Origin of the sequence: Escherichia sp. MOD1-EC4550 (genome assembly GCF_963876935.1) — a bacterium.
GTDB classification, from domain to species: Bacteria; Pseudomonadota; Gammaproteobacteria; order Enterobacterales; family Enterobacteriaceae; genus Escherichia; species Escherichia coli_F.
The window spans coordinates 1-57,671 of sequence record NZ_CAWNSE010000045.1 but is presented as its reverse complement, the minus strand read 5'-3'; the positions used below and the strand labels follow the sequence as shown (position 1 = coordinate 57,671).

52 protein-coding genes, 1 pseudogene and 1 other annotated feature (1 of these 54 running past the window's edge) are annotated in these 57,671 nt (G+C 51.5%); of the genes and pseudogenes, 36 read left to right on the top strand and 17 right to left on the bottom strand.

Going from position 1 to position 57,671, the window contains the following annotated elements:
- The 6 genes from mnmE to AACU19_RS20420 form a co-directional block, all read right to left on the bottom strand.
- Positions 1-1,274, bottom strand: partial view of a tRNA uridine-5-carboxymethylaminomethyl(34) synthesis GTPase MnmE gene (mnmE, locus tag AACU19_RS20445; RefSeq protein WP_001282361.1) — the 5' portion only. The gene continues 91 nt to the left of window position 1, outside the view; 1,274 of the gene's 1,365 nt are visible here — the first part of the coding sequence; the start codon lies at positions 1,272-1,274; its stop codon lies off the left edge, out of view.
- A 105-nt stretch (positions 1,275-1,379) separates the two neighbouring features.
- A complete protein-coding gene (yidC, locus tag AACU19_RS20440; protein WP_000378258.1) occupies positions 1,380-3,026 on the bottom strand; it encodes a membrane protein insertase YidC in 1,647 nt (548 codons plus the stop codon).
- Between the two features lie 2 nt (positions 3,027-3,028).
- The gene (yidD, locus tag AACU19_RS20435) at positions 3,029-3,286 is read right to left on the bottom strand and encodes a membrane protein insertion efficiency factor YidD (protein WP_001307474.1); all 258 of its coding nucleotides are present in this window, start codon (positions 3,284-3,286) and stop codon (positions 3,029-3,031) included.
- A complete protein-coding gene (gene rnpA / locus AACU19_RS20430) occupies positions 3,250-3,609 on the bottom strand; it encodes a ribonuclease P protein component (RefSeq protein WP_000239730.1) in 360 nt (119 codons plus the stop codon). The genes yidD and rnpA overlap by 37 nt, the downstream gene beginning before the upstream one ends.
- A 16-nt stretch (positions 3,610-3,625) precedes the next feature.
- The gene (rpmH, locus tag AACU19_RS20425) at positions 3,626-3,766 is read right to left on the bottom strand and encodes a 50S ribosomal protein L34 (RefSeq protein ID WP_000831330.1); all 141 of its coding nucleotides are present in this window, start codon (positions 3,764-3,766) and stop codon (positions 3,626-3,628) included.
- Positions 3,767-3,995: 229 nt separating this feature from the next.
- On the bottom strand, positions 3,996-4,076 hold the full coding sequence (locus AACU19_RS20420) for a hypothetical protein (protein ID WP_122134670.1): 81 nt from the start codon (positions 4,074-4,076) through the stop codon (positions 3,996-3,998).
- A gap of 296 nt (positions 4,077-4,372) precedes the next feature.
- On the opposite strand from AACU19_RS20420, the gene dnaA reads away from it, so the two are divergent.
- The 6 genes from dnaA (at position 4,373) to yidA (ending at position 11,959) form a co-directional block, all read left to right on the top strand.
- Positions 4,373-5,773: a chromosomal replication initiator protein DnaA gene (gene dnaA, locus AACU19_RS20415; RefSeq protein WP_105278455.1), complete on the top strand. Its 1,401-nt coding sequence runs from the start codon at positions 4,373-4,375 to the stop codon at positions 5,771-5,773.
- Between the two features lie 4 nt (positions 5,774-5,777).
- Positions 5,778-6,878, top strand: coding sequence for a DNA polymerase III subunit beta (dnaN, locus tag AACU19_RS20410; RefSeq protein ID WP_000673464.1), 1,101 nt, complete (start codon positions 5,778-5,780; stop codon positions 6,876-6,878).
- Positions 6,878-7,951, top strand: a complete 1,074-nt coding sequence (gene recF / locus AACU19_RS20405; RefSeq protein WP_000060098.1) for a DNA replication/repair protein RecF — start codon at positions 6,878-6,880, stop codon at positions 7,949-7,951. The genes dnaN and recF overlap by 1 nt, the downstream gene beginning before the upstream one ends.
- Before the next feature lie 28 nt (positions 7,952-7,979).
- Complete coding sequence (gene gyrB, locus AACU19_RS20400; RefSeq protein ID WP_001353554.1) at positions 7,980-10,394, top strand: DNA topoisomerase (ATP-hydrolyzing) subunit B; 2,415 nt, start codon at positions 7,980-7,982, stop codon at positions 10,392-10,394.
- Between the two features lie 239 nt (positions 10,395-10,633).
- A complete protein-coding gene (locus AACU19_RS20395) occupies positions 10,634-11,032 on the top strand; it encodes a YidB family protein (RefSeq protein ID WP_001318139.1) in 399 nt (132 codons plus the stop codon).
- Positions 11,033-11,146: 114 nt separating this feature from the next.
- Complete coding sequence (gene yidA, locus AACU19_RS20390; protein WP_000985560.1) at positions 11,147-11,959, top strand: sugar-phosphatase; 813 nt, start codon at positions 11,147-11,149, stop codon at positions 11,957-11,959.
- A 43-nt stretch (positions 11,960-12,002) separates the two neighbouring features.
- Here the strand turns inward: yidA and AACU19_RS20385 are convergent, their stop codons facing one another.
- Positions 12,003-12,659 carry a YidX family protein gene (locus AACU19_RS20385; RefSeq protein WP_105278470.1) on the bottom strand — a complete coding sequence of 219 codons (657 nt, stop codon included), beginning with the start codon at positions 12,657-12,659 and terminating at the stop codon, positions 12,003-12,005.
- A 276-nt stretch (positions 12,660-12,935) separates the two neighbouring features.
- On the opposite strand from AACU19_RS20385, the gene dgoR reads away from it, so the two are divergent.
- The 5 genes from dgoR to AACU19_RS20360 all read left to right on the top strand — a co-directional run bounded on the left by dgoR (position 12,936) and on the right by AACU19_RS20360 (position 17,658).
- Positions 12,936-13,625, top strand: a complete 690-nt coding sequence (gene dgoR / locus AACU19_RS20380; protein WP_000174305.1) for a D-galactonate utilization transcriptional regulator DgoR — start codon at positions 12,936-12,938, stop codon at positions 13,623-13,625.
- Entirely contained in the window at positions 13,622-14,500 is an 879-nt protein-coding gene (gene dgoK / locus AACU19_RS20375) for a 2-dehydro-3-deoxygalactonokinase (protein WP_105278454.1), read from the top strand. The genes dgoR and dgoK overlap by 4 nt, the downstream gene beginning before the upstream one ends.
- Complete coding sequence (gene dgoA, locus AACU19_RS20370; RefSeq protein WP_039020318.1) at positions 14,484-15,101, top strand: 2-dehydro-3-deoxy-6-phosphogalactonate aldolase; 618 nt, start codon at positions 14,484-14,486, stop codon at positions 15,099-15,101. The genes dgoK and dgoA overlap by 17 nt, the downstream gene beginning before the upstream one ends.
- On the top strand, positions 15,098-16,246 hold the full coding sequence (gene dgoD / locus AACU19_RS20365; protein ID WP_105278453.1) for a galactonate dehydratase: 1,149 nt from the start codon (positions 15,098-15,100) through the stop codon (positions 16,244-16,246). Before dgoA ends, dgoD begins: the two co-directional genes overlap by 4 nt.
- Positions 16,247-16,320: 74 nt before the next feature.
- On the top strand, positions 16,321-17,658 hold the full coding sequence (locus AACU19_RS20360; RefSeq protein ID WP_000253459.1) for an MFS transporter: 1,338 nt from the start codon (positions 16,321-16,323) through the stop codon (positions 17,656-17,658).
- Here AACU19_RS20360 and cbrA read toward each other — a convergent pair.
- A complete protein-coding gene (gene cbrA, locus AACU19_RS20355) occupies positions 17,619-18,719 on the bottom strand; it encodes a colicin M resistance lipid reductase CbrA (RefSeq protein WP_105278468.1) in 1,101 nt (366 codons plus the stop codon). The genes AACU19_RS20360 and cbrA overlap by 40 nt on opposite strands.
- Positions 18,720-18,819: 100 nt before the next feature.
- Here cbrA and AACU19_RS20350 point away from each other — a divergent pair, with 100 nt between their 5' ends.
- Complete coding sequence (locus AACU19_RS20350) at positions 18,820-20,034, top strand: DUF3748 domain-containing protein (protein ID WP_198599081.1); 1,215 nt, start codon at positions 18,820-18,822, stop codon at positions 20,032-20,034.
- Position 20,035: 1 nt separating this feature from the next.
- Here AACU19_RS20350 and AACU19_RS20345 read toward each other — a convergent pair whose 3' ends face one another.
- Positions 20,036-20,368 carry a YceK/YidQ family lipoprotein gene (locus AACU19_RS20345; protein WP_000620888.1) on the bottom strand — a complete coding sequence of 111 codons (333 nt, stop codon included), beginning with the start codon at positions 20,366-20,368 and terminating at the stop codon, positions 20,036-20,038.
- A 239-nt stretch (positions 20,369-20,607) separates the two neighbouring features.
- Positions 20,608-20,680 (top strand) — a sequence feature (ROSE (Repression Of Heat Shock gene Expression) occurs in the 5'-region of heat shock genes and acts as an RNA thermometer to modulate expression.).
- On the opposite strand from AACU19_RS20345, the gene ibpA reads away from it, so the two are divergent.
- The 3 genes from ibpA to AACU19_RS20330 all read left to right on the top strand — a co-directional run bounded on the left by ibpA (position 20,674) and on the right by AACU19_RS20330 (position 23,484).
- Positions 20,674-21,087, top strand: a complete 414-nt coding sequence (gene ibpA / locus AACU19_RS20340) for a small heat shock chaperone IbpA (RefSeq protein WP_001243437.1) — start codon at positions 20,674-20,676, stop codon at positions 21,085-21,087. Its footprint overlaps the feature before it by 7 nt.
- Before the next feature lie 111 nt (positions 21,088-21,198).
- Positions 21,199-21,627 carry a small heat shock chaperone IbpB gene (gene ibpB / locus AACU19_RS20335; protein WP_001243426.1) on the top strand — a complete coding sequence of 143 codons (429 nt, stop codon included), beginning with the start codon at positions 21,199-21,201 and terminating at the stop codon, positions 21,625-21,627.
- Positions 21,628-21,822: 195 nt separating this feature from the next.
- A complete protein-coding gene (locus AACU19_RS20330; protein WP_025731828.1) occupies positions 21,823-23,484 on the top strand; it encodes a putative transporter in 1,662 nt (553 codons plus the stop codon).
- Here the strand turns inward: AACU19_RS20330 and AACU19_RS20325 are convergent.
- On the bottom strand, positions 23,481-24,197 hold the full coding sequence (locus AACU19_RS20325; RefSeq protein WP_001300779.1) for a GntR family transcriptional regulator: 717 nt from the start codon (positions 24,195-24,197) through the stop codon (positions 23,481-23,483). The two genes, AACU19_RS20330 and AACU19_RS20325, sit on opposite strands and share 4 nt — an antisense overlap.
- 295 nt (positions 24,198-24,492) lie before the next feature.
- Here AACU19_RS20325 and AACU19_RS20320 point away from each other — a divergent pair, with 295 nt between their 5' ends.
- Positions 24,493-26,109 (top strand): PTS sugar transporter subunit IIB, encoded by a 1,617-nt coding sequence (locus AACU19_RS20320; protein WP_000951108.1) that lies wholly within the window; start codon positions 24,493-24,495, stop codon positions 26,107-26,109.
- The gene (locus AACU19_RS20315; RefSeq protein ID WP_000160110.1) at positions 26,109-27,431 is read left to right on the top strand and encodes a 6-phospho-alpha-glucosidase; all 1,323 of its coding nucleotides are present in this window, start codon (positions 26,109-26,111) and stop codon (positions 27,429-27,431) included. Before AACU19_RS20320 ends, AACU19_RS20315 begins: the two co-directional genes overlap by 1 nt.
- Here the strand turns inward: AACU19_RS20315 and AACU19_RS20310 are convergent.
- Positions 27,428-28,321, bottom strand: a complete 894-nt coding sequence (locus AACU19_RS20310; RefSeq protein ID WP_001366762.1) for a helix-turn-helix transcriptional regulator — start codon at positions 28,319-28,321, stop codon at positions 27,428-27,430. The genes AACU19_RS20315 and AACU19_RS20310 overlap by 4 nt on opposite strands.
- 166 nt (positions 28,322-28,487) lie before the next feature.
- Here AACU19_RS20310 and AACU19_RS20305 point away from each other — a divergent pair, with 166 nt between their 5' ends.
- Together AACU19_RS20305 and AACU19_RS20300 are read left to right on the top strand one after the other, a co-directional pair.
- Positions 28,488-30,203: a solute:sodium symporter family transporter gene (locus AACU19_RS20305; protein WP_105278452.1), complete on the top strand. Its 1,716-nt coding sequence runs from the start codon at positions 28,488-28,490 to the stop codon at positions 30,201-30,203.
- On the top strand, positions 30,200-31,693 hold the full coding sequence (locus AACU19_RS20300; RefSeq protein ID WP_105278451.1) for a sulfatase-like hydrolase/transferase: 1,494 nt from the start codon (positions 30,200-30,202) through the stop codon (positions 31,691-31,693). The genes AACU19_RS20305 and AACU19_RS20300 overlap by 4 nt, the downstream gene beginning before the upstream one ends.
- Before the next feature lie 48 nt (positions 31,694-31,741).
- Here AACU19_RS20300 and yidI read toward each other — a convergent pair whose 3' ends face one another.
- The gene (yidI, locus tag AACU19_RS20295) at positions 31,742-32,191 is read right to left on the bottom strand and encodes a protein YidI (RefSeq protein WP_105278450.1); all 450 of its coding nucleotides are present in this window, start codon (positions 32,189-32,191) and stop codon (positions 31,742-31,744) included.
- 107 nt (positions 32,192-32,298) lie between these two features.
- Here yidI and AACU19_RS20290 point away from each other — a divergent pair, with 107 nt between their 5' ends.
- Genes AACU19_RS20290 through AACU19_RS20280 form a run of 3 tightly spaced genes read left to right on the top strand, consistent with a single transcriptional unit; the run spans position 32,299 to position 33,492 of the window.
- A complete protein-coding gene (locus AACU19_RS20290; RefSeq protein ID WP_000703959.1) occupies positions 32,299-32,646 on the top strand; it encodes a YidH family protein in 348 nt (115 codons plus the stop codon).
- Entirely contained in the window at positions 32,636-32,998 is a 363-nt protein-coding gene (locus AACU19_RS20285; protein WP_001113432.1) for a DUF202 domain-containing protein, read from the top strand. Before AACU19_RS20290 ends, AACU19_RS20285 begins: the two co-directional genes overlap by 11 nt.
- Positions 32,995-33,492 (top strand): radical SAM protein, encoded by a 498-nt coding sequence (locus AACU19_RS20280; protein ID WP_000148071.1) that lies wholly within the window; start codon positions 32,995-32,997, stop codon positions 33,490-33,492. Before AACU19_RS20285 ends, AACU19_RS20280 begins: the two co-directional genes overlap by 4 nt.
- Before the next feature lie 7 nt (positions 33,493-33,499).
- Here the strand turns inward: AACU19_RS20280 and emrD are convergent, their stop codons facing one another.
- Entirely contained in the window at positions 33,500-34,684 is a 1,185-nt protein-coding gene (gene emrD, locus AACU19_RS20275; protein ID WP_001306726.1) for a multidrug efflux MFS transporter EmrD, read from the bottom strand.
- An 81-nt stretch (positions 34,685-34,765) separates the two neighbouring features.
- Between emrD and ysdE the strand changes: the two genes are divergently transcribed.
- Positions 34,766-34,840: a protein YsdE gene (gene ysdE / locus AACU19_RS20270; protein ID WP_211180519.1), complete on the top strand. Its 75-nt coding sequence runs from the start codon at positions 34,766-34,768 to the stop codon at positions 34,838-34,840.
- Between the two features lie 123 nt (positions 34,841-34,963).
- Here ysdE and tisB read toward each other — a convergent pair whose 3' ends face one another.
- Entirely contained in the window at positions 34,964-35,053 is a 90-nt protein-coding gene (tisB, locus tag AACU19_RS20265) for a type I toxin-antitoxin system toxin TisB (RefSeq protein WP_000060506.1), read from the bottom strand.
- Positions 35,054-35,616: 563 nt separating this feature from the next.
- Between tisB and ivbL the strand changes: the two genes are divergently transcribed.
- The 9 genes from ivbL (at position 35,617) to uhpT (ending at position 46,139) form a co-directional block, all read left to right on the top strand.
- On the top strand, positions 35,617-35,715 hold the full coding sequence (gene ivbL / locus AACU19_RS20260; protein WP_001300753.1) for an ilvB operon leader peptide IvbL: 99 nt from the start codon (positions 35,617-35,619) through the stop codon (positions 35,713-35,715).
- A 105-nt stretch (positions 35,716-35,820) separates the two neighbouring features.
- On the top strand, positions 35,821-37,509 hold the full coding sequence (ilvB, locus tag AACU19_RS20255) for an acetolactate synthase large subunit (protein ID WP_105278449.1): 1,689 nt from the start codon (positions 35,821-35,823) through the stop codon (positions 37,507-37,509).
- A 3-nt stretch (positions 37,510-37,512) separates the two neighbouring features.
- Positions 37,513-37,803 carry an acetolactate synthase small subunit gene (gene ilvN / locus AACU19_RS20250; protein WP_001181706.1) on the top strand — a complete coding sequence of 97 codons (291 nt, stop codon included), beginning with the start codon at positions 37,513-37,515 and terminating at the stop codon, positions 37,801-37,803.
- A 261-nt stretch (positions 37,804-38,064) separates the two neighbouring features.
- Positions 38,065-39,330 (top strand): hypothetical protein, encoded by a 1,266-nt coding sequence (locus AACU19_RS20245; protein ID WP_105278448.1) that lies wholly within the window; start codon positions 38,065-38,067, stop codon positions 39,328-39,330.
- A 213-nt stretch (positions 39,331-39,543) separates the two neighbouring features.
- A complete protein-coding gene (locus AACU19_RS20240; RefSeq protein WP_241957766.1) occupies positions 39,544-41,028 on the top strand; it encodes a hypothetical protein in 1,485 nt (494 codons plus the stop codon).
- 160 nt (positions 41,029-41,188) lie between these two features.
- Complete coding sequence (uhpA, locus tag AACU19_RS20235) at positions 41,189-41,779, top strand: transcriptional regulator UhpA (protein ID WP_105278446.1); 591 nt, start codon at positions 41,189-41,191, stop codon at positions 41,777-41,779.
- A complete protein-coding gene (gene uhpB / locus AACU19_RS20230; protein WP_105278445.1) occupies positions 41,779-43,281 on the top strand; it encodes a signal transduction histidine-protein kinase/phosphatase UhpB in 1,503 nt (500 codons plus the stop codon). Before uhpA ends, uhpB begins: the two co-directional genes overlap by 1 nt.
- A 9-nt stretch (positions 43,282-43,290) precedes the next feature.
- A complete protein-coding gene (gene uhpC / locus AACU19_RS20225; protein ID WP_105278444.1) occupies positions 43,291-44,610 on the top strand; it encodes an MFS transporter family glucose-6-phosphate receptor UhpC in 1,320 nt (439 codons plus the stop codon).
- Positions 44,611-44,747: 137 nt separating this feature from the next.
- A complete protein-coding gene (gene uhpT, locus AACU19_RS20220; RefSeq protein ID WP_000879199.1) occupies positions 44,748-46,139 on the top strand; it encodes a hexose-6-phosphate:phosphate antiporter in 1,392 nt (463 codons plus the stop codon).
- 46 nt (positions 46,140-46,185) lie between these two features.
- Here the strand turns inward: uhpT and adeD are convergent, their stop codons facing one another.
- A complete protein-coding gene (gene adeD / locus AACU19_RS20215) occupies positions 46,186-47,952 on the bottom strand; it encodes an adenine deaminase (protein WP_105278443.1) in 1,767 nt (588 codons plus the stop codon).
- A gap of 174 nt (positions 47,953-48,126) precedes the next feature.
- On the opposite strand from adeD, the gene adeQ reads away from it, so the two are divergent.
- A complete protein-coding gene (gene adeQ, locus AACU19_RS20210) occupies positions 48,127-49,461 on the top strand; it encodes an adenine permease AdeQ (protein WP_105278466.1) in 1,335 nt (444 codons plus the stop codon).
- Positions 49,462-49,513: 52 nt separating this feature from the next.
- Positions 49,514-49,966: a DUF1198 domain-containing protein gene (locus AACU19_RS20205; RefSeq protein WP_001306732.1), complete on the top strand. Its 453-nt coding sequence runs from the start codon at positions 49,514-49,516 to the stop codon at positions 49,964-49,966.
- Between the two features lie 115 nt (positions 49,967-50,081).
- On the opposite strand, the gene AACU19_RS20200 is transcribed toward AACU19_RS20205, so the two are convergent.
- Entirely contained in the window at positions 50,082-50,405 is a 324-nt protein-coding gene (locus AACU19_RS20200) for a helix-turn-helix domain-containing protein (protein ID WP_000125643.1), read from the bottom strand.
- A complete protein-coding gene (locus tag AACU19_RS20195) occupies positions 50,389-50,742 on the bottom strand; it encodes a type II toxin-antitoxin system RelE/ParE family toxin (RefSeq protein ID WP_123057635.1) in 354 nt (117 codons plus the stop codon). Before AACU19_RS20195 ends, AACU19_RS20200 begins: the two co-directional genes overlap by 17 nt.
- 233 nt (positions 50,743-50,975) lie before the next feature.
- Here AACU19_RS20195 and nepI point away from each other — a divergent pair, with 233 nt between their 5' ends.
- Both nepI and air read left to right on the top strand, forming a co-directional pair.
- Entirely contained in the window at positions 50,976-52,160 is a 1,185-nt protein-coding gene (gene nepI / locus AACU19_RS20190; RefSeq protein ID WP_105278441.1) for a purine ribonucleoside efflux pump NepI, read from the top strand.
- A gap of 202 nt (positions 52,161-52,362) precedes the next feature.
- A pseudogene (gene air / locus AACU19_RS20185) lies at positions 52,363-57,671 on the top strand (inverse autotransporter adhesin EaeX/Air); the annotation flags it as partial.

Genomic DNA, 57,671 nt, shown 5'->3' with positions numbered 1-57,671 from the left:
AGGCGCAACTCTTCCGCCAGCAGTTCACCCGCCCAGGCACCTAACAGTTGCGCTTTACCCTGTTGCAGGTGCTCTGCCGCCTGTTCCAGTGCCTGTAGGTGACGACGACGCGCCAGGAAGCCGCCTTCCATGTTGGTGTCAAAGCCCATGCTCTGTTTGAGATGGTTACGCAGCACGTCCACACCTTCACCAGTCCTTGCAGAGAGACGAATTAACGCGTGACCGTTCACTTCGCTCATCCCCAACGTTTCGCCGGTGATATCGGCTTTATTGCGTACCACGGTGATCGGCAGTTTCGCTGGCAGACGGGCGATAAACTCCGGCCAGATCTCTGCTGGATCAACGGCATCCGTGGTGGTGCCATCAACCATAAACAGCACACGGTCGGCCTGTTCAATTTCCTGCCATGCGCGCTCGATACCAATACGTTCCACTTCGTCACTGGCTTCGCGTAATCCGGCGGTATCGATGATATGCAGCGGCATTCCGTCAATGTGGATATGCTCACGCAGTACGTCACGCGTGGTTCCGGCGATATCAGTCACGATTGCCGCTTCACGGCCCGCCAGCGCGTTCAGTAGGCTTGATTTACCGGCGTTTGGACGCCCGGCAATGACGACTTTCATCCCTTCGCGCAACAAGCTGCCCTGACGAGCCTCGGCGCGTACTGCGTCGAGATCGGCAATCACGTCATTGAGCTGGGCTTCAATTTTGCCGTCGGAGAGGAAATCGATCTCTTCATCAGGGAAATCAATTGCCGCTTCGACGTAAATGCGCAAGTGGGTGAGGGCTTCCACCAGATGGTTAACCCGTGCGGAGAACGCGCCTTGTAGCGAGTTTAGCGCTGAGCGCGCCGCCTGTTCCGAGCTGGCGTCGATAAGGTCTGCAATCGCTTCGGCCTGGGCTAAATCGAGTTTATCGTTCAGAAATGCGCGTTCGGAAAACTCACCTGGACGGGCAATCCGTAGGCCGGGAATAGTCAGAATGCGTTTTAACAGCAGGTCGAGGATCACCGGACCGCCATGACCTTGCAGTTCCAGCACATCTTCGCCGGTGAACGAGTTCGGGCCAGGGAACCATAGCGCAATCCCCTGATCGAGCACGCTGCCATCGGCGTCTTTAAACGGAAGATAATCGGCGTAGCGCGGCTTAGGCAGTTTACCCAGCACGGTTTCGGCAACCTCACGGGCTTTGAGGCCGGAGATGCGCAGGATGCCAACGCCGCCACGTCCCGGAGGCGTGGCCTGGGCTACGATAGTGTCATTATCGCTCATGATGTTCCTGTTGCTTTGTGTGGCGGATGCGCGGTGCTTATCCGCCCTACGAAAAGAAAAAAGGCGGTCAACTGACCGCCCTTATTTTAGCGAAAACTCACCGAATCAGGATTTTTTCTTCTCGCGGCTATGCAGGCCACGTTTTTCCAGACCACGGTAAATCAGCTGCTGCTGAATAATGGTAACCAGGTTGCTGACGATATAGTACAGCACCAGACCTGACGGGAACCACAGGAAGAACACGGTGAAGATGACCGGCATAAAGGTCATGATCTTCTGCTGCATCGGGTCGGTCACAGTGGTCGGCGACATCTTCTGAATGAAGAACATCGTTACGCCCATCAGGATCGGCAGGATGTAGTACGGGTCCTGTGCTGACAGGTCGTGGATCCACAGTGCAAACGGTGCCTGACGCAGTTCAACGGAACCCATCAGCATGTAGTACAACGCCAGGAAGATTGGCATCTGGATCAGCAGCGGGAAGCAGCCGCCCAGCGGGTTAACCTTCTCAGCTTTGTACAACGCCATCATTTCCTGGCTGATACGCTGTTTGTCATCGCCCAGACGCTCACGCATCGCCTGAATCTTCGGCTGCAGCATACGCATCTTCGCCATGGAGGTGTACTGCGCTTTGGTCAGCGGGTACATGATGCCACGAACGATAAAGGTGATGATGATAATGGAGAAGCCCCAGTTACCCACAAAGCTATGGATCCATTTCAGCAGTTTGAACAGCGGCTGAGAGATGAACCACAACCAACCGTAATCAACGGTCAGATCCAGGTGCGGAGCAACTGCTGCCATTTTGTCCTGGATTTCCGGGCCAACCCACAGGGTGCTGTTCATTGCGCCAGTCTGACCAGGCTGAACCAGTACCGGCTGAGATTTATAGCCGATAGCGGCGATGCCGTTACCCAGATTAGCGGTGTAGAAGTTGTTGGTACCGTCGTTATGCGGGATCCACGCAGTCGCGAAATACTGTTGCAGCATCGCCACCCAACCACCTTTCGAAGAGATGTTCAGGTTTTCGTTATCGGCAATGGTATCAAACTTATATTTCTCGTACTTCTCGTCAGGCGTGGAGTACGCCGCGCCACGGAAGGTGTGCAGTGCGAAGTTGCTGCTTCCGGTGTCGAGATGCGGTGGCAGTGTAATGGATTGCTTCAACTGACCAAAGGTGGAGATCTCCAGCGGTTTCTCGCCAGCGTTCTGCACGTTGTAGTTGACGTTGACAGCGTAATCACCACGTTTCAGGACAAACGTTTTGGTAAACGTGTTGCCTGCCGCGTCGGTATACGTCATCGGCACCTGCAGTTCATTTTGACCTTCAGCCAGCACATAAGCGTCTTTTTCAACGTTATACAGCGGACGCGGGCCGTTAGCCGGATTATCCGGGCCATCACGACCGGTCAGACCGCTCTGTGCCTGATAAATAAACTGCGGTGAAGTTTCCAGCAGCTGGAACGGCTGGGTAGAGTTCAGCTCTTTCGGGTAAGCAGGCAGCAGAGCTTGCTCAACATCACCACCACGGGTGTTGATGGTCAGATCAAGCACGTCGGTCTTAACCGAGATCAGTTTCCCCTGGCCACTGGCCGGTACGCCCTGGTCGGCGGCGCTACCCGCTGCGGTGGTCGTTGTCTGCGTGGTCTGTTGGGCCTGAGGTTGCGGGTTTTTATCCTGCTCCCAGGCTTGCCAGATCATGAAAGACACGAACAGCAAAGCGATGACTAAAAGATTGCGTTGCGAATCCATCGTTAGTGTTCTCTGGTATCAAATGGTCCGGGCGGGACGGGATCGTCACCACCAGGGTGTAAAGGGTGGCATTTTAATACGCGTTTCACCGTCAACCAACTGCCTTTTATCACTCCAAACCTGCGCAATGCCTCAATTCCGTAGCTTGAACAGGTTGGAGTGAAACGACAATGCGGCCCGAGTAGCGGACTAATCAGGCGTTGATAGACCCGAATGAGGGCTATCAGGACCCGCGAGCCAGGCGACAGTGGCGGCGCCATAATTTTTCCAACGCTTCCGAGAGAGCACGGTTATCGAGGTCGGCAACCCCTTTTTTCGCCACCACCACGAAATCCATAGCCGGGAGTTCATGTTGGCGCAGACGGAAGCTTTCACGCGTCAGACGTTTAATCCGATTGCGTTCATGGGCGCGTCGAACGTTTTTCTTGGCGACTGTAAGACCGATACGGGGATGCCCCAGCGAATTCAGGCGGCCGAGAATGGTAATTTGCGGCGTGCCAGCCCGTTGTGGCTGCTGGAAGACGAATGTGAATTGACTGGGAGTTAACAAGCGTAACTCCCTGGGAAATGCGAGCTTAACCACTCAGGGGTTAGCTTTATTACTTAGAAACGGTCAGACGAGCGCGGCCTTTAGCACGACGACGTGCCAGAACCTGACGACCATTTTTAGTAGCCATACGAGCACGGAAGCCGTGAGAACGGTTGCGCTTCAGTACAGACGGTTGAAAAGTGCGTTTCATGGCGATTTCTACCTAAACTTGAATAAATTCAATGGCTTTATTGGATATCCGCCGAAAAATGAAACGATGGACACCGAAGCCATGGGTGATTAAAGAGGCCGGATTGTAATAATTGTACACTCCGGAGTCAATTCTCTTTCCTTATTTACCGCGCTTTTCCGCACCTTTTCGCAGGGAAAACGTACGGCCTCACACCAGTGAAAACCAGCATGGCGCGCCGGGTGGAGGATTATACGGGCTGACGGGTAAAGCGCAAGGATCGTCCTGGATCTTTATTAGATCGATTAAGCCAATTTTTGTCTATGGTCATTAAATTTTCCAATATGCGGCGTAAATCGTGCCCACGACGCGGCAGGATCGTTTACACTTAGCGAGTTCTGGATCATCCTGTGGATAAATCGGGAAAATCTGTGAGAAACAGAAGATCTCTTGCGCAGTTTAGGCTATGATCCGCGGTCCCGATCGTTTAGCAGGATCTTGATCGGGCATATAACCGCAGACAGCGGTTCGTGCGTCACCCTCAAGCAGGGTCTTTTCGACGTACGTCAACAATCATGAATGTTTCAGCCTTAGTCATTATCGACTTTTGTTCGAGTGGAGTCCGCCGTGTCACTTTCGCTTTGGCAGCAGTGTCTTGCCCGATTGCAGGATGAGTTACCAGCCACAGAATTCAGTATGTGGATACGCCCATTGCAGGCGGAACTGAGCGATAACACGCTGGCCCTGTACGCGCCAAACCGTTTTGTCCTCGATTGGGTACGGGACAAGTACCTTAATAATATCAATGGACTGCTAACCAGTTTCTGCGGAGCGGATGCCCCACAGCTGCGTTTTGAAGTGGGCACAAAGCCCGTAACACAAACACTGAAAGCTGCAGCCAGCAATACAGTTGCACCTGCTCAGGCAGCTCAGGTGCAGCCGCAACGTGTTGCGCCTTCTGCGCGTTCCGGTTGGGATAACGTCCCGGCTCCGGCAGAACCGACCTATCGTTCTAACGTAAACGTCAAACACACGTTTGATAACTTCGTTGAAGGTAAATCTAACCAACTGGCGCGCGCGGCGGCTCGTCAGGTGGCTGATAACCCTGGCGGTGCCTATAACCCGTTGTTCCTTTATGGCGGCACGGGTCTGGGTAAAACTCACCTGCTGCATGCGGTGGGTAACGGCATTATGGCGCGTAAGCCGAATGCCAAAGTGGTTTATATGCACTCCGAGCGCTTTGTTCAGGACATGGTTAAAGCCCTGCAAAACAACGCGATCGAAGAGTTTAAACGCTACTACCGTTCCGTAGATGCACTGCTGATCGACGATATTCAGTTTTTTGCTAATAAAGAACGATCTCAGGAAGAGTTTTTCCACACCTTTAACGCCCTGTTGGAAGGTAACCAGCAGATCATTCTCACCTCGGATCGCTATCCGAAAGAGATCAACGGCGTTGAGGATCGTCTGAAATCCCGCTTCGGTTGGGGACTGACTGTGGCGATCGAACCGCCAGAGTTAGAAACCCGCGTGGCGATCCTGATGAAAAAGGCCGACGAAAACGACATTCGTTTGCCGGGCGAAGTGGCGTTCTTTATCGCCAAGCGTCTACGCTCTAACGTACGTGAGCTGGAAGGGGCGTTGAACCGCGTCATTGCTAACGCCAACTTTACCGGACGGGCGATCACCATCGACTTCGTGCGTGAGGCGCTGCGCGACTTGCTGGCATTGCAGGAAAAACTGGTCACCATCGACAATATTCAGAAGACGGTGGCAGAGTACTACAAGATCAAAGTTGCGGATCTCCTTTCCAAGCGTCGATCCCGCTCGGTGGCGCGTCCGCGCCAGATGGCGATGGCGCTGGCGAAAGAGTTGACTAACCACAGTCTGCCGGAGATTGGCGATGCGTTTGGTGGTCGTGACCACACAACGGTGCTTCATGCTTGCCGGAAGATCGAGCAGTTGCGTGAAGAGAGCCACGATATCAAAGAAGATTTTTCAAATTTAATCAGAACATTGTCATCGTAAACCTATGAAATTTACCGTAGAACGTGAGCATTTATTAAAACCGCTACAACAGGTGAGCGGTCCGTTAGGTGGTCGTCCTACGCTACCGATTCTCGGTAATCTGCTGTTACAGGTTGCTGACGGTACGTTGTCGCTGACCGGTACCGATCTCGAGATGGAAATGGTGGCACGTGTTGCGCTGGTTCAGCCGCACGAACCAGGGGCGACGACCGTTCCGGCGCGCAAATTCTTTGATATCTGCCGTGGTCTGCCTGAAGGCGCGGAAATTGCCGTGCAACTGGAAGGTGAGCGGATGCTGGTGCGTTCCGGGCGTAGCCGTTTTTCGCTTTCCACCCTGCCAGCAGCAGATTTCCCGAACCTCGATGACTGGCAGAGCGAAGTCGAATTTACCCTGCCGCAGGCGACGATGAAGCGTCTGATTGAAGCGACTCAGTTTTCGATGGCGCATCAGGATGTTCGCTATTACTTAAACGGTATGCTGTTCGAAACTGAAGGTGAAGAACTGCGTACCGTGGCGACCGACGGTCACCGTCTGGCGGTCTGTTCAATGCCAATTGGTCAGTCTTTGCCAAGCCATTCGGTGATCGTGCCGCGTAAAGGCGTGATTGAACTGATGCGTATGCTCGACGGCGGCGACAATCCGCTGCGCGTGCAGATTGGCAGCAACAACATTCGCGCCCACGTTGGCGACTTTATCTTCACCTCCAAACTGGTGGATGGTCGCTTCCCGGATTACCGCCGTGTTCTGCCGAAGAATCCGGACAAACATCTGGAAGCAGGCTGCGATCTGCTCAAGCAGGCGTTTGCCCGTGCAGCGATCCTCTCCAACGAGAAATTCCGCGGCGTGCGTCTGTATGTCAGCGAAAATCAGCTGAAAATCACCGCCAATAACCCGGAACAGGAAGAAGCGGAAGAGATCCTCGACGTTACCTATAGCGGTGCGGAGATGGAAATTGGCTTCAACGTCAGCTATGTGCTGGATGTTCTGAACGCGCTGAAATGCGAAAACGTGCGCATGATGCTGACCGATTCGGTTTCCAGTGTGCAGATTGAAGATGCCGCATCACAGTCGGCTGCCTATGTTGTCATGCCAATGAGACTGTAATGTCCCTCACCCGCTTGTTGATCCGCGATTTCCGCAACATTGAAACCGCGGATCTCGCTTTATCTCCCGGCTTTAACTTTCTGGTAGGTGCCAACGGCAGTGGCAAAACCAGCGTGCTGGAAGCCATCTATACGCTCGGCCACGGTCGGGCGTTTCGCAGTTTGCAGATTGGCCGTGTTATTCGCCACGAGCAGGAGGCGTTTATTCTCCATGGGCGTTTACAGGGCGAAGAGCGCGAGACGGCGATTGGCCTAACCAAAGATAAACAGGGCGACAGCAAAGTCCGCATCGACGGTACTGACGGGCATAAGGTCGCCGAGCTGGCGCACCTGATGCCGATGCAACTGATAACGCCAGAAGGGTTTACTTTACTCAACGGCGGCCCCAAATACAGAAGAGCTTTCCTCGACTGGGGATGCTTTCACAACGAACCCGGATTTTTCACCGCCTGGAGCAATCTCAAGCGATTACTCAAGCAGCGCAATGCGGCACTGCGCCAGGTGACTCGTTATGAACAGCTACGCCCGTGGGACAAAGAACTGATCCCGCTGGCAGAACAAATCAGTACCTGGCGCGCGGAGTACAGCGCCGGTATCGCCGCTGATATGGCCGATACCTGTAAGCAATTTCTCCCGGAGTTTACTCTGACTTTCTCTTTTCAGCGCGGCTGGGAGAAAGAGACAGAATATGCTGAGGTGCTGGAACGTAATTTTGAACGCGATCGCCAGTTAACCTACACCGCGCACGGTCCGCATAAAGCGGACTTACGCATTCGCGCCGACGGTGCGCCGGTGGAAGATACCTTATCGCGTGGGCAGCTTAAGCTGTTGATGTGCGCCTTACGTCTGGCGCAAGGAGAGTTCCTCACCCGTGAAAGCGGGCGGCGGTGTCTCTACCTGATAGATGATTTTGCCTCTGAGCTTGATGATGAGCGTCGCGGACTGCTTGCCAGCCGCTTAAAAGCGACGCAATCACAGGTCTTTGTCAGCGCGATCAGTGCTGAACACGTAATAGACATGTCGGACGAAAATTCGAAGATGTTTACCGTGGAAAAGGGTAAAATAACGGATTAACCCAAGAATAAATGAGCGAGAAACGTTGATGTCGAATTCTTATGACTCCTCCAGTATCAAAGTCCTCAAAGGGCTGGATGCGGTGCGTAAGCGCCCGGGTATGTATATCGGCGACACGGATGACGGCACCGGTCTGCACCACATGGTATTCGAGGTGGTAGATAACGCTATCGACGAAGCGCTCGCGGGTCACTGTAAAGAAATTATCGTCACCATTCACGCCGATAACTCTGTCTCTGTACAGGATGACGGGCGCGGCATTCCGACCGGTATTCACCCGGAAGAGGGCGTATCGGCGGCGGAAGTGATCATGACCGTCCTGCACGCAGGCGGTAAATTTGACGATAACTCCTATAAAGTGTCCGGCGGTCTGCACGGCGTTGGTGTTTCGGTAGTAAACGCCCTGTCGCAAAAACTGGAGCTGGTTATCCAGCGCGAGGGTAAAATTCACCGTCAGATCTACGAACACGGTGTACCGCAGGCTCCGCTGGCGGTTACCGGCGAGACTGAAAAAACCGGCACCATGGTGCGTTTCTGGCCAAGCCTCGAAACCTTCACCAATGTGACCGAATTCGAATATGACATTCTGGCGAAACGCCTGCGTGAGTTGTCGTTCCTCAACTCTGGCGTTTCCATTCGTCTGCGCGACAAGCGCGACGGCAAAGAAGACCACTTCCACTATGAAGGCGGTATCAAGGCGTTCGTTGAATATCTGAACAAAAACAAAACGCCGATCCACCCGAATATCTTCTACTTCTCCACCGAAAAAGACGGTATCGGCGTTGAAGTTGCATTGCAGTGGAATGATGGCTTCCAGGAAAACATCTACTGCTTTACCAACAACATTCCGCAGCGTGATGGCGGTACTCACCTGGCAGGCTTCCGTGCGGCGATGACCCGTACTCTGAACGCCTACATGGATAAAGAAGGCTACAGCAAAAAAGCCAAAGTCAGCGCCACCGGTGACGATGCGCGTGAAGGCCTGATTGCCGTCGTTTCCGTAAAAGTGCCGGACCCGAAATTCTCCTCTCAGACCAAAGACAAACTGGTTTCTTCTGAGGTGAAATCGGCGGTTGAACAGCAGATGAACGAACTGCTGGCAGAATACCTGCTGGAAAACCCAACCGACGCGAAAATCGTAGTCGGCAAAATTATCGATGCTGCTCGTGCCCGTGAAGCTGCGCGTCGCGCTCGTGAAATGACCCGTCGTAAAGGTGCGCTGGATTTAGCGGGCCTGCCGGGTAAACTGGCGGACTGTCAGGAACGCGACCCGGCGCTCTCTGAACTGTACCTTGTGGAAGGGGACTCCGCGGGCGGCTCTGCGAAGCAGGGGCGTAACCGCAAGAACCAGGCGATTCTGCCGCTGAAGGGTAAAATCCTCAACGTCGAGAAAGCGCGCTTCGATAAGATGCTCTCTTCCCAGGAAGTGGCGACGCTGATCACCGCGCTTGGTTGTGGTATCGGTCGTGACGAGTACAACCCGGACAAACTGCGTTACCACAGCATCATCATCATGACCGATGCGGACGTCGACGGCTCGCACATTCGTACGCTGCTGTTGACCTTCTTCTATCGTCAGATGCCGGAAATCGTTGAACGCGGTCACGTCTACATCGCTCAGCCGCCGCTGTACAAAGTGAAGAAAGGCAAGCAGGAACAGTACATTAAAGACGACGAAGCGATGGATCAATACCAGATCTCTATCGCGCTGGATGGTGCAACGCTGCATACCAACGCCAGTGCACCGGCATTGGCTGGCGAAGCGTTAGAGAAACTGGTGTCTGAGTACAACGCGACGCAGAAAATGATCAACCGCATGGAGCGTCGTTATCCGAAAGCAATGCTGAAAGAGCTTATCTATCAGCCGACGCTGACGGAAGCCGACCTCTCTGATGAGCAGACCGTTACCCGTTGGGTGAACGCGTTGGTCAGCGAACTGAACGACAAAGAACAGCACGGCAGCCAGTGGAAGTTTGATGTCCACACCAATGCTGATCAAAACCTGTTTGAACCGATTGTTCGCGTGCGTACCCACGGTGTGGATACTGACTATCCGCTGGATCACGAGTTTATCACCGGCGGCGAATATCGTCGTATCTGCACGCTGGGCGAGAAATTGCGTGGTCTGCTGGAAGAAGATGCGTTTATCGAACGTGGTGAGCGTCGTCAGCCGGTAGCCAGCTTCGAGCAGGCGCTGGACTGGCTGGTGAAAGAGTCCCGTCGCGGCCTCTCCATCCAGCGTTATAAAGGTCTGGGCGAGATGAACCCGGAACAGCTGTGGGAAACCACCATGGACCCGGAAAGCCGTCGTATGCTGCGCGTTACCGTTAAAGATGCGATTGCTGCCGATCAGTTGTTCACCACGCTGATGGGCGACGCCGTTGAACCGCGCCGTGCGTTTATCGAAGAGAATGCCCTGAAAGCGGCGAATATCGATATTTAATGGCGTTAACAATGCGAGCGTGCATGATGCGCTACGCTTATCAGGCCTACGAGACTCCTGCAATATTTTGAATTTGCATGATTTTGTAGGCCGGATCAGACGTTAACGCCGCATTCGGCAAGAAGCTATAAGAAAAGGGCGGAGATCATCTCCGCCCTTTTTATTTCTGCAATCCGTAATTATCATTCCGCAGATCTATACTTTTTGAGTCAACACGTAACGCTTTACAGGTGATTATCATGGGGCTTTTTGATGATGTTGTCGGCGCCTTTCTGAAAGGCGATGCGGGGAAATATCAGGCTATTTTGAGTTGGGTTGAGGAACAGGGCGGCATTCAGGTGCTGTTGGAAAAACTGCAAAGTGGCGGCTTAGGTGCCATTCTCTCAACCTGGTTGAGTAATCAACAGGGCAATCAGCCGGTGAGTGGCGAGCAACTGGAGTCGGCGCTCGGCACAAATGCGGTGTCCGATCTCGGGCAAAAACTGGGTGTAGATACCAGTACGGCTTCCAGCTTGCTGGCAGAGCAACTGCCAAAGATTATTGATGCTCTCTCACCGCAGGGTGAAGTGTCACCACAAGCCAATAACGATCTGCTTTCCGCAGGCATGGAACTGCTGAAAGGGAAACTCTTCCGCTAAGCAAATGGGGAGCACGCAACGCGCGTTGCATCCCCCTTTTCCCCAGGGTGTTGTACTGATTTTTGAGCGGAATCGCGTTAGCATGGGTCAGGAACCAATCTACCTGGGGAACTCATGGCTATCAAACTCATTGCTATCGATATGGATGGCACCCTTCTGCTGCCCGATCACACCATTTCACCCGCTGTTAAAAACGCGATTGCCGCAGCTCGCGCCCGTGGCGTGAATGTCGTGCTAACGACGGGTCGCCCTTATGCAGGTGTTCACAACTACCTGAAAGAGCTGCATATGGAACAGCCGGGCGATTACTGCATTACTTATAACGGCGCGCTGGTACAGAAGGCCGCCGATGGTAGCACCGTGGCGCAAACCGCTCTGAGCTATGAAGACTACCGTTTCCTGGAAAAACTCTCTCGCGAAGTCGGTTCTCATTTCCACGCCCTGGACCGCACCACGCTGTACACCGCCAACCGTGATATCAGCTACTACACGGTGCATGAATCTTTCGTTGCCACTATTCCGCTGGTGTTCTGCGAAGCGGAGAAAATGGACCCCAATACTCAGTTCCTGAAAGTGATGATGATTGATGAACCCGCCATCCTCGACCAGGCCATTGCGCGTATTCCGCAGGAAGTGAAAGAAAAATACACTGTGCTGAAAAGTGCGCCGTACTTCCTCGAAATCCTCGATAAACGCGTTAACAAAGGTACGGGTGTGAAATCACTGGCCGACGTGTTAGGCATTAAGCCGGAAGAAGTCATGGCGATTGGCGATCAGGAAAACGACATCGCAATGATTGAATATGCAGGTGTTGGTGTGGCAATGGATAACGCTATTCCTTCGGTGAAAGAAGTGGCGAACTTTGTCACCAAATCCAACCTGGAAGATGGCGTGGCGTTTGCTATTGAGAAGTATGTGCTGAATTAATCAGTGGGCGGGCAAACTACATAAATGCGTTTGCCCGCAGCGATTAACAATTTCTGGTCGTGCATAAAATCAGGAACTGGAGTGGTGACGTTACTATATCCAGCGTAAGAGTGACTGGTAGCAGCGCATTAGCGAGGCCGCGCGGAACGCCATCAGTTGCTTTGTACTTATAAAATCCCACCGTAAAGGGTTGATGGAAAACCATCACGTTTGAGTAATCCGCTTTTTTATTTTTCTGGTGGATAGAGCCTTTCAGGCCGTCAAGTGCCCAGGTACAACGCTGGGTATTACAAATAAAACCATATTGTGTCGCCAGTGCTTTATCTTCCTCATTATCCCAGTCGTAATAGAGCATTATTGAACCAGAAAAATTAGTATCACTGCTGCTTAAAATAAATTTCGCGTTATCGGAAACGGTGATTCTTTCGCCATGAATTGCCGGATCGTTCAGCATTTTAACCACCTCGCCGCCGCCCGTGGTCAACAGATAGTCCAACGATTCACCAACAAAAACATAGCCTTTCGTACCGTTACTATCCTCTGCCAGCGATAACCCCTTAATCGAGTCTGACCGCCATTGCTCGGCATGTGGAGGACTTGCGGTATTGAAAAGCAGTCCTGCGGTTAGACATCCGGTCAACGCAAATGCCAAAGAACACAAACCGGCACCCTTAAAAAATCCCTTAAAATTCAACTTCATGACTAATCCTTTAAACGAGTAGCTAAGCCGTTGAAAGCATACTCTTCTTTCCCTCCTGTTTAGCGCCTGATATCCCTTTTCAGATTTCTGCCCGACGCATGTCATTTTTTATGCATTGTTCTTTTTGTGATCTAAATTGTAGTACAACAATATAACTTTGTACTACATTACGCATACGGCAAACGCGAACGTCATCACGCTGGTACTACAAAATTGCCGCGTTATGCATCGATCGGGGTAAAGTAGAGAAGTACATACAGAGCACAAGGACTCTCCATGACTCTCAATAAAACCGATCGCATAGTCATTACGCTGGGTAAACAGATCGTTCACGGCAAATACGTGCCAGGCTCGCCGCTTCCGGCCGAAGCGGAACTTTGTGAGGAGTTTGCAACCTCGCGCAACATCATCCGTGAGGTTTTTCGTTCGCTGATGGCGAAGCGGCTGATTGAAATGAAACGTTATCGCGGGGCGTTTGTGGCACCGCGTAATCAGTGGAATTACCTCGATACTGACGTGCTGCAATGGGTGCTGGAAAACGACTACGACCCACGGCTTATCAGTGCAATGAGCGAAGTGCGAAATCTGGTGGAACCGGCGATTGCCCGTTGGGCGGCAGAGCGCGCGACTTCCAGCGATCTGGCGCAGATTGAATCAGCGCTGAACGAGATGATCGCCAACAATCAGGACCGCGAAGCGTTTAACGAAGCGGATATTCGCTATCACGAGGCGGTACTGCAATCAGTGCATAACCCGGTGTTACAGCAACTTAGCATTGCGATTAGTTCATTACAGCGGGCGGTTTTTGAACGAACCTGGATGGGCGATGAGGCCAACATGCCGCAAACGCTCCAGGAACATAAGGCGCTGTTTGATGCGATACGGCATCAGGACGGCGATGCGGCAGAGCAGGCGGCGCTTACCATGATCGCCAGCTCGACACGAAGGTTAAAGGAAATCACATGACAGCTCGCTACATCGCAATTGACTGGGGATCGACCAACCTGCGCGCCTGGCTTTATCAGGGCGACAACTGCCTGGACAGCAGGCAATCAGAAGCAGGCGTTACGCGTCTGAACGGAAAATCTCCGGCTGCGGTGTTAGCAGAAGTGACGACCGACTGGCGTGAAGAGAATACGCCAGTGGTGATGGCAGGAATGGTTGGCAGCAATGTCGGCTGGAAAGTTGCGCCGTATTTATCTGTTCCTGCCCGTTTTTCGTCTATTGGCGAACAATTAACGTCTGTTGGCGACAATATCTGGATTATTCCCGGATTATGCGTTTCTCATGATGATAACCACAATGTGATGCGCGGCGAAGAAACACAATTGATCGGTGCGCGTGCTCTGGCTCCTTCCTCTCTTTATGTCATGCCCGGTACGCATTGCAAATGGGTGCAGGCCGATAGCCAGCAAATCAACGATTTTCGCACCGTGATGACCGGTGAATTACATCATTTACTGTTAAATCACTCATTGATTGGCGCAGGTTTACCGCCGCAGGAAAACTCTGCCGATGCCTTCGCGGCTGGCCTTGAGCGTGGTCTCAATGCGCCCGCCATATTGCCGCAGCTTTTTGAAGTTCGTGCCTCGCATGTGCTGGGAACACTTCCCCGTGAACAGGTCAGCGAATTTCTCTCTGGATTGTTGATTGGCGCAGAGGTCGCCAGTATGCGCGACTACGTGGCCCATCAACACGCCATCACCCTTGTCGCCGGAACATCGCTGACTGCACGCTACCAGCAAGCCTTTCAGTCGATGGGTTGCGAGGTGACGGCGGTGGCGGGCGACACGGCATTTCAGGCTGGTATAAGGAGCATCGCTCATGCAGTGGCAAACTAAACTCCCGCTGATCGCCATTTTGCGCGGTATTACGCCCGACGAGGCGCTGGCGCATGTTGGCGCGGTGATTGACGCTGGGTTCGACGCGGTTGAAATCCCTCTGAATTCCCCACAATGGGAACAAAGCATTCCCGCCATCGTTGATGCGTATGGCGACAAGGCGTTGATTGGCGCAGGTACGGTACTGAAACCTGAACAGGTCGATGCGCTCGCCAGGATGGGCTGCCAGCTCATCGTTACGCCCAATATCCATAGTGAAGTGATCCGCCGCGCGGTGGGCTATGGCATGACCGTTTGCCCCGGCTGCGCGACGGCGACAGAAGCCTTTACCGCGATCGACGCGGGCGCGCAGGCGCTGAAAATATTCCCGTCATCGGCTTTTGGGCCGCAATACATCAAAGCGTTAAAAGCGGTATTACCGCAGGACATCCCGGTCTTTGCCGTAGGCGGTGTGACGCCAGAAAACCTGGCGCAGTGGATAGACGCAGGTTGTGCAGGGGCGGGCTTAGGCAGCGATCTCTATCGCGCCGGGCAATCAGTAGAACGCACCGTGCAGCAGGCAGCAGCATTTGTTAAGGCGTATCGAGAGGCAGTGCAATGAAAATCACCAACATTACTACGTATCGTTTACCTCCCCGCTGGATGTTCCTGAAAATTGAAACTGATGAAGGCGTGGTCGGTTGGGGCGAGCCCGTGATCGAAGGCCGCGCCCGCACGGTGGAAGCGGCAGTTCACGAGCTGGGTGACTATTTGATTGGTCAGGATCCATCGCGCATCAATGACTTATGGCAAGTGATGTATCGCGCCGGATTTTATCGTGGCGGTCCGATTCTGATGAGCGCCATCGCCGGGATCGACCAGGCGTTATGGGATATCAAAGGTAAAGTGCTGAATGCGCCGGTCTGGCAATTGATGGGTGGCCTGGTTCGCGACAAAATTAAAGCCTACAGTTGGGTCGGTGGCGATCGTCCGGCGGATGTTATCGACGGCATTAAAACGCTACGCGAAATCGGCTTCGATACCTTCAAACTGAACGGTTGTGAAGAACTGGGATTGATTGATAACTCCCGCGCGGTAGATGCGGCGGTCAACACCGTGGCACAAATTCGTGAAGCTTTTGGCAATCAGATTGAGTTTGGTCTTGATTTCCACGGTCGCGTCAGCGCGCCGATGGCGAAAGTGCTGATTAAAGAACTGGAATCGTATCGCCCTCTGTTTATTGAAGAACCGGTGCTGGCGGAACAAGCCGAATACTACCCGAAACTGGCGGCACAAACGCATATTCCACTGGCGGCGGGTGAGCGCATGTTCTCACGCTTCGATTTTAAACGCGTGCTGGAAGCTGGCGGTATTTCGATTCTGCAACCGGATCTCTCCCACGCAGGCGGTATTACCGAATGCTACAAAATTGCCGGAATGGCGGAAGCCTATGACGTGACCCTTGCGCCGCACTGTCCGCTCGGCCCGATTGCACTGGCGGCTTGCCTGCATATCGACTTTGTTTCCTATAACGCGGTACTTCAGGAACAAAGTATGGGCATTCACTACAACAAAGGCGCGGAGTTACTCGACTTTGTGAAAAATAAAGAAGACTTCAGCATGGTCGGCGGCTTCTTTAAACCATTAACGAAACCGGGCTTAGGCGTGGAAATCGACGAAGCCAAAGTTATTGAGTTCAGTAAAAATGCCCCGGACTGGCGTAATCCGCTCTGGCGTCATGAAGATAACAGCGTAGCAGAGTGGTAATTCCTGCCACGTAAGCCCCTCATCGGGCACTAAAACAGCAATACAAAAATATAACCCTCTGTACATTACAGGGCATGGTGAGCGGCTTCGCTATGCCCAAAATCTGGAGAAAGCTCGCTATGGATATTCCCGTTAATGCAGCAAAACCGGGGCGTCGGCGTTATCTGACGCTGGTGATGATCTTTATTACGGTGGTCATTTGTTATGTCGACCGCGCTAACCTTGCCGTGGCTTCCGCCCATATTCAGGAAGAGTTCGGCATTACCAAAGCGGAAATGGGCTATGTATTTTCGGCCTTCGCCTGGCTATATACCTTATGCCAGATCCCCGGCGGTTGGTTTTTAGATCGCGTAGGTTCACGCGTGACTTATTTTATTGCGATATTTGGCTGGTCAGTGGCGACGTTATTCCAGGGCTTTGCCACGGGCTTAATGTCATTAATTGGTCTGCGCGCGATAACCGGTATTTTCGAAGCGCCCGCGTTCCCGACCAATAACCGAATGGTGACCAGCTGGTTCCCGGAACATGAACGCGCTTCTGCCGTGGGTTTTTATACGTCTGGTCAGTTTGTCGGTCTGGCGTTTCTGACTCCGCTGCTGATCTGGATTCAGGAAATGTTGAGCTGGCACTGGGTGTTCATTGTCACCGGCGGTATCGGCATTATCTGGTCGCTGATTTGGTTTAAGGTTTATCAGCCGCCGCGCCTGACCAAAGGCATTAGCAAAGCTGAACTGGATTACATTCGTGACGGCGGCGGTCTGGTGGATGGCGATGCGCCAGTGAAAAAAGAGTCGCGTCAGCCGCTAACAGCCAAAGACTGGAAACTGGTGTTCCATCGTAAACTGATCGGCGTCTATCTTGGGCAATTTGCGGTGGCTTCTACACTGTGGTTCTTCTTAACCTGGTTCCCGAACTATTTAACCCAGGAAAAAGGAATCACAGCGCTGAAAGCGGGCTTTATGACCACGGTGCCATTCCTTGCGGCGTTTGTTGGCGTCCTGCTCTCAGGCTGGGTCGCGGATCTGCTGGTACGTAAGGGCTTTTCACTGGGCTTTGCGCGTAAAACGCCGATTATCTGCGGTTTGCTGATCTCCACCTGCATTATGGGTGCTAACTACACCAACGATCCGATGATGATTATGTGCCTGATGGCGCTGGCATTCTTCGGCAACGGTTTTGCTTCGATTACCTGGTCGTTAGTCTCTTCTCTGGCACCGATGCGGCTGATTGGTTTAACCGGCGGCGTGTTTAACTTCGCCGGTGGTCTGGGCGGCATCACCGTTCCGCTGGTGGTAGGGTACCTGGCGCAGGGTTACGGTTTCGCGCCTGCACTGGTTTATATCTCCGCCGTCGCGTTGATTGGCGCGCTCTCTTACATCCTGCTGGTGGGCGATGTGAAGCGCGTTGGATAATCTTTAAACTGTGGAATATGCGCCACACCACTGCGCATAATCCACTTTCGTAAAGCCGGTGCGGTCAGGCATTGGCTTTTTACTATTTTGCTGAAGAGTTTTAAACGCAGTGTGCGGGTGGCGCGCCAGTAGGCGGCGTTGCTCTTCTCCGGTTGCTTGAGTAACACCGAACGCAGAATCTCTGCGCTATCCAGCGCATAGCTAATCCCCTCCAGTGAGCTGGCGCTGATAAATCCCGCCGCTTCACCAATCAGAAAGGCGTTGTCCTTACCGCAGACAAAATCCTGCCAGCGTGAGGGAAACAGCACCGTGCATTTTTCGCTTTTTACCGCCTTACCAAACTGGAACTGAAAGGCGCTCATTTTCTCTTTTAGCGCCGTGAAGCGCGCCTGGCCGTCTTTCATTGGATAGGCACCGCCAAAGATAAAATAACCGTCTTTGCTGATACTCCATGAGTAACAGTCAGTTATCGCATTATCAAAGATGCAGGAGTAGAACGGTACCGGATGTTTCTCTGCGAACCACTGCTGGATAGCGACATATTTACGAATTTGATGGTTCGGGTAGAGATGTCGCCGCACCATCGAGTTGGCACCATCGGCACCGACCAGATAGCGGGCGGTAATGTGTTGCTCCCAGCCGTCTGCGCGAAAAATGACATGCCATTTATCATCCTCATGCCAGATTTTCCGGCACAGGCTATCGTGGTAAACCTCAACGCTGGTGGGAATGAGCGATTTCATCCATAAGTCGAAAGCATGGCGATTAATATTGATATAGCTTCGCTGGTAGTTACGTGTAAGCGATGCGGCGACGTCGACGGTTTTGACGCTGAAAATCTGCGGATTGGCGATCACATCGACAGGAAGCGTCAGTCCATCGCGAATAAAAGATCGCTGCGCGTCCGGTGCCAGCAGACCGCCACAAGGCTTGCTGAAACCTTCAGTACCATGCTGGTGCTTTTTATCCAGCGCGATCACCTGCATTTTGCTGGCTAACTTTCGCGCCAACGCCGAACCTGCCGGGCCGAGGCCAATAATCGCCACGTCGAAATGTTCCATCTTTTCACTCACATTCATTACGATGGCAAAAGACTATTGTCTGAAAGTGAAGTCCTTGTGAAGTATGATGGCGGAAACCGTTTTGTATCAGGACCGCGCCATGAAACAGATAACCTTTGCTCCCCGTAATCACCTGCTCACCAATACCAATACCTGGACGCCCGACAGCCAGTGGCTGGTATTTGACGTGCGTCCTTCTGGGGCGTCGTTTACCGGTGAGACCATTGAGCGCGTGAATATCCATACCGGCGAGGTCGAGGTTATCTACCGTGCGTCACAGGGCGCACACGTCGGCGTGGTGACCGTTCATCCGAAGTCAGAGAAATATGTCTTTATTCACGGCCCTGAAAATCCTGATGAAACATGGCATTACGACTTCCATCATCGACGCGGCGTGATTGCTGAAAGCGGCAAGGTGAGCAATCTCGATGCAATGGATATTACCGCGCCGTATACGCCAGGAGCGCTGCGTGGCGGCAGCCATGTACATGTCTTTAGCCCGAACGGTGAAATGGTGAGCTTTACCTATAACGACCATGTAATGCATGAACGCGATCCGGCGCTGGATTTGCGAAATGTCGGTGTTGCTGCACCGTTTGGCCCGGTCAACGTACAAAAGCAGCATCCGCGTGAATACAGCGGTAGCCACTGGTGCGTACTGGTGAGTAAAACAACGCCCACGCCGCAGCCTGGCAGTAATGAAATCAATCGTGCTTATGAAGAAGGATGGGTAGGAAATCACGCGCTGGCGTTTATTGGCGACACACTTTCGCCAAAGGGCGAGAAAGTGCCGGAGCTGTTTATCGTTGAGTTACCGCAAGATGAAGCTGGCTGGAAAGCAGCTGGTGATGCGCCGTTAAGCGGAACGGAATCGACCTTGCCTGCGCCACCGCGTGGCGTCGTGCAGCGACGTTTAACTTTTACCCATCATCGGGCTTATCCGGGGGTAGTCAACGTTCCGCGCCACTGGGTGCGCTGTAATCCGCAGGGGACGCAAATCGCGTTTTTAATGCGTGATGATAACGGCATTGTGCAACTGTGGCTTATCTCACCACAGGGCGGCGAGCCACGCCAGTTAACTCATAACAAAACGGATATTCAGTCTGCATTTAACTGGCACCCTTCCGGGGAATGGCTGGGTTTTGTGCTGGATAATCGAATTGCTTGCGTCCATGCGCAAAGCGGCGAGGTTGAGTATTTAACCGAAAACCACGCCAATCCCCCTTCTGCGGACGCCGTGGTCTTCTCGCCGGATGGTCAATGGCTGACGTGGATGGAAGGTGGCCAGCTGTGGATCACCGAAACTGATCGCTAAATCAGTTATCAGGCATTCTGGCCGGTGGAATAACCGCATTGGTGGCTTGCGCGTTGGCTTCGCTTTTTTCAACGCGTGAGCGCACCGAGCTGTCTTTGCGGAACACATCCCACGGCAGTAAAAGCGTGTCCATCACAGCGGTAAACGGCATATCGAGAATCGCCAGCGACTTAGTGCCCCAGTTGGTTTCATCGTCGCCAATCATGGTGGCGCTGGCGCGGGTGCCGGGATACGTTCCTTCTTTTCCCCCGGTATGGGACATCACGCTGGAGCATCCTCCGAGTAATGTCATTCCGCTGCATATCATGAACGCTAACAACACATTTCTTATCATAATAAATTCATCTGTTGATCGTGGGTGTTGGCCTGATGAGTTATAGCGATCCCTTGCTGAAAATAACATCATCATTACGTCGCACTGTGGCGGCTATCGCACTTTAACGTTTCGTGCTGCCCCCTCAGTCTATGCAATAGACCATAAACTGCAAAAAAAAGTCCGCTGATAAGGCTTGAAAAGTTCATTTCCAGACCCATTTTTACATCGTAGCCGATGAGGACGCGCCTGATGGGTGTTCTGGCTACCTGACCTGTCCATTGTGGAAGGTCTTACATTCTCGCTGATTTCAGGAGCTATTGATTATGCGTAACTTTGATTTATCCCCGCTTTACCGTTCTGCTATTGGATTTGACCGTTTGTTTAACCACTTAGAAAACAACCAGAGCCAGAGTAATGGCGGCTACCCTCCGTATAACGTTGAACTGGTAGACGAAAACCATTACCGCATTGCTATCGCTGTGGCTGGTTTTGCTGAGAGCGAACTGGAGATTACCGCCCAGGATAATCTGTTGGTGGTGAAAGGTGCTCATGCCGACGAACAAAAAGAGCGCACCTATCTGTACCAGGGCATCGCTGAACGCAACTTTGAACGTAAATTCCAGTTAGCTGAGAACATTCATGTTCGTGGCGCTAACCTGGTGAATGGTCTGCTGTATATCGATCTCGAACGTGTGATTCCGGAAGCGAAAAAACCGCGCCGTATCGAAATCAACTAATTCCCTAAGGCCGCCTGGCGCGGCCTGATATCTCCATGCTCGCCGTCAGGGAGCATATGCGAATCTTCGGATTTGCAGGTATTTACTCGCTTCTTAGAAGGAGAAATGACTATGCGTAACTTCGATTTATCCCCACTGATGCGTCAATGGATCGGTTTTGACAAACTGGCCAACGCACTGCAAAACGCCGGTGAAAGCCAGAGCTTCCCGCCGTACAACATTGAAAAAAGCGACGATAACCACTACCGCATTACCCTTGCGCTGGCAGGTTTTCGTCAGGAAGATTTAGATATTCAACTGGAAGGTACGCGCCTGAGCGTAAAAGGCACGCCGGAGCAGCCAAAAGAAGAGAAGAAATGGCTGCATCAAGGGCTTATGAATCAGCCGTTTAGCCTGAGTTTTACGCTGGCTGAAAATATGGAAGTCTCTGGCGCAACCTTCGTAAACGGTTTACTGCATATTGATTTAATTCGTAATGAGCCTGAACCCATCGCAGCGCAGCGTATCGCTATCAGCGAACGTCCCGCGTTAAATAGCTAACTAGCTATTCTCTTTGCCCCACCATTCTGGTGGGGCTTTTTTTGTCTTTCTTCTTCAACAATGCGTTAATTTTCGCCTGTTTAAGATATTTCGGCACGTTCTTTCCCGTGATAATGTGCGCTATAAGGCAAATCTGCTTCACCGATTCAGCCATAATCCGTAGCAATTAAAATGTTATCTCAAGAGAAATGGACGATGAGTGATATAGCATTAACGGTCAGTATTCTGGCTTTGGTGGCAGTCGTCGGTTTGTTTATCGGCAACGTCAAATTTCGCGGCATAGGATTAGGTATTGGCGGCGTGCTGTTTGGTGGGATCATCGTCGGCCATTTTGTTTCTCAGGCGGGGATGACATTAAGTAGCGATATGCTGCATGTTATTCAGGAATTTGGCCTGATCCTGTTCGTTTATACCATCGGTATTCAGGTGGGGCCGGGCTTCTTTGCTTCATTGCGCGTCTCCGGATTACGCCTCAACTTGTTTGCTGTTTTGATTGTCATCATCGGTGGTCTGGTTACCGCCATCCTGCATAAGCTGTTTGATATTCCACTGCCGGTCGTGCTGGGGATTTTCTCCGGTGCGGTGACCAATACGCCAGCGCTGGGGGCGGGGCAGCAGATCTTGCGCGACCTGGGTACACCAATGGAAATGGTCGATCAGATGGGGATGAGCTACGCGATGGCGTATCCATTTGGCATTTGCGGGATCTTGTTCACCATGTGGATGTTGCGGGTTATTTTCCGCGTCAATGTCGAGACAGAAGCTCAGCAGCACGAGTCTTCACGCACCAATGGCGGTGCGCTGATCAAGACTATCAATATTCGCGTTGAGAACCCTAACCTGCATGATTTAGCCATTAAAGATGTACCGATTCTCAACGGGGACAAAATTATCTGTTCGCGTCTGAAACGAGAAGAAACCCTAAAAGTACCTTCGCCAGATACTATTATCCAACTGGGCGATTTGCTGCATCTGGTGGGGCAGCCAGCGGATTTACATAATGCGCAACTGGTGATTGGTCAGGAGGTCGATACCTCGCTGTCCACGAAAGGCACTGATTTACGCGTCGAGCGTGTGGTGGTCACCAATGAAAACGTGCTTGGTAAGCGTATTCGCGATCTGCACTTTAAAGAACGCTATGACGTTGTTATCTCGCGTCTGAACCGTGCCGGGGTCGAACTGGTCGCCAGTGGTGATATCAGCCTGCAGTTCGGCGATATCCTCAACCTGGTGGGGCGTCCGTCCGCAATTGATGCCGTTGCTAATGTGCTGGGGAATGCGCAGCAGAAACTGCAACAGGTTCAGATGCTGCCGGTGTTTATTGGTATCGGGCTTGGCGTATTATTAGGTTCTATTCCCGTCTTTGTGCCGGGATTCCCGGCGGCGTTGAAACTGGGACTGGCGGGCGGTCCGCTGATTATGGCGTTGATCCTCGGGCGTATCGGCAGTATCGGTAAGCTGTACTGGTTTATGCCGCCAAGCGCCAACCTCGCGCTGCGGGAGTTGGGGATCGTGTTGTTCCTCTCGGTAGTAGGTCTGAAATCCGGTGGGGATTTTGTCAATACACTGATCAATGGCGAAGGGCTAAGCTGGATTGGTTATGGTGCTCTCATCACCGCCGTTCCGCTGATTACGGTCGGCATTCTGGCGCGGATGTTAGCCAAAATGAATTACCTGACCATGTGCGGGATGCTGGCTGGCTCCATGACCGATCCTCCGGCGCTGGCATTTGCTAATAATCTTCATCCAACCAGCGGTGCGGCGGCACTCTCTTATGCCACTGTCTATCCGTTGGTGATGTTCCTGCGCATTATCACCCCACAATTACTGGCGGTGCTCTTTTGGAGTATCGGTTAACTCTTTTCCGGGTGGAGTCGCCGTAAATGGTACTCCACCTGGTATTCACTGGCATTTCTGAACATCACTGAATAATTCAAAAACTCTCCGCTCTCACTATATGACAACGAGGTGATCCGCAGCAGTGGTGTGTGTTCCGCTACCTTCATTTGCCGCGCCAGTAGTCTATCGGCGAGCACCGGCGTCAGGCTTTCATAATTACCGCCAATCAGAATCCCGCACTCTTGTTCAATATATTCAAACTTCGACCCTTCCAGATGTTGCAGCGAAAGGTTACGGAACAGTTTTACCGGCATATAGCTATCTTCCAGCATCAGCGGTTTCCCTTCCACAAAACGAACGCGACGGGAGAAGTAGATCTGCTCGTTGATTTGAATCCGTAATTGGCTGGCAATGGCCGGAGGCGCAGGCATGATTTCAAATATTAGCACCTGGCTGGTGACCGTTTTCCCCTGGCGTTTTAACACCTCCACCAGCCCGGTCAGGCTGGCAGTTTGATGCAGTACATCTTTGCGCACCAGATAAGTACCGCTGCCGTGGCGGCGGACCACCAACCCCCACGCCACCAGCAGGTCAATGGCTTTACGGATGGTCATCCGTGATACCGCAAATTCTTCCGCCAGCTTTTTTTCACCGGGAAGAAGACTGTTTAGCGTGAAATCCGCGGAGTTAAGTCGAATTCTTAACCGCTCCGCAATGCTTTTGTAGATCATCTCTAGATCTCTTTTTTGCCTGCAAGCCCGGGTAAAGCGCCCACAAATTTCGATTAATCCGTTGAAAAAGCATCTTTTTTTTAGTGATGTGTTCGATGCTGTGTACCCGTGTTCACAGATGTCTACTTTTTCGCGAAAACGTAGATCTCTACCGCTCAACGAAAAGCATGAAAGCGATCACGAATCCCACTGGGTCGTCATGTTCTGCCGATAGCATCTTCCTATCCTCGCTCCAGGCCTGCCGCATAACCAATCAGGCTTCCTACTTACAGAATTGAGAAAAGAGGATGTGGAAATGCTCAGTCAAATTCAACGCTTTGGCGGCGCGATGTTCACGCCAGTGCTGCTGTTTCCCTTCGCCGGGATTGTGGTGGGTCTTGCCATTTTGCTGCAAAACCCGATGTTTGTCGGGGAATCACTGACCGATCCGAACAGTTTATTCGCGCAAATCGTACACATCATTGAAGAGGGCGGTTGGACGGTATTCCGTAATATGCCGCTGATTTTTGCTGTCGGTTTACCCATTGGCCTTGCTAAGCAAGCGCAGGGGCGTGCTTGTCTGGCGGTGATGGTGAGTTTCCTGACCTGGAACTATTTCATCAACGCGATGGGAATGACCTGGGGAAGCTACTTCGGCGTCGATTTCTCTCAGGACGCAGTGGCAGGTAGCGGGCTGACAATGATGGCCGGAATTAAAACCCTCGATACCAGCATTATCGGCGCAATTATCATTTCCGGCATTGTGACAGCGTTGCATAACCGTCTGTTCGATAAAAAACTGCCGGTTTTTCTCGGCATTTTTCAGGGGACATCTTATGTGGTGATTATCGCCTTCCTGGTGATGATCCCATGCGCGTGGCTGACATTGCTCGGCTGGCCAAAAGTACAAATGGGGATTGAATCTCTGCAAGCGTTCCTGCGTTCGGCGGGTGCGCTTGGGGTCTGGGTTTACACCTTCCTCGAACGCATTCTGATCCCAACCGGTTTACACCACTTCATCTACGGACCGTTTATCTTTGGTCCGGCAGCTGTTGAGGGCGGCATTCAGATGTACTGGGCGCAGCATCTGCAAGAGTTCAGTCTGAGCGCCGAGCCGCTGAAATCGTTGTTCCCGGAAGGCGGTTTTGCCCTGCACGGCAACTCAAAAATCTTTGGTGCCGTGGGCATTTCTTTAGCGATGTACTTCACCGCTGCACCGGAAAATCGGGTAAAAGTGGCGGGCTTGCTGATCCCCGCAACCTTAACCGCCATGCTGGTGGGAATTACCGAACCGCTGGAATTTACCTTCCTGTTCATTTCACCGTTGCTGTTTGCGGTACACGCCGTGCTGGCGGCCTCAATGTCGACCGTAATGTATCTCTTTGGTGTGGTGGGCAACATGGGCGGTGGTTTGATTGACCAGGTTTTACCGCAAAACTGGATCCCGATGTTCAGCAACCACGCGGATATGATGCTGACCCAAATCGCCATTGGGTTGTGCTTTACCCTGCTGTACTTCGTGGTTTTCCGCACCCTGATTCTGCAATTCAACATGTGCACGCCGGGACGTGAAGATGCGGAGGTGAAGCTCTACTCAAAAGCCGAATACAAAGCCTCGCGAGGCCAAACTACCGCTGCAGAGCCCAAAAAAGAGCTGGAGCAGGCTGCCGGCATCCTGCAAGCCCTGGGCGGGGTGGGCAATATCTCCAGCATCAACAATTGCGCGACGCGTCTACGTATTGCACTGCATGACATGTCACAAACGCTGGATGACGAAGTCTTTAAAAAGCTGGGAGCGCATGGCGTCTTCCGTAGTGGTGATGCCATTCAGGTGATCATTGGTTTGCATGTTTCCCAGCTGCGTGAACAGCTCGATAGCTTAATTAATTCTCATCAATTAGCAGAAAAAGTTGCCATTACGGAGGCAGTATAATGACCAAATTCTCAGTGGTTGTCGCAGGCGGTGGAAGCACCTTTACGCCAGGCATCGTGTTGATGTTATTGGCGAATCAGGATCGTTTCCCGCTTCGCGCACTGAAATTTTATGATAACGATGGCGCACGGCAGGAAGTGATTGCCGAAGCCTGTAAAGTTATTCTTAAAGAGAAAGCGCCGGACATTGCGTTTAGCTACACCACCGATCCTGAAGTGGCGTTCAGCGACGTTGATTTTGTCATGGCGCACATTCGTGTCGGCAAATATCCGATGCGCGAACTGGATGAAAAAATACCGCTGCGCCACGGCGTTGTCGGTCAGGAAACTTGCGGACCCGGCGGAATAGCGTACGGCATGCGATCTATCGGTGGCGTCCTGGAACTGGTGGATTATATGGAAAAATATTCACCAAATGCCTGGATGCTCAACTACTCCAACCCGGCAGCAATTGTGGCAGAAGCCACACGTCGTCTGCGCCCGAACGCGAAAATCCTCAACATCTGTGACATGCCAATCGGTATTGAAAGTCGGATGGCGCAAATTGTTGGGCTGCAAGATCGCAAACAGATGCGCGTGCGCTACTATGGTCTGAACCACTTTGGCTGGTGGACATCAATTGAAGATTTGCAAGGCAACGACCTGATGCCCCAACTGCGGCAATATGTCTCAAAGCACGGTTATGTTCCACCGCAGCAAGATACGCATACCGAAGCGAGCTGGAACGACACCTATGCAAAAGCGCGGGATGTACAGGCACTGGACCCGGATACATTGCCGAACACCTATCTGAAATATTATCTCTTCCCGGATTATGTCGTTCAGCATTCCAACCCTGAACATACCCGCGCGAATGAGGTGATGGAACATCGCGAGAAACAGGTTTTCGATGCTTGCCGCGCCATTACGGCGGCAGGAAATTCAGCGGCGGGCAAGCTGGAAATTGACGAACATGCGTCATACATCGTCGATCTGGCGGCGGCAATTGCCTTCAACACTCAGGAGCGGATGTTGCTGATTGTGCCTAACAACGGGGCAATTCATAACTTTGATGATGAAGCGATGGTCGAGATCCCGTGTCTGGTCGGGCACAACGGACCAGAACCACTGGTGGTCGGCGATATCCCGCAGTTTCAGAAAGGGTTAATGAGTCAGCAAGTGGCGGTGGAAAAACTGGTCGTGGACGCCTGGGAACAGCGTTCATATCAGCACCTGTGGCAGGCGATTACGTTGTCGAAAACGGTACCGAGCGCCGCGGTCGCCAAAGCTATTCTGGATGAGTTGCTGGAGGCCAACAAAGCGTACTGGCCAGAGTTACGTTAATTGTGTGGACTGGCATCCGTTGGGTGCTGGTCCGTATTCTTTAGCACAGCTGACGGCGCATAACCAAATTTATGTTTAAAGGCTTTGCTGAAATGAAAGGAGTCGAAGAAGTTGAGTGTATCAGCGACTTCGCCAACCGAGTTCCCTTGTTGCTTTAATAGCGATAGCGCCAGATCCAGACGCGCATCGAGGTAATATTCTTTGGGCGTCTTGCCGGTATAGCGTAAAAACAGACGACGCAACCAGGCTTCGCTACAGGGGATCGTGGCAGCCATATCGGCTACGCTCCAGCGTTGTTGCAGACTGGCATGTAAAGTGGCAATTAGTTTTTCAATTTGCCGCCGTTGTGGATCTTTTTTACCGTCTGAGTACATAAGACAAATCCACTGATAAATAATTTTCGTCAGAAAAGCGACTGCCAGATTATTTTTTATTGCTTCTGGTGAAGTAATTAATTCAGCAACTTCGGTGAGTTCCTGATTATAAACTTCACCATTATAAATAACGCTTTGCTGACCGACGGGAATATCCATCATACTGGTGGGGGTAAATTCCATCCAGTACTGTTCCCAGACTAAACCTTCACAGTGATAAGAGTGAATATCCATTGGCTTTAAAAATATAATACAGTTGCCATGCAGTGTTATTTGTTCACCATTCTTTAAAATAATTTTCCCACATCCTTGTACGGTATACACCGCAACCCATGAGTTGGCGATAAGCGGTTTCTTCTTGTCCCGCGGCCAGATCACCCGATAATGCTCGTCGGCGTAGGTATGCCAGAGCGAGATCAGAGAAATTCCGCTGGAGATCACATTTTCGTTAATCAATAAGGGAATATTGTACGGAGTTTCGTTTTTTACATCCGAACTTTGCAATTTTCCATTCATTTTAATATCCCTCCGGCGAATTATGCTCACAACCTGAACTTAACAGAAAACAATCCGTTCAGGGATACGACGTTTGTATTTTAAGAATCTGACTGCCTGACCCGACGCATTTTACCTCTCCCTATATTCATGCGTCCGGGACATAAACATAAATAAGGGCTATGAGATGAATTCGTTACAAATCTTGAGTTTTGTCGGTTTTACGCTGCTGGTGGCGGTCATCACCTGGTGGAAGGTCCGCAAAACAGATACCGGATCGCAACAAGGCTATTTTCTTGCCGGACGTTCACTAAAAGCGCCGGTTATTGCCGCTTCGTTAATGTTAACCAACCTTTCCACGGAACAACTGGTTGGACTTTCCGGGCAGGCCTACAAAAGCGGCATGTCGGTGATGGGCTGGGAAGTCACTTCTGCGGTGACGCTGATCTTCCTCGCGCTAATCTTTTTACCGCGCTATCTGAAGCGTGGCATTGCCACCATCCCCGATTTCCTGGAGGAACGTTATGATAAAACGACGCGTATTATCATCGACTTCTGCTTCCTCATTGCCACCGGTGTCTGCTTTCTGCCGATTGTTCTCTACTCCGGCGCGTTGGCGCTCAACAGCCTGTTTCACGTCGGGGAATCGTTACAAATTTCCCACGGCGCAGCGATCTGGCTACTGGTTATTTTGCTTGGCCTGGCGGGAATTTTGTATGCGGTGATCGGCGGACTGCGCGCAATGGCAGTGGCGGACTCCATTAACGGTATTGGGCTGGTTATTGGCGGGTTGATGGTGCCGATATTTGGCCTGATCGCGATGGGCAAGGGCAGCTTTATGCAGGGCATTGAGCAACTCACCACCGTTCACGCCGAGAAATTAAACTCAGTCGGTGGCCCGACCGATCCCTTGCCGATTGGCGCGGCATTTACCGGTTTGATTCTGGTGAACACCTTTTACTGGTGTACAAATCAGGGCATCGTGCAACGCACGCTGGCGTCAAAAAGCCTGGCGGAAGGGCAAAAGGGGGCGCTGTTAACGGCGGTGCTGAAAATGCTCGACCCGCTGGTACTGGTGCTGCCAGGGTTGATTGCGTTTCATCTGTATCAGGATTTACCTAAAGCCGACATGGCCTACCCGACGCTGGTCAATAACGTTCTGCCAGTGCCACTGGTGGGTTTCTTCGGCGCGGTGTTATTTGGTGCGGTGATCAGTACCTTCAACGGCTTTCTGAATAGCGCCAGTACGTTGTTCAGTATGGGTATTTACCGGCGCATCATTAACCAGAATGCCGAGCCGCAACAGCTGGTCACCGTTGGGCGCAAATTTGGTTTCTTTATCGCCATCGTTTCGGTGCTGGTCGCGCCGTGGATCGCCAACGCGCCGCAGGGGCTGTATAGCTGGATGAAACAGCTCAACGGTATTTACAACGTGCCGCTGGTTACCATCATCATTATGGGCTTTTTCTTCCCGCGCATTCCGGCACTGGCGGCAAAAGTGGCGATGGGGATTGGCATAATCAGCTACATCACCATCAACTATCTGGTGAAGTTCGACTTCCATTTCCTCTATGTGCTGGCCTGTACGTTCTGTATCAACGTGGTAGTGATGCTGGTGATCGGTTTTATCAAACCGCGCGCCACGCCGTTCACCTTCAAAGATGCGTTTGCGGTGGACATGAAGCCGTGGAAAAACGTCAAGATCGCGTCAATTGGCATCTTGTTCGCGATGATTGGCGTCTATGCCGGGCTGGCTGAATTCGGCGGCTACGGTACGCGCTGGTTAGCGATGATCAGTTATTTCATCGCTGCCGTAGTGATTGTCTACCTGATTTTTGACAGCTGGCGGCATCGCCACGACCCAGCCGTAACGTTTACTTCCGATGCGAAGGATAGCCTATGAAACGCCCCAATTTTTTGTTCATCATGACCGATACCCAGGCCACCAATATGGTCGGTTGCTATAGCGGTAAGCCGCTGAATACGCAAAATATTGATAGTCTGGCGGCGGAAAGTATTCGCTTTAATTCCGCCTATACCTGTTCACCGGTTTGTACACCAGCACGGGCCGGACTATTCACCGGTATCTACGCTAACCAGTCCGGCCCGTGGACCAACAACGTTGCCCCGGGCAAAAACATCTCTACGATGGGGCGCTACTTTAAGGATGCGGGCTATCACACCTGTTATATCGGCAAATGGCATCTCGACGGTCATGATTATTTCGGCACTGGCGAGTGTCCACCGGAGTGGGACGCTGATTACTGGTTCGATGGGGCGAACTACCTTAGCGAACTGACGGAAAAAGAGATCAGCCTGTGGCGCAATGGCCTAAACAGTGTTGAGGATTTACAGGCGAACCAGATCGACGAAACCTTCACCTGGGCGCACCGCATCAGCAATCGGGCGGTAGATTTTCTGCAACAGCCCGCGCGCGCCGAGGAACCCTTCCTGATGGTGGTTTCGTATGATGAGCCGCATCACCCGTTCACTTGTCCGGTTGAGTATTTAGAGAAATACGCTGATTTTTACTACGAACTGGGCGAAAAAGCAGAGGATGACCTGGCGAACAAACCGGAACATCACCGCTTATGGGCGCAGGCAATGCCATCGCCAGTCGGTGATGACGGGCTTTATCACCATCCGCTCTATTTTGCCTGCAATGACTTTGTTGATGACCAAATTGGACGGGTCATCAACGCATTAACGCCAGAGCAGCGTGAAAGTACGTGGGTCATTTATACCTCCGATCACGGCGAAATGATGGGCGCACATAAGCTGATCAGTAAAGGAGCCGCGATGTATGACGACATCACCCGTATTCCGCTGATCATCCGTTCACCGCAAGGGGAGCGGCGACAGGTCGATACACCTGTCAGCCATATTGACTTACTGCCGACAATGATGGCGCTGGCAGATATTGAAAAACCAGACATTCTGCCAGGGGAAAATATCCTTGCTGTGAAAGAGCCGCGTGGCGTGATGGTGGAATTTAACCGTTATGAGATTGAGCATGACAGCTTTGGCGGTTTTATTCCGGTGCGTTGCTGGGTGACGGATGACTTTAAACTGGTGCTAAACCTCTTCACCAGTGATGAACTTTACGATCGCCGTAACGACCCAAATGAAATGCATAACCTGATCGATGATATCCGTTTTGCCGACGTTCGCCGCAAAATGCATGACGCCTTGCTGGATTACATGGACAAAATTCGCGATCCGTTCCGCAGTTACCAATGGAGTCTGCGTCCGTGGCGTAAAGATGCGCAACCGCGCTGGATGGGGGCGTTCCGTCCACGCCCACAGGATGGCTATTCGCCGGTAGTACGCGACTATGACACCGGCCTGCCAACACAAGGGGTGAAGGTGGAAGAGAAAAAACAGAAGTTTTGACGACAATGCCCGTTGGCGATAACCCAGCGGGCAAAATATTCAGGCTGCTTAAACCAGTGAACTGCCGGTCAGGAAAGAAAACATCAGGAATATCAGCAGAAGGCTGCAGATGATGCCGATGCCAAAAAGCAAGGTATGGAAAGCCAGCGTCCCGCCGCCAAAAACCAGAGCGCCGCGAATGCCCCAGCGATTTTCCTTACGCATACCGCCAATAAATGCGCAAAGTAGCGCGGCAATGGCCAGTGCGATTCCACCTTGATCGAGGATTTTATCGACATCTACATCCTCTTTTTTCTCCACGGTGGTAATTTTTTCGCCTTTTATTCCGGCGAGAAGACCTCTTTTAATTTCAGCCGTTTTGTCCGCCACGATGCTTTCAAGCGTTGGCGGTGGTGCGGAAAAAGGGCCGAATGAAAAGTGGATAATCCCCATCATTAAAGCGATGGCACCGAACAGCATGCCCAATGAACTGATTTTATTTTGCGCTATGATACCCATCTGACCTCCTTGTAGCGGATGGCAAAAGCATATCAGGAAACAGGCGGACGAAATTCTTAAAAAAACCGCTAAAGGTAGAGCGTTAGTGAAATTGCAAAGGAGCAACAATGAAAATTTCCCGCCTCGGAGAAGCGCCCGATTACCGCTTCTCGCTGGCTAATGAGCGTACTTTTTTGGCGTGGATCCGTACTGCACTAGGATTTCTGGCGGCGGGGGTTGGGCTTGATCAACTTGCGCCAGATTTCGCCACGCCCGTCATTCGCGAACTGCTGGCGTTGTTGTTGTGTCTGTTTTCCGGCGGGTTAGCGATGTATGGCTACTTGCGCTGGTTACGCAATGAAAAAGCGATGCGTCTGAAAGAGGACCTGCCCTATACCAACAGCTTATTAATCATCAGCTTAATATTGATGGTCGTGGCGGTGATCGTTATGGGACTGGTGTTGTATGCCGGATAGCCGCAAAGCCAGACGCATTGCCGACCCAGGGCTGCAGCCGGAGCGTACATCACTGGCGTGGTTTCGTACCATGCTGGGCTACGGCGCGTTGATGGCGTTGGCTATCAAACACAACTGGCACCAGGCGGGCATGTTATTCTGGATTTCGATTGGCATCCTCGCCATCGTAGCGCTGATCCTCTGGCACTACACCCGTAATCGCAATTTAATGGATGTCACGAATAGCGATTTTTCCCAATTTCACGTAGTCCGTGACAAATTTTTGATCTCCCTCGCGGTGTTATCTCTCGCAATACTGTTTGCTGTAACGCATATACATCAACTTATCGTATTTATTGAGAGAGTCGCATGACAGGAAGTCAGGTCATTGATGCTGAAGAGGACAGGCATAAACTGGTTGTAGAGTATAAGGATGCTCTGCAACCTGCCGATTTTTATTACAATTTCAAACAGCGGGGCATCCGCTCCGTACAGCTTATTCCCCATCTTGAATTTGATGACCGGGGCGATCTGACGGCCGCTTCGGTGACAGCAGAGCTGTGGGGGAAATTTTTAATTGCCCTGTTCGAGTGTTGGGTACGGGCAGATATCAGTCGTATCTCGATTGAGCTTTTTGACGCCACCCTACAAAAATGGTGTGGCAGCGAAAACCCGCAACCGGGCCGTGGCTGCCAGGCGTGCGACTGGCATCGGCTGTGCCCGCACGCTCGGGAGGAGACGCCAGACAACGTGCTTTGTGCGGGCTATCAGGCGTTTTATTCTTACTCCGCGCCGCATATGCGGGTGATGCGTGATCTGATAAAGCAGCATCGTTCTCCCATGGAGCTGATGACGATGCTGCGGTGACGTGAGCTTAAACGGGCTGCCCCTGATGCGACATCCGCGTCGCCAGCGGTAGCCAGCACAGCACGATCAACAATCCCATTAAGGTCATCAACAACCCCAGGCTGCCCTGACCGGTTTGCGGCAACATCGCAGAGAGCGACGCAAGCACGCCGGAACCAATGTTTTGCAGACCGCCGACCAGCGCGCCAGCCGTGCCCGCCAGGAAGGGGAACGGTTCCATTGCGCCGCTGGTAGCCAGCGGAAACAGCATCCCGGCACCGAAAAAGAACAGCGCGGCGGGAACGAGCAGCGTCCAGACATTCATCACGCCAAACCAGTCGGGGATCCACATCAGCAAGCCAGCCAGCAGGCAGCAGATAACCGACTGCCACATCAACGTTGAGAAGCGTTTATTAGGACGTCCGGCAAACCATGCCCCAAAAAATGCCGCCGGAATCGGCAGAATAAACAAAATACTGACCGTCATACTGCTCAGCCCTAATACCGCACCCATCAGCACGCCGGAACAGGCTTCAAAGGCGGCAATCCCGGCCAGACCGCCAATCAGCATCAGCAAATAACAGTTAAAACCACTGTTACCGAAAAGTGTTTTATAACTGGTAAGCAGGCGCGTGCGCGGTGCATCTACCGGACGCGTTTCCGGCATCCAGCGCGCCATACTGAAGGTCACACCGGCACAAAGTACCAACAGGAAGAGATAACAGGCGCGCCAGTTCCACATCGTATCCAGCAGACCGCCGATTAACGGTGCGAGCAACGGACTGACGAGAATCCCCATATTTAACAGGCTGTTAGCATGACGCAACTGTGTCCGTTCATATAAATCACGCGGCAATGTACGCGCCATCACGCCGCCTACGCCGGTGCCCATCCCCTGCATCGCGCTGGCGGCAATCAACACCGTCAAACTGGAGGTCGTGACCGCGACCAGCGTTGCCAGCATAAAAATGGACATTCCGACGAGGATCACCGGTCGGCGACCCACACGGTCGGATATCGGGCCATAAAACAGTTGCGAGACACCGTAAGTCAGCAGATAAGCGCCCATTACGCTTTGCACCGCCCCTTCACGAACGTTGAGATCGCGCGCCATATCGGCAATAGCTGGAATATAAATGGTTTGCGCCATCTGACCGACGGCCACGAGTAATACCAACATCAATAACAAATTGACGTTTCTATGCCTTTTCATTATCACGGATGCTTTTAGAAAAATAATTAGAATAAGTCACTACGCATTCCCATAAATGCGGGAGAGGAATCTATCACATTGATGAATGTTAGCCAGATATACGCCAGGAATGGGGAATTGTTTAGCGGCAGAATATGTAAACAAAAGCGGCAATAAATGTTGCCGGGAGGGATGGTAGGTCGGATAAGATGCGTCAGCATCGCATCCGACACCAACCCACACGCTAAATATAAAAGGGGAGCGGTTACCCGCTCCCCTTTGGTGCGACTTGAATCTGAATTACTTCAGGTATTTCAGAACAGCATCAAGCAGTTGCAGTGCTGCAACAATGAGTTTGAGGATAAGAATGGCGATATCCACCAGGCTCATACGCGTCTCCTGTGGTTCAGGAGCACTGCCAGCTGACGTACCTTTCCGCTGCCTGTTGCCAGCTGTTGTGCACGCGGTATCTCAAGGAGAAACGTTGTGCTGTTGACATAACACAGTGTGCTCTCGCGGGGTTAAGGCGCTGACGGCACCACCCGTTTCAGCCAGGACTTAGTGCGCCGGGTAACGATGCGGCCCCCGCATAACACATTGCGTACAGTGATATTATAGAAGTGTACTGTATAAATAAACAGTAATATTTAGACAAAACGTAAACTGTGATCGATACTCCACTATGTACTAAATACGTCAAAATTCGTGCCGAAATTGCGCGTTCTGCGCGGAACACGTATACTTTCTGTGTTGACATAATACAGTGTGCTTTGCGGTTACCAGCCGCGGGCGGCTGACGAAACCTCGCTCCGGCGGGGTTTTTTGTTACCTGCAGTACAGTACAAAACGTGATCAATCCCTCAATTTTCCCTTGCTGAAAAATTTTCCATTGTCTCTCCTGTAAACCTGTGCTTGTATAAATATTGTTAAACACAAAACCAACAAGGTCCCCAATGACTACTTCCATGCTCAACGCAAAACTACTACCAACTGCGCCATCCGCCGCAGTGGTCGTCGTGCGTGTGGTGGTGGTCGTCGGCAATGCGCCGTAGGGACTGGAACAACACACGATTCCAAAACCCCGCCGGCGCAAACCGGGCGGGGTTTTTCGTTTAAGCACCTCCCGGAAAGTCGGCCCAGAAGAAAAGGACTGGAGCATGGCAAGTTCGGGCACATCATCGACACGTAAGCGCTTTACCGGCGCAGAATTTATCGTTCATTTCCTGGAACAGCAGGGCATTAAGATTGTGACGGGCATTCCGGGCGGTTCTATCCTGCCTGTTTACGATGCCTTGAGCCAAAGCACGCAAATCCGCCATATTCTGGCTCGCCATGAACAGGGCGCGGGGTTTATCGCTCAGGGAATGGCGCGCACCGACGGTAAACCGGCGGTTTGTATGGCCTGTAGCGGACCGGGTGCGACTAATTTGGTGACTGCTATTGCCGATGCGCGACTGGACTCCATCCCGCTGATTTGCATCACCGGCCAGGTTCCTGCCTCAATGATCGGCACTGACGCCTTCCAGGAAGTGGACACCTACGGCATCTCTATCCCCATCACCAAACACAACTATCTGGTCAGACATATCGAAGAACTCCCGCAGGTCATGAGCGATGCCTTCCGTATTGCGCAATCAGGCCGCCCTGGCCCGGTGTGGATAGACATTCCTAAGGATGTGCAAACGGCAGTTTTTGAGATTGAAGAACAGCCCGGTATAACAGAAAAAGCTGCCGCGCCTGCGTTTAGTGAAGAGAGTATTCGTGACGCAGCTGCAATGATTAACGCCGCCAAACGCCCGGTGCTTTATCTGGGCGGTGGTGTGATCAATGCGCCTGCGCGAGTGCGTGAACTGGCGGAGAAAGCGCAACTGCCTACCACCATGACTTTAATGGCGCTGGGCATGTTGCCAAAAGCGCATCCGTTGTCGCTGGGTATGTTGGGGATGCACGGTGTGCGCAGCACCAACTACATTTTGCAGGAGGCGGATTTGTTGATTGTGCTCGGTGCGCGTTTTGATGACCGGGCGATTGGCAAAACCGAGCAGTTCTGCCCGAATGCCAAAATTATTCATGTCGATATCGACCGCGCAGAGCTGGGCAAAATCAAGCAGCCGCACGTAGCGATTCAGGCGGATGTTGATGACGTGCTGGCGCAGTTGATCCCGCTGGTGGAAGCGCAACCGCGTGCAGAGTGGCACCAATTGGTAGCCGATTTGCAGCGCGAATTCCCGTGTCCAATCCCGAAAGCGTGCGATCCGTTAAGCCATTACGGCCTGATCAACGCCGTTGCCGCCTGTGTCGATGACAACGCGATTATCACCACCGACGTGGGTCAGCATCAGATGTGGACCGCGCAGGCTTATCCGCTCAATCGCCCACGCCAGTGGCTGACCTCCGGCGGGCTGGGGACGATGGGTTTTGGCCTGCCTGCGGCCATTGGCGCAGCGCTGGCGAACCCGGATCGCAAAGTGTTGTGTTTCTCCGGCGACGGCAGCCTGATGATGAATATTCAGGAGATGGCGACCGCCAGTGAAAACCAGCTGGATGTGAAAATCATTCTGATGAACAACGAAGCGCTGGGGCTGGTACATCAGCAACAGAGTTTGTTCTACAAGCAGGGCGTTTTTGCCGCCACCTATCCGGGCAAAATCAACTTTATGCAGATTGCCGCCGGATTTGGCCTCGAAACCTGTGATTTAAATAACGAAGCCGACCCGCAGGCCGCGTTGCAGGAAATTATTAATCGTCCTGGGCCAGCGCTGATCCATGTGCGCATTGATGCCGAAGAAAAAGTGTACCCGATGGTGCCGCCAGGTGCGGCGAATACTGAAATGGTGGGGGAATAAGCCATGCAAAACACAACTCATGACAACGTGATTCTGGAGCTCACCGTTCGCAACCATCCGGGCGTAATGACCCACGTTTGTGGCCTTTTTGCCCGCCGCGCTTTTAACGTTGAAGGCATTCTTTGTCTGCCGATTCAGGACAGCGACAAAAGCCACATCTGGCTACTGGTCAATGACGACCAGCGTCTGGAGCAGATGATAAGCCAAATCGACAAGCTGGAAGATGTGGTGAAAGTGCAGCGTAATCAGTCCGATCCGACGATGTTTAACAAGATTGCGGTGTTTTTTCAGTAAGGAGCGACATTAAACTGCTCGGGGTGATTACTGATGAGCGATTTTTGATAGATCCGTTCAGATATATAGGGTGAAATTGTGCCAGAGACCATCTCAGGCACAATTTATTGGCCCTGACGTTAATTAGAGTCCAGCACTGGTCATTCGCGGGTTGACGATTAGGGCTAAAATTTCCAGCGATGGCGCTAAATTCTGATTGCTGTCTATACCAGTGATCATGACTAGCATTCTATAAATTAATTGCTCATCGTGAGGTATATTATGGCAAGCCCTATAAACAATGGGACAAAGATATCAAATTCCTGCTCTCCCTCTATTTTAGATAAGGAAATAAATATAGCAGATGAGCTTCATATTAAGAATTATGCAAAAAAATATTCACCAGGCAGTAATTTTGCAAAATGGATGTTACAGGAAATAAAACGCTTAATAGTAAATATCATGTCCGGTTCTCGGAACGTTAGCACTGATATTCTTGACTATTTTCATCCTATGCCAGGAACAGAAAATAATGGTAATCGTACCTGGATGGCGGCGACTGGAGAGAGTGAATATACCGTAATCGAACAAACAGGTGACAAATCTTTTAAGATTATACAGAAGGATGAAAATTCAAATGAACGAACCGAAATATCATATTCTGGAGTGGCTGTGGCGACTATCATCAAGTCGCTTTCTGAAAAGACTGCCGCGCTAGAGACTCACTCCGCTGATACACTTTTGAGGAAAAGTATTGTCAATTGTATTGTTATGAAAAACAAGGATGCTAAAAAAGTAATTAATGCAGACATTGAGAATAATATATATGATTTGTTAAAGCTGCAAATTCAAAAAGATGAAGGGTATTTACCTGTTCATGAAAGTTTTAACAGCGCTGATGTTTTTTTGGAATCCATAATTATGGATGCGCATAGAACTATAAAAGAACAAAGTCAGCAAAATGGTGCTGCTAAAATAACTTGCTGCGGTGTTGAGTTAAGTAAAGACATTCTTGAGATTTTTGCAAACAAAATTAAAATAATTGAAAACGAAACAAAGAATAGTCAAAGCACACTTCAACAAATAGTTCCGCTGGTTTGCTTTAAAGACGATGAATCTTCTCAGTTAAGTAAATTATTAAAACAATCAAAGAGTAACATTACTGATGATAAGATTGATGAAATAATCGATTGCTTATCTAGTCCTCAAGGGATTTCATGTTTTTATCATGCTTGCATACAATCCTATCAAAGTTATTTAAAAGGCATAACTCCAGATGTTTTACAGGGGATAAATAAGAGTATGGAAAGATTAAGTTCGGGTAAATCAGGTTATACTTTGGTAGGAGGGGGTAAGTATGTTAATGAAATATATTTTACCAAAAAAGATTTTAGACAAAAGCTGTATGTAGCGAGTGTTAGTAATGATGGGGATGAAGTTAAGCTTGAGTGCTCTCGTTATTTTACTAAAGGTGTGATTAAAGAAGAGTCCACCGATAATTCATTTTCTTTTACATTTTCCGGTGCCGCAACAATCGCTGATTTATAATTTACCCCTGATAAAGCGCGCTTATCATAAAGGTGAGTACGTGTTCTTAACAATTTGTTTTTTGCCTGTGTTTTTGAAAATGAGCGATTTTTGATAGTTAATAAGTTGTGTTGATGATGCAATTGCACTGGAAAATAGTTAAGGAAAATAACAACACCATATAATTACTATTGAAATAAATGAAGAGTAGTGGTTGGCATAGAAATATTCATGATGCTAACTATTCATGTTTTTAACAATGTTAGAATATGCAAAATGTCATATTGTGAGGTTACTATGGTTAGTGCGACGGGTTCTATGAATTCAAGGAAAACAGAGGTTGATGATAGCCAGTTTCTTAATCAGAGTCTAAGGGATAGTATCGAAAGAAGTCTTGACGGAAATATTTCTAAATTTGATGTGATGGAACAAAGTGGTCTGCTCGGTAATTGTAGAACAAGGTCTGATAAAGCCACGTTTGGCGAAATTTTTCGTAGTTTGCTATTATATATTTTAGATTCTTTTAATATCTATCGACATGATGTTAGTGATAAATTAGTCCGTTATTTTCATGTTACGCCTGAATCGGTGAATGCTGATAAAAAAACATGGGTTGCTACCACGGGTATAAATAGTCAAATAACAATTGAGCAGACCGGCAGTAATGCATTTAGAGTCACTGAGATGTGTCGTGAGAACAATGGTAATAGCAACCAGTTGAAAAATAACACCAGGGTAAGGATTTTTAGTGGTCGAAATGTGGAAGAGTTTATACAGTTACTTTCACAACACGATAAATTGGAAAGAGAACAATTCTCAGAATTAACAATTGCTGCAAATGCTCTTAAGAAAGAACTGGTTAGTAATTATATAACAGGTAATAATGTATATAAAACTCAAGCTGAATCCCCATTAACAAATGCTTTGCAAAAACAAACTCAATTAATTCCAGATGATTTTCTTTATCAATCGTCCATAACAAAACTGTCTGTTGATAAAGGTGAGTTTGGCTCACTTCTTGGTGATGCAAAAAGGCAAGTGGGAGAGGGGAGTTCACATATTTCATGTTGTGGGGTGAAAATTAACCGTACTATACATAAGTTACTGAAGGAGAAAACCTCGGCTTTGGCTGAGCGTAAAGATGCCCATAAAATTAATCTCGATGCGCTTTTCAATGAAATTAAATTTACGCCAGCGCAATGTGATTTGGTAAGAAAATCTCTAGAGGATGAACATGTTGATAAAGTAAAAATAGCGAGTATTGTTTCTTGTCTCTCTAGTGTTTCAGGGATTGGTAATCTGTATTATGCTTGTTCACAGGCATTTCATGTGGCCCATGACGGAAAGGATATTAATGTATCTCAGGCAGGAAGTTCTCTTTATAGCATAATATCTGATAATCCTATTTTTTGTGCGTTGGGGGGGAGGATGAATTTGCTTTTTGCTGACTTTTCAGAGTATGCATTCAAACAAACTTATCATGTTGTAAAAGCAGTCGTAAATGAAGCTAAAAGCGATTTTGATATTGCAAATTTCATCTATACCACATCCGGTGAGTTACCAGAAAAAGACACTTATAAAAAAGATACTAATTATGAGTATTCCGCTGAATCTTATAGCTCTGCAGATTTTGAAGATACTTACTGGATGCCAGAAAAGTATAACGATATTATAACGAAAAATTTCTCAGGTAATATTACGATTGCAATCATCAAATAATTAGCTTTTTCTAAATCATACACGCTAAACGCTTACCTTTCAGGTAAGCGTTTTTGCGATAAGCGCAACATCAATCAGTCAATACATACCCATATCCAACTTGAACAACATCGCGCTTATCGTTAAGGTATGCGCGTTTTTTATCCGCCAGGACCCAATCATGATCACCGTTGCCCTTATAGACGATCACCTTATCGTCCGCTCCGGCTTTGCGCAGCTGCTGGGGCTGGAACCTGATTTGCAGGTAGTTGCCGAGTTTGGTTCGGGGCGCGAGGCACTGGCGGGGCTGCCGGGGCGCGGTGTGCATGTGTGTATTTGCGATATCTCCATGCCCGATATCTCCGGTCTGGAGCTGCTAAGCCAGCTGCCGAAAGGTATGGCGACAATTATGCTCTCCGTTCATGACAGTCCGGCGCTGGTTGAGCAGGCGCTTAACGCGGGGGCGCGCGGCTTTCTCTCCAAACGCTGTAGCCCTGACGAACTGATTGCTGCGGTGCATACGGTTGCCACGGGCGGCTGTTATCTGACGCCAGATATTGCCATTAAACTGGCATCCGGTCGCCAGGACCCGCTGACCAAACGTGAACGCCAGGTGGCGGAAAAACTGGCGCAAGGAATGGCGGTGAAAGAGATTGCCGCCGAACTGGGCTTGTCGCCGAAAACGGTACACGTCCATCGCGCCAACCTGATGGAAAAACTGGGCGTCAGTAACGACGTGGAACTGGCGCGCCGCATGTTTGATGGCTGGTGATGAAGACGTTGTTCTCCCGCTTAATTACTGTTATTGCCTGCTTTTTTATCTTCTCTGCCGCGTGGTTTTGCCTGTGGAGTATCAGCCTGCATCTGGTTGAGCGCCCTGATATGGCGGTGCTGTTATTTCCGTTTGGTCTTCGACTTGGGCTAATGTTGCAATGCCCACGCGGATACTGGCCAGTGCTGCTGGGCGCGGAATGGCTGCTGATTTACTGGCTAACGCAGGCGGTCGGGTTAAGCCATTTCTCCTTATTGATGATCGGTAGTTTACTGACGTTACTGCCCGTGGCGCTGATCTCACGCTATCGCCATCAACGCGACTGGCGCACCCTGCTGTTACAGGGGGCAGCGCTGACGGCGGCGGCGTTGTTGCAGTCGTTGCCCTGGCTTTGGTACGGCAAAGAGTCGTGGAATGCGCTGCTGTTAACTTTAACTGGCGGCCTGACGCTGGCCCCGATATGTCTGGTGTTCTGGCACTATCTCGCCAATAACACCTGGCTGCCGCTCGGTCCGTCATTGGTTTCTCAACCGATCAATTGGCGCGGGCGGCATCTGGTCTGGTACTTGCTGCTGTTTGTTATCAGTCTCTGGCTCCAGTTGGGATTGCCGGATGAACTGTCGCGCTTCACGCCATTCTGCCTGGCGCTGCCGATTATCGCGCTGGCATGGCACTACGGCTGGCAAGGGGCGCTGATTGCGACGTTGATGAACGCCATCGCGCTGATCGCCAGTCAAACCTGGCGTGACCATCCGGTCGATTTATTGCTCTCACTGCTGGTGCAAAGTCTGACAGGGTTGTTACTTGGCGCTGGCATCCAGCGGTTGCGTGAACTTAACCAGTCGCTGCAAAAGGAACTGGCGCGCAATCAGCATCTGGCTGAACGTTTGCTGGAAACCGAAGAGAGTGTGCGTCGTGATGTGGCGCGTGAATTACACGATGATATCGGTCAGACCATCACCGCCATTCGTACGCAAGCGGGCATTGTCCAGCGGCTCGCGGCGGATAACGCCCGCGTGAAACAGAGCGGGCAGTTCATCGAACAGTTATCCCTGGGCGTTTACGACGCGGTGCGCCGCTTGTTAGGGCGGTTACGTCCGCGCCAGCTGGATGATCTCACTCTGGAGCAGGCCATCCGCTCACTGATGCGGGAAATGGAGCTGGAAGGGCGCGGTATTGTCAGCCATCTCGAATGGCGAATCGATGAATCAGCGTTAAGCGAAAACCAGCGCGTGACGCTGTTTCGCGTCTGCCAGGAAGGGTTGAACAACATTGTGAAACATGCCGATGCCAGTGCGGTCACGTTGCAAGGCTGGCAGCAGGACGAACGGTTGATGCTGGTGATTGAAGACGATGGTAGCGGTTTACCGCCGGGTTCCGGGCAACACGGTTTTGGCCTCACCGGAATGCGCGAGCGAGTAACGGCGCTGGGTGGCACCTTGACCATCTCCTGTTTGCACGGCACGCGTGTCAGTGTTTCTCTACCTCAACGTTATGTCTAAGGCTTGATGATGTTGCCGTTTCTGAAAGCGCCAGCTGACGCGCCGTTGATTAGCGATAAACAAGAAATTGATGCCCGTTACCGTTACTGGCGTCGCCATATTCTGCTGACCATCTGGCTGGGTTACGCACTGTTTTACTTTACGCGTAAAAGTTTTAACGCCGCCGTACCAGAAATTCTTGCCAACGGTGTGCTCAGCCGTAGCGATATCGGCCTGTTAGCAACTCTGTTTTACATTACCTACGGCGTGTCGAAGTTTGTCTCCGGCATTGTCAGCGACCGCTCAAATGCCCAGTATTTTATGGGGATTGGGCTTATCGCTACGGGCATTATCAACATTCTGTTTGGTTTCTCGACGTCGCTGTGGGCGTTTGCCATGCTATGGGGGCTGAACGCCTTTTTCCAGGGCTGGGGTTCACCGGTGTGTGCGCGTCTGTTAACCACCTGGTATTCACGTACTGAGCGCGGGGGTTGGTGGGCATTATGGAACACGGCGCATAACGTCGGCGGTGCACTCATTCCCATTGTGATGGCAGCGAGCGCGCTGCATTACGGCTGGCGTGCCGGGATGATGATTGCCGGTTGTATGGCGATAGTCGTGGGGATTATTCTCTGCTGGCGGCTGCGCGATCGCCCGCAGGCGTTAGGTTTACCAGCGGTCGGCGAATGGCGACACGACGCGCTGGAAATCGCTCAACAACAAGAAGGGGCAGGGCTGACACGTAAAGAGATCCTCACCAAATATGTGTTGCTGAATCCGTATATCTGGCTGCTTTCGTTTTGCTATGTGCTGGTCTATGTGGTCCGGGCGGCGATCAACGACTGGGGCAATTTGTATATGTCCGAGACGCTGGGCGTCGATCTGGTCACGGCGAATACGGCAGTGACAATGTTTGAACTGGGCGGATTTATCGGTGCGCTGGTAGCGGGTTGGGGCTCGGACAAACTCTTTAACGGCAACCGTGGGCCGATGAATTTAATTTTCGCCGCCGGGATTTTGCTATCTGTCGGCTCGCTGTGGCTGATGCCATTTGCCAGCTACGTGATGCAGGCAACCTGCTTCTTCACCATTGGTTTTTTTGTCTTTGGCCCGCAGATGTTAATCGGCATGGCGGCGGCAGAGTGTTCCCACAAAGAGGCGGCAGGGGCGGCGACGGGGTTTGTCGGCTTGTTTGCTTATCTGGGGGCGTCGCTTGCTGGTTGGCCGCTGGCGAAAGTGCTCGATACCTGGCACTGGAGCGGATTTTTTGTGGTTATCTCTATCGCCGCCGGGATTTCTGCACTGCTATTACTGCCCTTTTTGAACGCCCAGGCACCGCGCGAAGCGTGATGCATCTCACCTTTTCACTTCATATCCGGCAAAACTAAGAAATTTTCCAGGTTTTGCCTGGACGCTATCTCAGGCCTGATTTGCTGCTGATTTTTACAATGCATACCTCACGCAGGTATTCATTTCAGGAGTAACCCATGCTGGCTTTCTTAAACCAGGTTCGCAAGCCGACCCTGGATCTTCCGCTCGAAGTGCGGCGCAAAATGTGGTTCAAACCGTTCATGCAATCCTACCTGGTGGTCTTTATCGGCTACCTGACGATGTACCTGATTCGCAAGAACTTTAACATCGCGCAGAACGACATGATCTCGACCTACGGCTTGAGCATGACGCAGCTGGGGATGATCGGCCTGGGCTTCTCCATCACTTATGGTGTGGGTAAAACACTGGTTTCCTATTACGCTGACGGCAAAAACACCAAACAATTCCTGCCGTTCATGCTGATCTTGTCTGCCATTTGTATGTTGGGCTTCAGTGCCAGTATGGGCAGCGGCTCGGTTAGTCTGTTCCTGATGATTGCCTTCTACGCCTTAAGCGGCTTTTTCCAGAGTACCGGGGGATCGTGCAGTTACTCCACCATCACCAAATGGACGCCGCGTCGTAAGCGCGGAACGTTCCTCGGTTTCTGGAATATTTCTCACAATCTTGGCGGTGCGGGCGCGGCAGGTGTGGCGCTGTTCGGCGCAAATTACCTGTTTGACGGCCATGTAATCGGCATGTTTATCTTCCCGTCCATCATCGCGTTGATTGTCGGTTTTATCGGCCTTCGTTACGGCAGCGACTCCCCGGAATCTTATGGCCTCGGCAAAGCTGAAGAACTGTTCGGCGAAGAGATCAGTGAAGAGGACAAAGAGACAGAATCTACCGATATGACCAAGTGGCAGATCTTTGTTGAGTATGTGCTGAAAAACAAAGTGATCTGGCTGCTGTGCTTCGCCAACATTTTCCTCTATGTGGTGCGTATTGGTATCGACCAGTGGTCAACCGTGTATGCGTTCCAGGAACTGAAACTCTCTAAAGCGGTGGCGATTCAGGGCTTTACGCTGTTTGAAGCTGGTGCGCTGGTCGGTACGCTGCTGTGGGGCTGGCTCTCTGACCTGGCGAACGGTCGCCGTGGCCTGGTGGCCTGCATCGCGCTGGCGCTGATTATCGCCACGCTCGGTGTGTATCAACATGCCAGCAATCAATATATCTATCTGGCTTCTCTCTTTGCGTTAGGTTTCCTGGTCTTTGGCCCGCAATTGTTGATTGGTGTGGCTGCTGTTGGTTTTGTACCTAAAAAAGCCATTGGTGCTGCCGATGGTATTAAAGGCACCTTCGCTTACCTGATTGGCGACAGCTTTGCCAAGTTAGGTCTGGGGATGATTGCCGATGGTACGCCGGTATTCGGCCTTACCGGCTGGGCAGGCACCTTTGCTGCACTGGATATCGCCGCGATTGGTTGTATCTGCCTGATGGCGATAGTGGCGGTGATGGAAGAACGCAAAATCCGCCGCGAGAAAAAAATTCAGCAGTTGACAGTGGCATAAACGTAACTGGTGACTTTTGCCCGGCATGACGCCGGGCTTTTTTTTATTATTCCGTGACTTCCAGCGTGGTGAAGGCAAACTTCTCGCCATCAAACAGCCCATGACTGGTTAGTTTCAGCGCGGGGATCACTGGCAGGGAAAGAAACGCCATCTGAATAAACGGCTCATCCGGTAACGGACCACATTCACGGGCGGCGGCTTTCAATGCGTCAATTTGCTCCGCCAGCGATTGTGCCGTGTCGGTGCTCATCAGCCCGGCAATGGGCAATGGCAGATGGCTCTGTACCTGACCGTTACGGACCACGCACAACCCGCCGCCATCCTGAATCACCTGATTGACCGCCAGCGCCATCTCTTCAGCACTACGACCGATCACCACAATATTATGGCTGTCATGGCTGACTGTCGCAGCCAGCGCGCCTTCATTCAGGCCAAAGCCGCCGAGCAAACCACAAGCCGGAGCCAGCCGTTGCCCGTAACGCTCAAGTACGGCAATAAAGCACACATCATCGCGATCAAAACCATTTTCGCTGTAGATGCTGGAGCGGGAGTGCGTAATCAATTCGTTATGGATGACGTCAATGACCCGATAGCGTTTTCCGGGTGTGAATTGCAGGGCAAAGTCGCTGGCAGAAACTGGCTGGCGGGCAATGGTATTGCCATAAGGCGGAGCGGATTGTGCCAGTCTCGCTGACTCTTCCGCTTGTAAGGTTTGTGCATCAATCGGTTCGCCTTTCACCAGTACCTGCTGCACCGTGACCTTACGCGCATCGCTCAACAGGACGATATCCGCCTGCTTGCCGGGTGCCAGTAAGCCGAGATGATTCAGACCAAAATGGCGTGCTGTCGACCAGCTGGCGACGCGATATGCCACATGCAGCGGCACATTGTGTTGTTCGATCAGGCGACGAATTAAGGCATCGATATGTCCTTCATGGGCGATCTCCCACGGGTTACGGTCATCGGTGCAGAGCATACATTGCGGGCTGTTAAATTCGTTGATCAACGGTGCCAGCGCGTTGAGATTGCGGGCAGCGGACCCTTCGCGGATCATCAACGACATGCCGAGTTGTAACTTCCGGCGACCTTCTTCCAGCAGATAACTTTCGTGGCAGTTTTCAATACCCGCAGCAATATAGGCATTAAGTTCTTTACCGCCCAAACCCGGGCAGTGACCGTCCAGCGTCAGGTGGCGAAATGCATCCAGTTTATCGAGCAGCGCATTCTGCCCGCTAATTACGCCAGGGTAATCCATCATTTCAGCAAGGCCGGTAACCTGCGGATGGTCACGCCAGGCGAGCATCTGTTCAAGGGTAAAACTGGCACCGTTAACATCGCAGCCTTCCAGGGCAGGTACGCAAGAACTGACCTGCAAATACTGGTTTTGCCTTGCCTGTTCGGCACAGCGGGCAAACCAGGCGAATCCGGCTTCGCCCATCACGTTGACGATTTCATGGGGGTCGCAAATAACAGTCGTCAGGCCACGCGGCAGAGTGGCGGTTTCAAAAGTAACCGGCGTCATCATGCTGGATTCAATATGCAGGTGAGCATCAATAAACCCTGGCACCGCCGTTGCGCCGCGTGCATCAATCCGCTGCAAAGCCGGAGCGTCAGCATATTCTGCGCCAACACCGGCAATGTGACGTCCTTTAATCACAATTGGCCCGGAAATTTCTCCACCATTGATCAGATCGAGAATAGAGACATTATCAATAATATAATCGGCAACAGCGTCGCCACGGGAAACGGCTAACAATTCCTGGTATTCAACCCGGCTAATGTGATGAAATTTATGGTTAATGGAATTATTCATATTTTTCTCATTTTGATTTTATCAATTTGATTATTATTTATCATAAAGAAACGTCGCGAGATTATTAAAGAATATCCATTAATGCGCAATTGAAATGTGATAATTATCACTGAACCGTTGTTGTCATTTGTTTTACAAAAGCAAGGGATTAAATCTCCTCCAATGGACAAAAAAATGAATAATGACAATACCGATTACGTGAGTAATGAATCAGGGACGCTTTCGCGATTATTTAAACTACCTCAGCATGGGACCACCGTCCGCACAGAATTGATTGCGGGGATGACCACTTTTTTAACCATGGTGTACATCGTTTTTGTGAACCCGCAAATCCTCGGCGCGGCACAAATGGACCCGAAAGTGGTGTTTGTTACCACCTGTTTGATTGCCGGTATCGGCAGTATTGCGATGGGGATATTTGCTAACTTACCCGTGGCGCTGGCTCCGGCAATGGGGCTGAACGCCTTCTTTGCCTTCGTGGTCGTGGGGGCGATGGGTATCTCCTGGCAGACCGGGATGGGAGCGATATTCTGGGGCGCAATTGGACTATTTTTGCTCACGCTGTTTCGTATCCGGTACTGGATGATCTCCAACATTCCCTTAAGTTTACGTATTGGTATCACTAGCGGAATCGGATTATTTATCGCCTTAATGGGGTTAAAAAATACTGGTGTTATTGTCGCCAATAAAGACACCCTGGTGATGATTGGTGATTTAAGTTCTCACGGTGTGTTGTTAGGTATATTAGGGTTTTTTATTATAACCGTGTTGTCATCTCGTCATTTTCATGCCGCGGTGCTGGTCTCTATTGTGGTGACGTCTTGCTGTGGATTATTTTTCGGTGATGTTCAATTTAGCGGCGTCTATTCCATTCCGCCTGATATTAGCGGCGTCATTGGTGAAGTGGATTTGAGTGGCGCATTATCACTTGAACTCGCTGGTATCATTTTCTCCTTTATGCTGATCAACCTATTTGATTCATCAGGAACATTAATCGGTGTGACTGATAAAGCTGGCTTAATAGATAGTAACGGTAAATTCCCTAATATGAATAAGGCGCTATATGTTGATAGCGTCAGTTCGGTGGCGGGCGCGTTTATCGGCACCTCGTCTGTTACCGCCTATATTGAAAGTACTTCTGGTGTGGCAGTTGGTGGTCGAACGGGGCTGACTGCGGTCGTGGTCGGCATTATGTTTCTGTTGGTTATGTTTTTCTCGCCGCTGGTGGCAATGGTCCCTCCTTACGCCACCGCCGGAGCGTTAATCTTTGTTGGCGTGCTGATGACCTCAAGCCTGGCGCGCGTTAACTGGGATGATTTTACCGAATCAGTACCTGCATTTATTACTACGGTGATGATGCCCTTTACTTTCTCGATCACCGAAGGGATTGCGCTTGGCTTTATGTCGTACTGCATCATGAAAGTGTGCACCGGGCGCTGGCGCGATCTGAACCTGTGTGTGGTGGTGGTCGCTGCTCTGTTTGCACTGAAGATTATTCTGGTGGATTAGTAACTGGCGAGGGTTTCCAGATATCATGAGTTCTGATTACGCAGGAGAACTCATGATCTGGATAATGCTCGCCACGCTGGCGGTAGTGTTTGTAATTGGTTTTCGGGTGCTGACATCCGGGGCCAGAAAGGCGATTCGCCGTCTCAGCGATCGGCTGAATATTGATGTCGTACCCGTGGAGTCGATGGTCGATCAAATGGGAAAGTCAGCCGGTGACGAATTTTTACGTTATTTGCATCGTCCGGATGAGTCGCACCTGCAAAACGCCGCGCAGGTGTTGCTCATCTGGCAAATTGTCATTGTCGATGGTAGCGAACAGAACCTGCTGCAATGGCATCGGATTTTACAAAAAGCTCGCCTCGCCGCTCCCATTACCGACGCTCAGGTCAGGCTGGCGCTGGGTTTTCTGCGCGAAACCGAACCTGAAATGCAGGATATTAATGCTTTTCAGATGCGCTATAACGCATTCTTTCAGCCTGCTGAGGGCGTTCACTGGCTGCATTAAAACCGTTTCGTCTTATTAGCCTACAGACCGCGCCTGAGCTGGTGGGTGGATAAGGCGTGCACGCCGCATCCGGCATCGGAACTGACAGTAGGTGAACGCATTATCTACGTTCTATTTACAGCAGCACCTCCAGCCCGTGTTTTTGCACAATGCTGAGCAGTTTTAATGAAATGCCATTGGGGCGTTTAGCGCCACTTTCCCATTTTTGTACAGTTGAAACGCTGGTATTGAGATAGTGAGCGAAGACGGGCTGACTCACTTTTAATTTTTCCCGCAGTGCTTTTATCTCAACAGGTTGTAAGTCTTGCACGCTGGTCAGGCAGGCTTTGTCAAAAGTACGCATCGTTTCGGCAGAAATAGCATCGACGCTGGACAATCCAGCAGCTGCGCTGTGAATAGCCTCAAATGCAGGACTTTTAAATTTAGTTTTTGCAGTCATAGCAGATCTCTGTCAGTTCTTTAGTGTTAATCATTGCTGTTAGTTGGGCTTTCGTCAGGAAGGCATAATGCTTTGCAAGTTCACGAAACCCAGCCAGTTCCTGACTATTGATGTTCGACATATCCTGTTTTGCATATAAAAACGTGTAAAACCAATTGCTTCCCCCTTTTGCCAGAATAATTGCACGCTCACGATTTTGGTGAAGGCGCTTGTTAAAAACGCCACCACCAAGTGCATCAGCTTTACCTTGCTCCGTTTCTAAAATGGCCCGGCACAACTCTTCATCTGTTATTGCATGAGACCTGGCTTCCCTTGCAAACCATTTGGTTTTAAACACGCGCATATCGTTGAGGTCCTGTTATTAAAGTATATCACCAAGTGCAATACTTTATCCCTTATTCCCAACCCAATCGCGAAAATGCATATCAGCTTGCCCTATGATTTTTATTTCTTCGAGCAGCCTCGAACTTTTCCCACAACACCGTAAAAGTTGCAAAAACGTTAAATGTGTCACACATTTCAATGTTAAAGTGGTCAGCTTTTCCTCTGAAACATGCCACGGGTAACACCATGAGTGAATTTATTGCCGAAAACCGCGGCGCGGATGCCATCATCCGACCGAACTGGTCCGCCGTTTTCTCGGTAGCGTTTTGCGTCGCCTGCCTGATTATCGTTGAGTTTTTGCCCGTCAGTTTGTTGACGCCAATGGCCCAGGATTTAGGTATTTCGGAAGGGGTTGCCGGGCAATCGGTGACCGTGACCGCTTTTGTGGCAATGTTTGCCAGTTTGTTTATTACCCAGACAATTCAGGCCACTGACCGCCGCTACGTTGTTATTTTGTTTGCCGTTTTGCTGACGCTCTCCTGCTTGCTGGTTTCCTTTGCCAACTCATTCAGTTTGCTTTTAATCGGTCGTGCCTGTCTGGGGTTGGCACTCGGCGGGTTCTGGGCGATGTCGGCGTCGCTGACCATGCGTCTGGTACCAGCGCGTAAGGTGCCGAAGGCGCTGTCGGTGATCTTCGGCGCGGTTTCTATTGCGCTGGTGATAGCCGCACCGTTGGGTAGCTTTTTAGGTGAGCTTATCGGTTGGCGCAATGTCTTTAATGCGGCGGCGGTGATGGGCGTGCTGTGTATTATCTGGATTATCAAATCATTGCCTTCGCTGCCTGGCGAACCCTCGCATCAGAAGCAAAATACTTTCCGCTTATTACAGCGTCCGGGCGTGATGGCCGGGATGATCGCCATCTTCATGTCTTTCGCCGGGCAGTTTGCTTTCTTCACGTATATTCGCCCGGTGTATATGAACCTGGCGGGATTCAGCGTGGATGGCTTAACGCTGGTGCTGTTGAGTTTTGGTATCGCCAGCTTTATCGGCACGTCGCTTTCGTCGTTCATTCTTAAACATTCGGTAAAACTGGCCTTAGCAGGTGCGCCGTTAATACTGGCTCTGAGTGCGTTGGTGCTGACGTTGTGGGGAAGCGATAAAATCGTGGCGACCGGCGTTGCGATTATCTGGGGGCTGACTTTTGCTTTAATTCCCGTTGGCTGGTCAACGTGGATCACTCGCTCACTGGCCGATCAGGCAGAAAAAGCCGGGTCTATTCAGGTGGCCGTTATTCAGCTTGCCAATACCTGCGGTGCGGCAATCGGCGGTTATGCGTTGGATAACATTGGTCTGACTTCGCCGCTGATGTTGTCCGGCACATTGATGTTGCTTACCGCGCTGTTAGTCACCGCAAAGGTGAAAATGAAGTAACGTATTTACAGGAGGGGTTACTGCTGTGGTGGGAACACTCTCCTGTTCTTCCCTCTGATAACAATTGATCGGGCATTGTTCTTATCTTGTTGTTATTTCCATTCTTCTACCAGCATTCATCATTTACTCATCATGAATCATCATTTTCCCTCATGTTAAAGAAAAGTCATTTAATCTGAACGCATAGCGGCAGGGATGACAAATGACAGGGAAAGCGCATGGGAACGGTAATCGTTGGGGCGATAACAGCGTATGTGGATTGGGGGATCGTTTACGTCGTCTGACCGCCGGTATTTGCCTGATAACACAAACTATTTTCCCTGTTATGGCTGCTGCCCCTACGCATGTTAACCCTGCGCATTCGGATACTGCCGCGTCACTGATCCTGTCGAACGTTAAAACTATTCCATACACCTTGGGGGCGTTGGAATCGCCACCAACGGTCGCGGCACGCTTTGGTATTACCGTTGATGAATTACGTCGCCTGAATCAGTTCCGTACCTTTGCGCGGGGCTTTGACAATGTGCGTCAGGGCGATGAGATAGATGTACCACTCATCAACAGTAACAGCCCTGAAGCGCGCACTCTGAAAGCAATGCAGATGGAGCGCGACGGTAAAGATCCACAAATGCAGGTCGCGGAAGTGGCGCAACAAAGTGGGACACTTTTAGCGCGCGATATGGACAGCGAACAGGCTGCGAGTATGGCGCGTGGCTGGGTGGCTTCTTCTGTGTCTGCGCAGGCGACAGACTGGCTCAGCCGCTGGGGAACTGCCCGGGTATCTCTGGGTGTTGATGAAGATTTCAGCCTTAAAAGCTCTTCATTTGAATTTCTCCATCCCTGGTACGAAACGCCAGATAACCTGGTCTTCAGCCAGCATGCACTCCACCGTACGGATGATCGCACTCAAACCAACCACGGTATCGGCTGGCGTTATTTCACTCCGAGCTGGATGTCGGGCATAAACCTGTTTATCGATCATGACCTGAGCCGCTATCACACCCGAACCGGGATGGGCGTTGAATACTGGCGCGATTACCTGAAACTGAGCGGCAACGGCTATCTGCGCCTGAGTAACTGGCGTAGTGCACCGGAACTCGACAATGACTATGAAGCACGCCCGGCGAACGGGTGGGATCTTCGCGCCGAAGGCTGGTTACCGGCCTGGCCGCAGTTGGGCGGTAAGTTAGTCTATGAACAATATTACGGCGATGAAGTGGCGCTATTTGGTAAAGATGAGCGACAAAATGATCCTCACGCGATTACCGCAGGATTGAGTTACACCCCCGTTCCCCTGATCTCCTTTAGTGCCGAGCAACGGCAGGGAAAACAGGGAGAGAACGACACCCGAATTGGTATGGAGCTGACGCTGCAACCCGGTCAATCACTGCAAAAACAGCTCGATCCGGCTGAAGTTGCAGCACGACGCAGCCTTGTAGGCAGTCGCTATGACCTGGTCGATCGTAATAACAATATTGTCCTTGAATATCGCAAGAAAGAACTGGTGCGGCTGACGCTGACCGATCCGCTGAAAGGCAAGCCGGGTGAGGTTAAATCGCTGGTTTCTTCCTTACAAACCAAATATGCGCTGAAAGGTTATGACATCGAAGCCGCCGCCCTGCAATCAGCGGGCGGAAAAGTAGCTGTTTCCGGCAAGGATATTCAGGTCACCATTCCTCCCTACCGATTCACGGCAATGCCTGAAACCGACAACACTTACCCGATAGCGGTTACAGCGGAAGATTCGAAAGGAAATTTCTCCCGGCGTGAAGAAAGTATGGTGGTTGTAGAAAAACCCACACTAAGCCTCGCTGATTCAACGCTTTCTGTCGATCTACAAATTCTGCTTGCGGATGGAAAATCAATCTCAACGCTGACCTATACCGCGCGAGATTCCAGCGGCAAGCCGATCCCCGGTATGACGTTAAAAACACAGGCAAAAGGTTTGCAGGATTTCGCCTTAAGCGAATGGAAAGACAACGGTAACGGAACCTATACCCAGTTAGTTACCTCCGGGAAGACGTCAGGCGCGTTGTCGCTGATGCCACAATTTAACGGCGACGATGTTGCTAAAACACCAGCGCTGATTGCCATTGTGGCTAATATGGCATCCCGAGCGGACTCCATGATTGAAACAGACCAGAATAATTACGTCGCGGGTAAGCCGATAGGCGTAAAAGTGACCCTGAAAGATGAGAATGGCAACGGGGTTACCGGAAGAAAAGAACTTCTTAAACAGGCTGTTAAAGTAGACAACACGAAGACCGATGCTGTTAGTGCCTGGACGGAAGAAAGTGAGGGAGTTTACAAAGCAAACTATACGGCCCATCTCATTGGCGACAAATTAACGGCCCAGCTGACGATGCCCGGCTGGCAAACCAAGCATTCGGATGCGTTTAGTATTGCGGGTGATAAAGATACCGCCAAAATCGCTGCGATGCAGATCACCGCGAATAACGCAGTTGCCAGACGCGATCACAATACCGTCGCTGTGACGGTCAGGGACGTGCATCAAAATTTACTGCAGGGACAAAATGTTACCTTCACGGTCGTGAAGGGTGCGGCGGTTTTTGCCGATCCAAATGGCGGTATTGTGACGACAGATAAAGACGGGATTGCCAGCGTTAACCTTGCCAGTGACCAGGCGGTAAACAGTCTTATCAAGGCCGAGATCAATGGCAGTAGTCAGTCTGTGGAAGTGAGCTTTATTACTGGCGATATCTCGCAGCTGACCTCCACCATCAAGACGGACGATGTGTCATACACCGCGGGTGGCAAGATAAAAGTGTCAGTTACCCTTATGGATGAGCAGAAAAACCTGGTGAAAGGGATGGATTCGCTGCTGGCGGGTAGCGGTGTGGTCGAGGTGAGCGGTACAGATAAAAATGAAACGGGTAACTGGAGCGAAGAGTCTGATGGCGTTTACACCACCACCCGAACCGCGAAGATTGCTGGCGATCGCCATTACGCCACGCTGAAACTATCGACATGGAGTAGCGCGCAGCAATCCGATGCGTATGTCATCCGCGAAAGCGGAGCTGTGCTGGCTTATTCCTCTATCGTTACCGACAAAACGACCTATACCGCAGGCGGTGCGATTAAAGTTACGGTAACGCTCAAGGATAGCTATGAAAACCTGGTCGGGGGGCAACGAGACGCTATCAGCCAGGCTATCCAGCTGCCAAATACAAAAGCGGAAAGCATCACCTGGAATGAAGATCAAAAAGGCATTTATACCGCAACGTATACCGCCTTACTCCCTGGCACCGATTTAAAAGCACAGCTACAGATGTCCGGATGGGCGAGCGCTTTGACTTCAAATGATTACAGTATTAGTGGCGATGCCGCCAGCGCACAAATTGTCTCGATGCAAGTGACAACGGGTAACCCGGATGTGCTGGCGAATGGCAGCGATCGACATACGGTGAATGTCCGGGTGGAAGATCAGTTTGGCAATGTGCTGCCGGAGCAGACTGTCACCTTTACGGTGACGAAAGGGGCGGCTGTATTTGCCAATGCAAGGCAGAGCGCAGATATCAGGACGGATGCGCATGGCATGGCAGAGGTTGATCTGAGCAGTACCGTAGCGGATGCCAGCACTGTTGAGGCTAAGGTCAATCAAAGCAGCGATAGTAAAACGGTGAACTTCGTTGCTGATGTTAGCACGGCGCGTATTGCTGATCTGGGGGTAACGCAGGATAACGCGGTGGCAGACGGCGCGACAGAGAACATGCTGTGGGTGAAAGTCACCGACGCGTTTGGCAATGCGCTGGGCGGACAGACGGTCAGCGTGTTGGCGGACAACGGCGCAACGGTCGCTCCGACGGTGATTACAGAGCCGGACGGCACAGTGGAGATCAGTGTCACCAGCCAGACGGCGGGCACCAGTGCCGTCACTGCAACCATCAACAGCAGCAGCCAGAGCCGGGATGTGACGTTTATCGCCGATGTCAGGACGATGAAGATAGCGGATCTGGTCGTTAGCCAGGATAACGCGGTGGCAGACGGCGCGACGGCGAACACGCTGCAGGTGAAGGTGACCGATGCGTTCGGGAATGCGCTGGGCGGACAGACGGTCAGCGTGACGGCAGGCAACGGCGCAACGGTTGCTCCGACGGTGATTACAGAGCCGGACGGCACGGTGGAGATCAGTGTCACCAGTCAGACGGCGGGAGCCAGTACTGTCACTGTCAGCATCAACAGCAGTACCGCGAGCCGGAACGTCACGTTTATCGCCGATGTCAGCACGGCGCAGATCGCGAGTCTGGAGGTGACGCAGGATAACTCAGTGGCTGACGGCGCAATGGCGAACACGCTGCGGGTGAAGGTCACCGATGCTAACGGGAATGCACTTGCCGGGCAGACGGTCAGCGTGTTGGCAGGCAACGGTGCCACGACTGCTCCGACGGTCACCACGCAGCCGGACGGCACGGCGGAGATCTCTGTCACCAGCCAGACCGCCGGAATCAGTGCGGTCACTGCCAGCATTAACAGCAGCAGCCAGAGCCGGAACGTCACGTTTATCGCCGATGTCAGGACGGCGCAGATCGCGGATCTGGTGGTCACCCGGGATAACTCGGTGGCGGACGGTTCGACGGCGAATACGCTGCGGGTGAAGGTCACCGATGCGTTCGGGAATGCACTTGCCGGGCAGACGGTCAGCGTGTTGGCAGGCAACGGCGCAACGACTGCTCCGACGGTCACCACGCAGCCGGATGGCACGGTGGAGATCAGTGTCACCAGCCAGACCGCCGGAACCAGTGTGATCACCGCCAGCGTCAACAACAGCAGCCAGAGCCGGAACGTGACGTTTATTGCGGATGTCAGCACGGCGCAGATCGCGGATCTGGTCGTTAGCCAGGATAACGCGGTGGCAGACGGCGCGACGGCGAATACGCTGCAAGTGAGGGTCACCGATGCGTTCGGGAATGCACTTGCCGGACAGGCGGTCAGCGTGTTGGCGGATAACGGCGCAACGGTCGCTCCGACTGTCATCACAGGGCAGGACGGGACGGTGGAAATCAGTGTCACCAGCCAGACGGCGGGCACCAGTGCGGTCACCGCCAGTATCAACAGCAGTATCGCGAGCCGGAACGTCACGTTTATCGCCGATGTCAGCACGGCGCAGATCGCGAGTCTGGAGGTGACGCAGGATAACTCAGTGGCTGACGGCGCAATGGCGAACACGCTGCGGGTGAAGGTCACCGATGCTAACGGGAATGTACTTGCCGGGCAGACGGTCAGCGTGACGGCAGGCAATGGCGCAACGGTCGCTCCGACTGTCATCACAGGGCAGGACGGCACGGTGGAGATCAGTGTCACCAGCCAGACGGCGGGCACCAGTACAGTCACCGCCAGCATCAACAGCAGCAGCCTGAGCCGGACCGTGACGTTTATCGCCGATGTCAGGACGGCGCAGATAGCGGATCTGGTAGTCACCCGGGATAACTCAGTGGCAGACGGTGCAATGGCGAATATGCTGCGGGCGAGGGTCACCGATGCGTTCGGTAA

Bases quoted from the DNA above. Each gene is read 5' to 3' on its own strand.
- yidC (WP_000378258.1), bottom strand. From the start codon at position 3,026: ATGGATTCGCAACGCAATCTTTTAGTCATCGCTTTGCTGTTCGTGTCT.
- yidD (WP_001307474.1), bottom strand. From the start codon at position 3,286: ATGGCGCCGCCACTGTCGCCTGGCTCGCGGGTCCTGATAGCCCTCATT.
- rpmH (WP_000831330.1), bottom strand. From the start codon at position 3,766: ATGAAACGCACTTTTCAACCGTCTGTACTGAAGCGCAACCGTTCTCAC.
- AACU19_RS20420 (WP_122134670.1), bottom strand. From the start codon at position 4,076: ATGACCATAGACAAAAATTGGCTTAATCGATCTAATAAAGATCCAGGA.
- dnaN (WP_000673464.1), top strand. From the start codon at position 5,778: ATGAAATTTACCGTAGAACGTGAGCATTTATTAAAACCGCTACAACAG.
- recF (WP_000060098.1), top strand. From the start codon at position 6,878: ATGTCCCTCACCCGCTTGTTGATCCGCGATTTCCGCAACATTGAAACC.
- gyrB (WP_001353554.1), top strand. From the start codon at position 7,980: ATGTCGAATTCTTATGACTCCTCCAGTATCAAAGTCCTCAAAGGGCTG.
- AACU19_RS20395 (WP_001318139.1), top strand. From the start codon at position 10,634: ATGGGGCTTTTTGATGATGTTGTCGGCGCCTTTCTGAAAGGCGATGCG.
- yidA (WP_000985560.1), top strand. From the start codon at position 11,147: ATGGCTATCAAACTCATTGCTATCGATATGGATGGCACCCTTCTGCTG.
- AACU19_RS20385 (WP_105278470.1), bottom strand. From the start codon at position 12,659: ATGAAGTTGAATTTTAAGGGATTTTTTAAGGGTGCCGGTTTGTGTTCT.
- dgoR (WP_000174305.1), top strand. From the start codon at position 12,936: ATGACTCTCAATAAAACCGATCGCATAGTCATTACGCTGGGTAAACAG.
- dgoK (WP_105278454.1), top strand. From the start codon at position 13,622: ATGACAGCTCGCTACATCGCAATTGACTGGGGATCGACCAACCTGCGC.
- dgoA (WP_039020318.1), top strand. From the start codon at position 14,484: ATGCAGTGGCAAACTAAACTCCCGCTGATCGCCATTTTGCGCGGTATT.
- dgoD (WP_105278453.1), top strand. From the start codon at position 15,098: ATGAAAATCACCAACATTACTACGTATCGTTTACCTCCCCGCTGGATG.
- AACU19_RS20360 (WP_000253459.1), top strand. From the start codon at position 16,321: ATGGTGAGCGGCTTCGCTATGCCCAAAATCTGGAGAAAGCTCGCTATG.
- cbrA (WP_105278468.1), bottom strand. From the start codon at position 18,719: ATGGAACATTTCGACGTGGCGATTATTGGCCTCGGCCCGGCAGGTTCG.
- AACU19_RS20350 (WP_198599081.1), top strand. From the start codon at position 18,820: ATGAAACAGATAACCTTTGCTCCCCGTAATCACCTGCTCACCAATACC.
- AACU19_RS20345 (WP_000620888.1), bottom strand. From the start codon at position 20,368: ATGATAAGAAATGTGTTGTTAGCGTTCATGATATGCAGCGGAATGACA.
- ibpA (WP_001243437.1), top strand. From the start codon at position 20,674: ATGCGTAACTTTGATTTATCCCCGCTTTACCGTTCTGCTATTGGATTT.
- ibpB (WP_001243426.1), top strand. From the start codon at position 21,199: ATGCGTAACTTCGATTTATCCCCACTGATGCGTCAATGGATCGGTTTT.
- AACU19_RS20330 (WP_025731828.1), top strand. From the start codon at position 21,823: ATGAGTGATATAGCATTAACGGTCAGTATTCTGGCTTTGGTGGCAGTC.
- AACU19_RS20325 (WP_001300779.1), bottom strand. From the start codon at position 24,197: ATGATCTACAAAAGCATTGCGGAGCGGTTAAGAATTCGACTTAACTCC.
- AACU19_RS20320 (WP_000951108.1), top strand. From the start codon at position 24,493: ATGCTCAGTCAAATTCAACGCTTTGGCGGCGCGATGTTCACGCCAGTG.
- AACU19_RS20315 (WP_000160110.1), top strand. From the start codon at position 26,109: ATGACCAAATTCTCAGTGGTTGTCGCAGGCGGTGGAAGCACCTTTACG.
- AACU19_RS20310 (WP_001366762.1), bottom strand. From the start codon at position 28,321: ATGAATGGAAAATTGCAAAGTTCGGATGTAAAAAACGAAACTCCGTAC.
- AACU19_RS20305 (WP_105278452.1), top strand. From the start codon at position 28,488: ATGAATTCGTTACAAATCTTGAGTTTTGTCGGTTTTACGCTGCTGGTG.
- AACU19_RS20300 (WP_105278451.1), top strand. From the start codon at position 30,200: ATGAAACGCCCCAATTTTTTGTTCATCATGACCGATACCCAGGCCACC.
- yidI (WP_105278450.1), bottom strand. From the start codon at position 32,191: ATGGGTATCATAGCGCAAAATAAAATCAGTTCATTGGGCATGCTGTTC.
- AACU19_RS20290 (WP_000703959.1), top strand. From the start codon at position 32,299: ATGAAAATTTCCCGCCTCGGAGAAGCGCCCGATTACCGCTTCTCGCTG.
- AACU19_RS20285 (WP_001113432.1), top strand. From the start codon at position 32,636: ATGCCGGATAGCCGCAAAGCCAGACGCATTGCCGACCCAGGGCTGCAG.
- AACU19_RS20280 (WP_000148071.1), top strand. From the start codon at position 32,995: ATGACAGGAAGTCAGGTCATTGATGCTGAAGAGGACAGGCATAAACTG.
- emrD (WP_001306726.1), bottom strand. From the start codon at position 34,684: ATGAAAAGGCATAGAAACGTCAATTTGTTATTGATGTTGGTATTACTC.
- tisB (WP_000060506.1), bottom strand. From the start codon at position 35,053: ATGAGCCTGGTGGATATCGCCATTCTTATCCTCAAACTCATTGTTGCA.
- ivbL (WP_001300753.1), top strand. From the start codon at position 35,617: ATGACTACTTCCATGCTCAACGCAAAACTACTACCAACTGCGCCATCC.
- ilvB (WP_105278449.1), top strand. From the start codon at position 35,821: ATGGCAAGTTCGGGCACATCATCGACACGTAAGCGCTTTACCGGCGCA.
- ilvN (WP_001181706.1), top strand. From the start codon at position 37,513: ATGCAAAACACAACTCATGACAACGTGATTCTGGAGCTCACCGTTCGC.
- AACU19_RS20245 (WP_105278448.1), top strand. From the start codon at position 38,065: ATGGCAAGCCCTATAAACAATGGGACAAAGATATCAAATTCCTGCTCT.
- AACU19_RS20240 (WP_241957766.1), top strand. From the start codon at position 39,544: ATGCTAACTATTCATGTTTTTAACAATGTTAGAATATGCAAAATGTCA.
- uhpA (WP_105278446.1), top strand. From the start codon at position 41,189: ATGATCACCGTTGCCCTTATAGACGATCACCTTATCGTCCGCTCCGGC.
- uhpB (WP_105278445.1), top strand. From the start codon at position 41,779: ATGAAGACGTTGTTCTCCCGCTTAATTACTGTTATTGCCTGCTTTTTT.
- uhpC (WP_105278444.1), top strand. From the start codon at position 43,291: ATGTTGCCGTTTCTGAAAGCGCCAGCTGACGCGCCGTTGATTAGCGAT.
- uhpT (WP_000879199.1), top strand. From the start codon at position 44,748: ATGCTGGCTTTCTTAAACCAGGTTCGCAAGCCGACCCTGGATCTTCCG.
- adeD (WP_105278443.1), bottom strand. From the start codon at position 47,952: ATGAATAATTCCATTAACCATAAATTTCATCACATTAGCCGGGTTGAA.
- adeQ (WP_105278466.1), top strand. From the start codon at position 48,127: ATGAATAATGACAATACCGATTACGTGAGTAATGAATCAGGGACGCTT.
- AACU19_RS20205 (WP_001306732.1), top strand. From the start codon at position 49,514: ATGATCTGGATAATGCTCGCCACGCTGGCGGTAGTGTTTGTAATTGGT.
- AACU19_RS20200 (WP_000125643.1), bottom strand. From the start codon at position 50,405: ATGACTGCAAAAACTAAATTTAAAAGTCCTGCATTTGAGGCTATTCAC.
- nepI (WP_105278441.1), top strand. From the start codon at position 50,976: ATGAGTGAATTTATTGCCGAAAACCGCGGCGCGGATGCCATCATCCGA.